This window comes from Gluconobacter sp. Dm-74 (genome assembly GCF_018256135.1).
GTDB classification, from domain to species: domain Bacteria; phylum Pseudomonadota; class Alphaproteobacteria; order Acetobacterales; family Acetobacteraceae; genus Gluconobacter; species Gluconobacter cadivus.
Window position 1 is genome coordinate 345,823 of sequence record NZ_JAERLX010000002.1, and the last position, 57,671, is coordinate 403,493.

Sequence of the window (57,671 nt, forward strand, 5' to 3'; positions counted from 1 at the left end):
TCTCACGCGCCAGGGCAGAACGACGCTGGGCGTAGTTCGGAGCCACCAGAGGATAATCCGCCGGCAGACCCCAGCGCTCACGGTACTGTTCCGGCGTCATGTCATAGGCACTCTGAAGATGGCGCTTGAGCATCTTCAGCTTTTTGCCGTCTTCAAGACAGATGATGTAATCAGGAAAAACGGAGCGCTTGACGGGGACAGCAGGCTGCGGACGCTCGGGCTGCGGCGCCTCTTCGGGAACGCCAGCCTTTGACAGCGCGTCATAAACCTGACGGATCAGGGCTGGCAGGGCTTCAGCTTCGAGAGTTCCGCGAGACGCCTGGGCAGCAACGATTCTGGCCGTAAGCTCTAAGAGTCCTGTATTGGAAGTGCTTTCAGACATAATATCTCATCCTATCCATTTGAATGAATTTTCAGTTCCTTAACGCCTGTAAAGGGTCAGGTAAATGCGGCATGGAAATATTTGACGTATTCCTTTTCCCACCCATGATTATCACCATATCAAAATAACCCGCAAACAAAAATAACTCTATGCGCTTACAAATGTATCCTGTGTTGCGCCTGACAACTGGAATGACGACATGATCCGTGAAACCGTCACGCTTTCAACAACAAGTGATTTTTCCGGCTGGCGTGCATGGGCGCGCAAACTGCTTCATGACAAAGTTTCGGCCGAATCAATACAATGGATCGTGGAAGCCCCACCGTCCCTTTACGGCATCTCTGCCACGCGAACTCTTCCTACAGCCCCGTCGACCGCCAGTCTTCCTCGCGCTCTTGCCGCGATTTTTCCCGCTGTTTTCGTTTCCGATGCCCCTGACAGGCTGCACCTGTTATACCTCACGCTTCAGACTTTACGCGACGGTATGCCGGTGCCAGATGAATTGACCGAGCGCCTCCGCAGCATCGCTATAGAAACTCGGAAAAAAGCACTCGACCTGCGCTGCCAGATGCCCGACGCCATCAATCCGGAATGGCAGATCCTGCATACCTCTCATACTGCGGCCCTGATCGACAGTCAGGCAGACGCACTGTCAAACCTACGACCCACACCGTGGATCGTGATGGCGCCTGATCGAACACTGCTCTGGGATGGTCGGGAATATCGTTTTGGACCAGGTTTCACAGATAATGCACTGCCGCCATCAGAGGTGATCGAAACTGCACAAAAGCTCGCTACCGCTGGCCGCGGAAACGCCTACTGGGACGGAATCGCGCCGGTACGACTCCATTCTACCCCCGGAAAGATTGAATCTTCTTCTTCCCTCGCCAGTCTGCGCGCTCAGGCGATCGACTGCCAGATGTGCGAATTGTGCAAGCCCGCGACGCGAACCGTTTCCGGAGAAGGTAACCCCAAAGCCCGAGTCATCTTCATTGGCGAGCAGCCCGGAGATCAGGAAGATCTTCACGGACGCCCCTTTGTTGGACCAGCAGGACAACTGTTTGACCGTGCTCTGCGAGAGGCTGGCGGCAGTCGTGCAGAGATGTGGATCACCAATGCCGTCAAACATTTCAAATTCATTCCAAAAGGACATCGCCGCATCCATCAAAAACCCGATGCACCTGAGATCAACGCCTGCACACCGTGGCTTGCAACAGAGCGCAGGGTTCTGTCTCCCGAAGTGACGGTCATGCTGGGCGTTACAGCGGCCAGTGCTGTTCTGGGACGCTCGGTTACAGTGTCGCGCGAGCGCTCAAGGCCTATTCCTCTCGAGGACGGCAGTATCGGTCTGGTAACCGTACATCCGTCTTATCTACTGCGCCTGCCCGATGAGGAGTCGAAGGCACGCGAATATACAAAATTCGTAAACGATCTCAGAATGGCGATTTCCACTCTCGCCGGATAATGCCGTTAGGGCTAAGAAACCCGGGCAATGAGTGGCAGCACCATCTCCTCGGGACAACCGACTCCGGATAATACGAACACACGGCCTGCACCGCTGCGGCCGCGGGCACGTCCTTTTCTCTCGTGGCTGTACGCTCCCAGCGCTTCATCCGTCACGTTTGCCCTGCGCAACACCATTGCGGCCTGTCTGGCGATCGGGATTGCCTTCTGGATGGAACTGGACGACCCGGCATGGGCCGCCATGACCGTCTGGGCCGTCGCGCAGACCAGCCGGGGTGAAAGCCAGTCCAAGGCCAAATGGCGTATCGTCGGCACCATCAGTGGCGGCGTTGCCGCCATCACCATCATGGCGCTTGCCCCGCAGGCGCCATGGCTGTTTTTTCCCATGATCGCATTATGGATCGGCCTGTGCAGCGGTTTTGCAACATTCGTTAGCAACTTCCGCTCCTATGCCCTTGTTCTTGCAGGATATACCTGTTCCATTATCTGCATGGGCGCAGCGTCCAATCCCGACAATATCTTCATGGTCGCGATGTCGCGCGGCACTTACATTGTGCTCGGTGTGTTGTGTGAAGCTTTCATGGGGCTGATTTTTGCCACCAGTCAGGAACGACATGCCCGCGCGCAACTCAGACAGAAACTTGAATTGGCACTGGTTCTCGTCACGACAACATTGTGCAGCCTTCTGGGGGAAGAGCGCGGCGCGCTGAACGCGGCCCGTCGTCAGTTCGGCACGATCCTCACCATCAACGACCAGATCGAATTTGCCGAAGTTGAAATGGGCCCGCACGGCCATGAAGGCGACCATGCACGCGCAGCCCTCGCCGCCGTCTCAGCCCTTCTGTCACGCGGGTTCGGAATGGCCATGCGCCTTCAGGTGCTCAACCATAACCACCCGGCGTTTACCAAAACCGCAGACGAGATCCTCGCTTTTCTGAAGCAGTTTCCACAGCGTCTGCCCGACCAGAATGCCGTCCCTGCCCTCCTCGCGGATTTACAGCATTTTCGGGATGTCTGCCGTCTGTACGCTGCACCACATCGCGAAACCGACATTCGTCCGGATCTTGAGCCGATCCCCGGGCACGAACCCTTTGACGAGGCCAATGCCAGCCCGGAGATGCTGGACGACAGGCTGGACGAGCGCGTGCTTTTCGTCTCTCTCGGGGAGCTTCTGGGCGATCTGGAACAGGCCATCAAGGAATACGAAGCCAGTACGCATCGCATCAAAGGCGATCACTTCCACTTCCAGCTCGAAACCCATCGCGACACTCGTGAAGCCGTCCATAACGGCCTGCGTGGAGCCTGCGCGGTTCTGATCACAGCCTATATTTATGAAGTCACGGCCTGGCCGAATGGCCTTGGCTTCATCGCCATTACGACGCTGGTCTGCGGGCTTTTTGCCACCAAAGAAAATCCCGTTCTTGGCACCACGGAATTCCTCAAAGGCGCCGTGGCAGCCTATATCGTCGCGTGGTTTCTGGTCTTCGTTCTGATGCCGAAAGTCACGACATTCGAGACCCTGACCCTTTTTCTGGGGCCCGCCATGTTTCTGGGCGGACTGGCCAAGGGTAACCCGGCCACCGCAGGCGGCTCGGCGGCCTACGGACTTCTGCTTCCAGCCATGCTTGGTCTGGAAAACCATCACGTCATGAACGAGCTTGCTTTTTATAATGGCAACATGGCAACCGTTCTTGCAGTCGCCGTCAGCGTAATCGTTTTCCGAACCGTCCTGCCCTTCAGCAGCGATGCCGAACGCCTCCGCCTCCGCCGCGTCATGCTGGGCGAGTTGCAACATCTGGCCCATCCGGGCTTCACCCCGCGCATCAGCGTATGGATCGGACGCAATACGGACCGCTTTGCCCGCCTAATCCGTCATGCAGGCCCAACCCCTGCCCCGCTGATCGAAGCCTGTATCCTCGGAACGCTGGCCACATTGACTCTTGGGCTAAATGTCATCCGTCTACGCGCCTTGCTGGATCGCGAGTATCTGCCCGAAAGCGCAAGACGGCCAATCCTGCTTGTTCTGCATTATGTTGAAGAATCAACCCGCAGACACGACAAAGCCGCCCGCATCGCAGAAGCCGCCGTACGACGTCTCCGCGTTCTCGATGCCCAGGAAACGGATCTGGTAACGCGCCTTGAGCTCACACGCGCCATCACCTATCTGGTCGTGATCGCCCATACCATGCGGACGAACGAAGATTTCCTTGATGCCAGCAAACCCTTCCGGGGCGAAAGAAACAGCCGACTGCTCAACTCCGGACAGAGCTGAGCAGTTTTCCAAAGAGAGACAGGGCTGCAAATGCCCCCGCCTCGACGCTATTTTTGCATCTGGATCTTGAAAATATTTACTCCGAGATCCTGCGCGATAGACTGAATAGCCAGCTGTCCGCGGACACTGTTTCCCGCAGCATCAAGCGGTGACGAGTAAACCGCAATTGCCATTTTCCCGGGCACAACCGCAACAATGCCACCGCCAACACCGCTTTTCGCAGGCAGCCCAACATTATAAAGCCACTCACCAGACGTATTATAAAGGCCAGCGGTCGCCATAACGGCTAAAACGCGCGCGCTTGTTTCAGCATCGGTAACCGCCTGATGGGTAAGCGGATTGGTGCCACCATTTGCCAGCGTCGCTCCCATAACAGCAAGATCTTTTGCTGTAACGTCATAGGAACATTCACGAGTATACAAATCGATTGTTTCAGTCGGATCTGCATAGAGCGATTTATAACTTTTCAGCAGAACCGCAATCGCCAGATTATGCTGATTATCCGCCATTTCAGAATCATAGACGTCTTTATTCAGCATCAATGAATGCCCCGCAAAAGCCGAAGCTTCCTTGAGAAGCATGTTCCATTTTTCTTCGAGTGATTTGCCGTCAACGAGACTTGCCGTGGCAATAGCGCCTGCATTCACCAAAGGATTACCGGGCGGAGGACTGCCCGTCAGTTTGTCATGATTAAGCTCGATCGCCAGAGCAGAATTAAAAGGAAGGCCGGTAGCATTCACGCCTATTTTGTTTTGGACGGTTTTTGCTCCCTTCACTTTCAGGACATGAGCCAAAGTAAAAACCTTGGCGATCGACTCAACGGGGAAAAGATGCTCCGCATCTCCCGCTTCAAAAATTTTTCCGTCTGTCGTGACGACTGCAATACCGTAAAGTTTCGTGTTGGCCTTCGCTAAATAAGAAATATACGAGGCATTAGAGCCGTCTGTTATTGTTTTATAGTGATTATAGGCCCGATCGACTACCTGCTGAATATTTAATGCAGGAGCCTGTTGAGAAAAATCGCGCGCGAGCGCAGCCTGCGTTATACAAAAAACGACATATGAAGCGATTGCTGCTGTATTCAGATATCCCGGAAAAGATTTTTTTCTCGTCATCATAATAGCTTTTCTATGTCTTCCGATGGAGACAGCGTAGCAAAACCACCCTGCGTTTTATGAATGATCGTGGCGCAATTTAGTTCCGGGTTTTTAAATTTCTAAATATCCTGATTGCATACATCAGGATGATATTTTGCTATTTATACAGGTATATTTGAGTAATTTATTACCGTATTTTAGTATTTATTTTCCATCTATCGGCTCAATATCCATACTCAGACGCATATGCTGGAACCACACAGAGGGTTTCAAGCCAGAGGCCATACGATCTGCTGGCACTCCCCTATATAACACTATTAAATAGTTAAATTTTGAAATAACTATTTTATTGACGGAACAAAAGAATCATCTCAATAATTTCTGGATATCTAATAATAACGAGAAATATTAGTTATATGTTTGTCGCACTGCTCTGTCCCTGTTCCCCGATGATGCGGGGCCTCCCCCTGCCTTCACTCCCGTTATTCGGCCCCGGCGCTACAGGCAGACATCATGACATATATCTCCGCTCCGCTTCCTGATCTTTCCCTTCTCTGGGGGAAGGACGCCCGTGAAGCCACTGCGCTCCACGACCGCTTCGCTCCCGTTTTCGAGCAGATCCGCAGACAGGCGCTACAGGCCGAACTCAGTCGCGAACTGCCTTTCGAACAAATCCGTCTCCTTAAGGAGAGCGGCTTTACAGCCCTTCGCGTTCCCGTTGCGCATGGCGGTTCTGGCGCAAGTCTTGAAGACCTGTTCGCTCTGATCACTACGCTGGCCGCAGCCGATTCAAACGTCGCACAGGCGCTCAGGGCGCATTTTGGTTTTGTCGAACATCTTCTGTTTGAATCTGCTGGCCCTTACCGCACAAAATGGCTCGACCGCCTTGGCGCAGGACAAACGGCCGGCGCTGCTGCTGCTGAAGGACCAGCTTCCAAGCGCGATCTGTTCAGCACCACCCTGTCTCAAGCTGATGGCAAGTGGGTTATCAACGGTTCCAAGTTTTTCACGACCGGCTCGCTTTACGCCGACTGGCTCACCGTTACCGGCACCACCGAAGATGGCCAGACCGTCAAGACGCTGGCCGCCCGTCACGATCCGGGCCTTGAAATTGTGGATGACTGGGATGGAATTGGGCAGCGCCTGACGGCCAGTGGCACCGCACATTTCCGTAACGTTCATACGGAAGAAGCCGATCTTCGCTACGGCAACACGGCCTTTCCGCATTCGCAGGCTTTCTTCCAGCTTTATCATCTGGCGACTGTCGCTGGTATTGCCCGCGCTGCGGCAACGGACGTCGCAGATGCCGTGCGTCGTCGCAAACGCTCTTTCAGCCATGGCAATGCGGATCTGCCAGCTAAGGACCCTCAGATTCTCGAAATCGTTGGTCATGTGTTCAGTGGCGCCTATCTCGCCAGCGCTGCCGTTGAGCGTGCCGCCCGCGCCATACAGGCCGTCGCGGACAGTCCGGCTCCGGAACTCGACCTCACAGTCGCCCGCGCCGAACTCGAAGTCTGGCAGGTGCAGGACCGCATCCTCCCGCTGGTTCTGGAGGCCACGACTGCCCTGTTCGATGCGTTGAGTGGCGGCGCGACCCTGCGCGTGGCTGGTCTGGATCGACACTGGCGTAATGTTCGTACGCTGGGCAATCACAACCCGCGCGTCTATCGCACGCGTGTTGTCGGAGATTACGCCGTCAACGGCACCCTGCCGCCGATCCAATGGCGCGTGGGGGTGGCGTAATGGGGCAGCACATCATCCTCAACGGTTTCACGATGGCGACGGTTTCTCATCTGAATTACGGGCTGTGGCGCCACCCTGCCGACCAGACATATCGCTATAAGGACATCACATACTGGACCGAACTGGCCCGCACGCTGGATGATGCCGGATTTGATGCCCTATTTATCGCGGACGCCCTTGGCCAGATTGACGTTTATGGCAACAGCCCCGACGCTGCCCTGAAACACGGCATCCAGTCTCCACTGATCGATCCGCTTTTACTCGTGTCCGCAATGGCAGCGGCGACCACATCGCTTGGTTTTGGTATCACGCTGTCCACGACCTATGAGCATCCCTATCTGCTCGCCCGCAAACTGACGACCCTCGATCATCTGACCAAAGGGCGTCTGGGCTGGAATATCGTGACGTCCCAGCAGGAAAGCGCGGCCCGAAATCTTGGACTGGACCACCAGATCCCACATGACGAACGCTATGACCGCGCAGACGAATTCATGGATATCGTCTACAAGCTCTGGCTGAAATCCTGGGAAGAAGACGCCGTCATCCGCGGGCAGACGACATCAGGTGAGTGGATCTATACAGACCCGGAAAAGGTTCATCCCATCTGTCATGACGGCCGGTATTACCGCGTTCCGGACGGCCATACCGCCGAACCAAGTCCGCAGCGCGTTCCCGTCCTTCTTCAGGCTGGTGCCTCCGCTCGCGGTGGCGCGTTTGCTGCCAAACATGCGGAAGTTATTTTCGTCGTCGGCGCCGGGGCGGAAGGCACGCGAAAGAACGTCCGACGCATCCGCGAGGAAGCCGCGCGCGAGGGCCGCGATCCCGAAAGCCTGCGCTTCATCTGCGCTGCCGCCGTCGTGGTGGGCGAAACGGAAGAAGAGGCCATCCGCAAATTTGCAGAATACAAGGCGTTCTACGACGCGACCGGATCGCTCATCCATTATTCCTCCATGACGGGCGTGGATTTCTCGAAGAACCAGACGGACGAAGTTCTGACCTATCGTCCGACAGAGGCCAGCCAGTCCGTCCTTGAACAGTTCGACCCCGCCATCAGCGGCCGGTCCTGGACCATCGCCGAAGCGACGAGTCCAGCAGAAGGCTTCGGTCGGGCCAAAACGTTCGTCGGCAGTCCTGCAACCGTCGCGGACCAGATCGAACGCTGGCTCGAAGAGTCGGAAACCGACGGGCTGAACCTGATCCAGCTCATCAATCCGGACAGTTACAACGACTTCATCCGCCTCGTCCTGCCGGAACTGAAGCGTCGCGGTCGCATCAGGCCCAAACCCGGCAAAACCCTGCGCGAAAGCCTCTTTCCTCAGAACGCCTCCGCGCATCCCGCCACCGACCATCCAGCCTGGCGCTGTTGATCCTCCCAAGATCTGAAAATCCCGTTTCCTGTTTCTTGTGAGTGTCTTTTCATGCCTGCTTTTCCGTTTTCCAATCGTCACACCATCCGTACGTCCGGAAGCTCCGTCTCTCTGATCGCCCTGCTGACTCTCTCGGTCAGCACCACGGCATTCGCTGCCACAAATGCACCCGTCACCAAACCCGGCGAGAAGCCCCGTCACACCACACCCGCGTCGGCGCACAAAGCGTCCGCCAAAACACACGCCCTGACCTCCCGTCTTGCCGAAAATATCGGCGTGGAGGGGCATCGGCAGGCCAACTGGGTGTCCAACCCCGTCTCCGCCACCACGATCCGCGAGTATGTCGCCGGCACGAACCCGCTCAAGGCCCTGACTCGCCTGCCCGGCGTGCTGTTCAATTCCGGTGACCCGCAGGGCGTAAACACCTGGCAGAACTCGTTCCTGATGCATGGTTTCGACCAAAGCCAGATCGGCATGACGCTGGATGGCATCCCGCTGGGCGACCAGCAGTTCAGCAACGTCAACGGCCTCAGCCCGACATCTGCCATTTCGTCCGAAAATATTGAGCGAATGGACGTCTCGGCCTCCACGGGTTCGGAAAGCGTCGCCAGCACATCCAATCTGGGTGGCACGGTGCAGTTCATCTCCCGCGATCCGTCCCATAAGCGCGGCGCAAGCGTGAACCAGACCTTTGGCAGCAATGCGATGTACCGCACATTTCTGCGGCTCGAAAGCGGCGATCTGAACCCGCAGGGGACGCGTTTTTATGTCTCCTATGCCCGTAACGACACCAACAAATGGCGTGGCGGACAGGATCAGTTCATGCAGCAGGTCAATGCAAAGGTTCTGCACCCCGTCGGGCAGGACAGCCGCATCACGGCCTTCTTCGATTACGCGGATCTTCAGATGCAGAACTACCAGGACTACAGCCTGGATATGTTCAACCACGGTGGCTACGCGATCGACAATTTCATCGGACAACCCGGAGGATATGAGAAAGCCTACCGTCTGGCACTGGCCCAGCGCGGTCTGCCGGGCGGACAGGTTCCGGCTGCCTATGCCAATCTCAAGAGTCCCTATACCGCCTCCTATTACGAGGGCGCGCAGATGCAGCATTCCTATATCGGCGGCGTCTCGGCGGATCTCGCTTTAACCGACCGCCTGCGCTGGCAAAGCACCGCCTATGGACATCGTTCCTACCAGCGTGGATCGGTCGCAAGCCCGCTGATCGCATCGCCCAATGGCGCCCCGCTGATCGATCAGGTCACGCAGCCCGATACGGACCGTTTCGGCTTCACGACGTCCCTGTCCTACCGCATCGCGCATAACGTGCTGAATGCGGGGCTGTGGTACGAAAACACCCATTTCGACATCAGCAAACCGCTCTATCAGGAACCTCTGCTGGAAGACGTGCTCAACGGCACCGCAACGCCGGTCAATGGTCTCGATAATCTCAAGAACCCGTTCCAGAATGGCTATCGACAGGTCTTCAACACCAACACCTTTGTCGCCTATTTTCAGGATACCTATCACGTCACGAACACCATCGCCCTGCATGCCGGTTTCCGTTCCGTCCTGAATACCAGTCGCGTCGGTGCCCTCGCCAACTGGCAGACCTACACCCGCACCACTGCGATTGCAGGCGGAGATTCCCTCACCTCCAGCAAACCTTTCCTCCCGCATTTCAGCGGGGAATGGCGTTTTGCTCCCGGTCATCAGCTTTATTTCGATATTGCGGAGAACGTGAAGGTCTATCCGGTCTCGGGCTATAACAGCGGCTCATCACCGTTCTCGACCTCACAGGCGTCCTATCTGGCGTCCAAAAGCAGCTTGCAACCTGAAACCGACTGGAACTTTGCTGGCGGCTACCGTTACACCGGCCGCCTCATCACCGGCTCGCTCTACGGCTACCACACGATCTTTTCCAACCGCCTGCAACGCATCTCAACCGGCCCAACCACACAGCCTTACACCACGATCCAGAATGTCGGCGGCGTGACGATGAGCGGCGTGGACGGTGCCGTCACACTCACCCCCGTCAAAGGGCTGAGCCTGACCAACAGCCTCAGCTACAATCACGCTGTCTATGATGACAACATCACCCAGACCATCAATGGATCACGGGTGACCTACAACATAAAAGGTCAACAGGTCGTGGCCTATCCGCGCCTGATGTACCATGCCGATCTGTCCTACACCTGGCATGACCTTCAGGCTCATATCGAGGCCCAGTATGTCGGCAAGCGTAACCTCAGCTATACGGGAGACACCAAAGTCCCGTCCTACTGGCTGACCAATTTCGGCGCCCGCTACGACCTGAGCAAACAGCTCCACCGCCTGTCCCATACAGGTTTCGTCCAGCACCTCTCGCTGGACTTCAACGTCTATAACCTGACGAACGTGAAATACATCTCCACCATGGGCCAGAACGGCTATCCCATGGCTGGCGATTACCAGTCCGTCGTCCTTGGTGCCCCACGCCAGTATTTTGGCGCGGTTCATGCGGATTTCTGAGATGCAGACGATGGTTCCCACCGCCTCACTCCTGCCCGCCAGTCGCCTGCCACGGAGCTTTGCGCTGCAATATGCCGGGCTTCTGGTTTTCATGATCGGAGATGGTGTCGAGGTCGGCTATCTGTCGCCGTTTCTGGTCCAGACGGGCCAGACGGAGCACTTCGTCGCCCTCCTTTTTACGGCCTATGGTCTGGCTGCTGCCCTAGCGGCCTGGTTCTCGGGCCTGCTATGCGATATTTTCAGCAGCCGCACGGTCATGACGGCAGGCTTGCTGTTCTGGGTTCTCCCGCAGATCCTGTTTCTTGGCGTGGCCATTCCGGCCCACTCTCCCGCGCTCCTGCTGCTGACCTACGGATTACGGGGCGCAGGTTATCCGCTGTTCTCCTACGGGTTGCTGACCCTGCTCGTCACTACGGTCCGGCAGGACCGTCTGGGACGGGCCGTCGGCCTGTTCTGGTTCTGCTTTACCTGCGGCCTGCCCACGGTCGGCTCAATCGTGGCACAACTTCTTCTGCCGGTATACGGCCAGTACGTTACGCTCTGGATCGCCCTGCTCGGCGTAGGAGCGGGGGGCGTTCTCGCCATCCTGCCCCTACCTGCCACGCCCCGGTCGCAGAAAGGAAGCCTGAAGGATATCGCCCCGACCCTGCGCGAAACATTCCGCCAGATCCGTCACAATCCGGGCGTGGGACTGGCCTGCATCGTGCGCGCGGTCAATTCCAGCGCCACACATGGCCTGATCGTCTTCATGCCTTTTTTCTTCACCAGCCGACTGGGCCTGTCGCAGGATGTGTGGATCCGGTTTCTGGAAATCATCTTCGCCAGCAATATCGTCTTCAACCTGCTGATCGGTTTTGCCAGCGACTATATTTCCTGGCGCCAGACTGTCATCTGGTTCGGCGGCATCGGCAGCGCGCTGAGCTGCGTTGGGCTGTACTGGATTCCCCTGCTTTACGCACAGAGCAGCCTGTTCGCAGTCTACGCCTCTGCTGCCGTCTTCGGCATGACACTCGCCGGATATGTACCGCTCTCGGCCCTGACGCCGTCCCTTCTGCCGGACCACAAGGGCATCGCCATGTCCCTGCTGAACCTCGGCGCGGGCAGCAGCGTCTGGATTGGCCCCTTCATCGTCTATGCCTTTGAAGGTGCTGTCGGCACGCAGGGCATTATCCTCATTTACGCCGCGCTTTTTCTGGCCAGCGCAATCCTCACTTTTTTCATCACACCCCCGCCCCTCACACGCCCCGACCGCCCTCTCAACAGCACCGCAGTCCCCCAGCCCGAAGGACTTCCCTCATGACGACCCTCCGCCTTGTCCCCAACGAACCCACCTTCGCCGACACCCTCAGCGCTGAAAAGGTGACGTCCCGCATCGGTGCCATCATTCATGGCATCAATGCCCGAGAGCCTTTGCCTGAAGAACACAAGGCGTTTCTTCGGGAGACACTGCTGCGCCACAAGGTGATCTTCCTGCGCGATCAGTTCCTCGATGACGCCCAGCACGAAACACTCAGCCGCGTTTTCGGAGACCCGATCCTCCATCCGACCATCCCGGCCGCAGATGGCACCCCCTATACGTTCGAGCTGAACTCCCGCAACGGCCGCTCCACGGATTCCTGGCATACGGATGTCACGTTCGTCCCCGCCTATCCTAAAGCCTCCATTCTGCGCGCCATCACGATCCCGCCTTATGGTGGCAACACTCTCTGGGCCAACACGGCCACGGCCTATGACGACCTGCCCGCCCCACTCAAACAGCTTGCCGATACGCTCTGGGCCGTTCATGGCAACGATTACGATACCAATTTCTACAAATACGATCTTCGCCATGAGGAAATTGCCGATTTTCGCGCCCGTTTCATCTCAAGAATTTATGAAACAGAGCACCCCGTCGTTCGCATTCACCCGGAAACCGGCGAACGCACACTCATTCTGGGTCATTTCTTCAAAGAAATCCGCGGAATTCCTACCCAGCACGCCAACCGGTTACTGGAAATCTTCCAGTCCTACATTACGCAGATCGACAACACTGTCCGCTGGAACTGGAAGCCCGGTGATGTCGCCATCTGGGACAACCGCGCCACGCAGCATTATGCCACAGCCGACTTCGACACCCATCCCCGCCTCCTCCGTCGGATCACTGTACGCGGAGACACGCCCATCAGCATTGCGGGCGAAAAAAGCCGCCTGCTCAAAGGTCCGGATGACGGCCAAGACCTCGATCACTGAAACATGAGCAAAGACATTTCCAAACCAGACAACTTTAATGTGTGGTTGCCTTAATTTTTAAGATGGCGTCCACAGTCGGACGCATTTCGATAAATCAGATAACGCTCTGGAAAATCAGGGAATTGTTGATTTATCTGGCGGAGAGGGTGGGATTCGAACCCACGGTACCCGCGAAGGCACAACGGTTTTCGAGACCGCCCCGATCGACCACTCTGGCACCTCTCCGTACGGCTCTGCTGTTGCGCTGAACCTGATCGACGGAGGGGCTTATGACGGGCTTTATCCGATATTGCAAGAGGGTAGAAACGCCTTCCTGCGAGAAATATGGTTGCAGCGCGGTTTTTTAGTCGTTTCTGATTGACTGAAAGCCTTCATATCTGTATCGACCGCGGCTGTTCCATACGACCGCAGTGTATGTGGTTGCCTTGGAGCCAACGACAAAAAGCGACTGGGTCGCGCCAGACCGGGACCACCCGGCAGCAGCGACCACGAGATCGGAACAGAGAGAGTTTCCAGAATGTACGCAGTCATCCGCACCGGCGGTAAGCAGTATCGCGTTGCTCCCGAGAGCATCCTCAAGGTCGAGAAGCTCGAAGCTGAAGCCGGCAGCACCATCACCTTCACCGACGTCCTGATGGTTGGCGGCGAAGGCACCGTGACCGTTGGCGCACCGCTGGTTGCTGGCGCAACCGTGACGGCAACCGTCGTCGCTCAGGATCGTCTGCCGAAGGTGATCATCTTCAAGAAGCGTCGCCGTCAGAACAGCCGCCGCAAAAATGGCCACCGTCAGCCGGTGACCGTCCTGCGTATCAACGCGATCAACGCGGCCTGATTGGCCAGACACTTTAGGTAAGGACAAACAGTCATGGCACAAAAAAAGGCAGGCGGCTCGAGCCGTAACGGACGCGACAGTGCAGGTCGTCGTCTGGGTGTGAAGAAGTTCGGTGGCGAAAGCGTCATCGCAGGCAACATCATCGTCCGTCAGCGCGGCACGAAGATGAAGGCTGGCGCCAATGTCGGTATCGGTCGCGACCACACGCTGTTCGCTCTGGTGGACGGCCACGTGCAGTTCCAGCGCCGCGCAGAAGGCCGCGTCCACGTTTCCGTAGCACTGCCGGAAGCCGCTGAATAAGCAGCCCGCTGTTCCAGCGCGAGCAGAAAGGGCCGGTCCTGTTCGGGACCGGCCTTTTTGCGTATAAAGCGCCCCTCACCTTATTCTTTCGGACAATACGATGAAGTTTCTCGACCAGGCCAAGATCTATGTGCGTTCCGGTGACGGCGGTGACGGCGTGATCGCATTTCGGCGCGAGAAATACATCGAATATGGCGGTCCTGACGGCGGTGATGGTGGCCGTGGCGGTGATATCCTTTTCCGTGCGGTCCCCGGCCTGAATACCCTGATCGACTTCCGCTACACGCAGCATTTCAAGGCCCGCAAGGGCGGCAATGGCGCAGGTTCCAACCGAACCGGTGCTGCCGCTGCAAATGTCACCATCAATGTTCCCGTCGGCACGCAGATCTTCGACGAGGATCGCGAAACCCTGCTGGCCGATCTCGACGCCGAGGGCAAGGAAGTCCTTCTGTGCCGCGGCGGTGATGGCGGCCTTGGCAACACCCACTTCAAAAGCAGCACCAACCGTGCGCCACGCCGGGCCGATAAAGGCTGGCCGGGCGAAGAGCGCTGGGTGTGGCTGCGCCTCAAGCTGATTGCCGATATCGGTCTTGTGGGCCTTCCGAACGCGGGCAAATCGACACTTCTTTCCGTCGCATCCCGTGCACGCCCCAAAATTGCCGATTACCCGTTCACGACCCTGCACCCGCAGCTTGGTGTGGTCCGGCTGAACAATACTGAAGAATTCGTGATCGCCGATATTCCCGGCCTGATCGAAGGGGCCAGCGAGGGCGCGGGTCTTGGGGACCGGTTCTTGGGCCATGTGGAGCGCTGCGCGACGCTCCTGCACCTGATCGACGGGACAGAAAGTCAGGTCGTCAAACACTGGCGCCTGATCCGCAAGGAACTCGAGGCCTACGATCCGGAGCTTGCAGCCAAGCCCGAGATCATCGTGCTGAACAAGTGCGACTCCCTGACGCCCACACAACGTTCCGCCAAAAAGCGGGCACTGGCCAAGGCATCCGGAGCCGAAGTGCTGATGCTGTCCGGCGCGACGCAGGAAGGCCTGCCCGAACTGCTCCGGATGCTTCAGGATCGTGTCACGGCTGCCAAACAGGACCGGCAGGGATGAACTCTGCGGCTTGTGCTCCTCATCTGGCGCAGGCCCGCCGGATCATCATTAAGATCGGAAGCGCGCTTCTGGTCGATTCAGCAAACGCCACTCTGCGCCAGCGATGGTTACAGAGTGTGTGCGCCGACATCGCTGATCTGCGCGCGCAGGGCGCTGAGGTCATTGTGGTCTCGTCAGGCGCAATCTCTCTTGCCCGGCATCGTCTTGGCCTTACGTCCCGCAAACTACGTCTGGACGAAAAACAGGCGATGGCCAGTGTCGGGCAGATCGGACTGGCACAGGGCTGGAGTGCAGCGCTGGCGGACCACAATCTGGTCGCGGCACAGCTTCTCCTGACGCCGGACGATACGGAAAACCGTGAGCGCCACCTCAACGCCCGCGCCACGCTCCAGACACTGCTCGATCTGGGCTGCGTGCCGGTCATCAATGAAAATGATGCCATCGCCACCAGCGAAATCCGCTTCGGCGACAATGACCGTCTGGGCGCGCGCGTTGCGCAGATGACGGGAGCGGATTGCCTGGTCCTGTTGTCCGATATTGACGGGCTCTATACGGCCGACCCGCGACAGGACTCGTCTGCACGGCATATTCCCGTGGTCGAACAGATGAGCGACGACATCATGGCCATGGGGGGCGAGCCGCCACCGGGTTATTCATCGGGCGGAATGCGCACGAAACTGCTGGCTGCAAAGATTGCAACGCGCGCCGGTGCGAACATGGTCATTGCGGCCGGACAGGGTCACCATCCACTGCGCAGACTGCAAAATGGTGGCCTCTGCACCTGGTTCCTGGCCCAGACCGATGCAGGGTCAGCCCGCAAGCGCTGGATTGGCGGGAGCCTCCACCCCAAAGGCTCACTGACAATTGACGCAGGCGCGTGCCGCGCACTTCAGGAGGGTGCCTCCCTCCTTCCCGCAGGCGTAACCGGACTTGAGGGCGCGTTCGGACGCGGCGATCTTGTCGCCATCCGCGACGCTGAAGGCAACGTGATCGGGCGCGGCCTGATCGGTTATGATTCGGATGAAAGTCTGAAACTGATCGGACACCGCTCCGGCGAAATGGAGCAGCTTCTGGGATATCGCGGCCGGGATGCGTTAATTCATCGGGATGATCTGGCTCTCGATCATCCCTGACACGCCCTGCCCTGCTGTTCAGCCCCTTGGGGGCCAGCGCAGCTTAGGTTCGGAACGGGGCTGGTAAGCGTCACTCTCCGCAACTATTTTTGCGGACTGCTTCTTGTCAATGGCGCGACTCAGAGGCTGGCGCGCAGTCTCTGTTGCGCCCTGCTCCCATGGCGCGCGCGACCAGACCCGCTCGGGCGCACTAGGCAGGTCGTCTCTCGCTGGAGTGGATGCCGCCTTAAAACCCCGGCGCGGCAGGGTCTCAGGGTCTGCCCGTCCCGTAATGCCCTGCCCCGAGCCACTCTGCCCAGGACCATCCTCATAGGACGGCAGATCAGGACGCAGGGTATGTGCGGGCATCAGATAGTCTTCATCTATCCGCGCCATGCGCTCCTGAGATGCAGCGACGGTCTGCGCCACCGGCTCCACAGAAAGAGTGTCCGGACGTGTCGAGACTGCCAGACGCAGGTTCAGGGCCCGGAGTTCAGCACGCATCTCGGCGATCTGAAACTCCAGATCCTGCAACCGGGGCTTGGTGCCGAACACAGCGAACGGCATGCACAGCAGTGCCAGCCCAAACAGTGCGGCTACCACGACCAGGCACTCGAGGGCCCAGCCTGGCAGCCATGAAAAATCAGACATCATGAGGAGGCCCGGTCCAGTCTGAAAGTGGCGTGTTCGATGTTCCGGCGGCCGGAATTACATTCCAAGGGCGCGACGATAGATATCGAGCAGGGTTTCCTGCTCCTCGATTTCTGCAGGTTCCTGTTTGCGCAGACGGATGATCTGCTTGATGACTTTTACGTCAAATCCGGCCGATTTGGCTTCGGAAAAAATGTCCTTGATATCGCCGGCCAGAGCCTTGCGCTCCTCTTCCAGACGCTCGACACGCTCGATAATGGAGCGCAGACGGTCCGCAGCGATCCCGCCCGTGGCAGCGCCTTCGTTCTTGATTTCTGCATCCATGGTCCGGTTTCCTTATGTCGTCTGGGCTATGTTTTGCCGACGCTGCGCCAACACAGCATCCGCCGCGCGGCTTATCGTGATGAGGGTCGGACGGTCAACGGAATTATGCGCACGTTTCATGAACGCGTGAACATGACGAAGCTTTTCTCCCGATGTCGTGCACGGCTCATCCCTTGACAGAAAGCCCCCCGACAGGGAACTAGACGGTGCCTGAAACGGCCTGAACCTTAACCCTTTTTTCCCGGTCTGCGGGTTCGAGAGGTCAGAGAGTCTTCCATGGAACATTTTCAGCAGGTCGAGCCTTTCGACTATGTCATCTTCGGCGCCACTGGCGATCTCACGATGCGCAAGCTGCTGCCCGCGCTCTATAACCGCCTCCGGCTGGGGCAGATTCCGGATGATGCCCGCATCATCGGAGCCGCCCGGACAGAGCTGAGCCGTGAGGCCTATGTCGCGCGTGCCCGTGAGGCGCTCGAGCGTTTCCTTCCTTCGGATGTCCTGAACCCCGGACTGGTGGACCGTTTTTTGGCCCGTCTGGACTATGTGACCCTCGACAGCAGCCGCCAGAGCGAGCAGTGGGACAGCCTGACGTCCCTCTTCGCCAAGGCGCAGCCTGACCGGGTACGGGTCTTTTATTTCGCAACCGCGCCGCAGCTTTACGGCAGCATCTGCGAAAATCTGCACCAGTACGGGCTGATCACGGCCAACTCGCGCGTGGTGCTCGAAAAGCCCATCGGAACGGATATGGCGACCGCAACCGCCATCAATGACGGTGTGGGCCAGTATTTCCCGGAAAAGCAGATCTACCGGATCGATCACTATCTCGGCAAAGAGACGGTCCAGAACGTTCTCGCCCTGCGTTTTGCCAATCCGCTCATCAATGCGGCATGGTCAGCAGAACATATCGAGAGCGTGCAGATCACTGCTGCCGAGACTGTTGGCGTTGAAGGTCGTGCCGCCTATTACGATACGTCAGGCGCACTGCGCGACATGATCCAGAACCACCTGCTTCAGGTGCTGTGTCTGGTCGCCATGGAAGCGCCGGATTCCCTTGAGGCCGATGCCGTCCGCAACGCCAAGCTGGCGGTTCTGAACGCGCTGCGCCCGATCACCGAAGCCAGCGCGGCGACCGAGACCGTGCGTGCGCAATACACGGCTGGCGTGATCGGTGGCGAGAACGTTCCGGGCTATCTTGAAGAACTGGGCACGCCCAGCTCCACGGAAACCTTTGCTGCAGTCCGCGCCTGGGTGGATACGCCCCGCTGGAAAAACGTGCCGTTCTATATCCGCACGGCCAAGCGCTCGGCCCGCAAGGTCAGCGAAATCGTCGTGACGTTCCGCCCGGCTGTGACCACGATGTTCGGTGCCACTCCCGCCAGCAACCGCCTCGTGCTGCGTATCCAGCCCAATGAGGGTGTGGAACTGCGCCTGAACGTCAAGAACCCCGCGCTGGATGTGTTCAACCTCCACACGGCGGATCTGGACACCTCCATCCGTATGGAAGGCGGCATGCCCTTCCCCGACTCCTACGAGCGGCTGCTGCTTGACGCGGTCCGAGGCGATCCGGTCCTCTTCATCCGTCGCGACGAAGTCGAAGCGGCATGGCGCTGGGCTGAACCGGTCCTTGATGCGTGGAAGCATAATAAGGTACCCATGCAGACCTATAGCGCCGGTTCCTACGGTCCGGAGCAGGCGACCCGTCTGCTTGCCGAGCATGGCGACACCTGGCACGAAGCCTCGGAGTGACCACATTTGAGTGATGATAAAAGCGCAACGCCCCGTCTGGGCCGCGCGCCTGGCAAAAATACACGCCGTCAGCCCCGCAGCTTCAAACAGCTTTTGCTGCGGCGGCTTCTGGTGGTCATCCCGGCTTTTCTGCTCATGTTCATCGCAGTCCGGAGCGGACTGCTGGACATGTCCTATGACAAGATTACGTTCAGCAAGCTGAGCTGGTTCGACAACACCGCTTTGGTGGAGCATCTCCGCCTTGCGGTGGTGAAGGACAATCTGACGGATCTACCGCGAAACTGCCTCGTCTTCGTCGTGAACGGCAGCGCGTCCGACAATACACCGACGATGGACGTTCTCGGACGCCACGGTAATGGCTGCCCCGGCGAGAAACCGTCAGCCGACAAACTGTTCAGCCTGAAAATCAACCGGGCTGACCGGACGGTACAGACCGATGCGGGAACGCCCGGCTCCTTCCACGATCTGCCTCTCTGAGGTGTTCTAAAAAACGGAGCGCCTTAGGACGCTCTGTTTTTCTCCTGCGCAAAAGCCTCGCGCAGAAACAGTCCCCCTTCTCTCAACGCCCGCCGCCCATCCCGGAACAGCGCGTAGCCGTTCAGGAAACCATGAATCATACGCGGGAAGTTTTTCAGCACAACCGGCACCCCGGCCTCATTCAGGCGACGGGCATAAAGTTCGCCTTCGCCCCTGAGTGGATCGAACCCCGCAGTGACGATCATAGCGGGCGGCAGAGTCTTGAAATCGTCAGCCAGCAATGGCGAAAATGCCGGATCGAAAAGCTGCTCCGGACTCGCCAGCGTCTGGCCGCAATACCAGTACAGAAGCTCCACACTCAGCATGTACCCGTCCGCATAAGCCTGACGGGACGGCGGAACAAACGGACCGCTCAGGGCGGGATAATACAAAAGCTGGGCGCTGAGCGGGCGTGATCCCCGCGCACGGACCCATTGCGTGAGCGCGGCAGAAAGATTGCCCCCCGCACTGTCACCCGCCACAGCCACAGGCACATCAGTCGGCACAGTCGCGAAAATCCACTCCAGCGCGGCTTTGGCGTCATCCAGAGCAGCCGGGAAACGGTGCTCGGGCGCAAGACGATAATCCAGCGACAGCACCATTGCCCCTGAAGCGGCTGCCAAACGGCAGCAGATCCCGTGATGCGAGACGAGATCGCAATGCACGAATCCGCCGCCGTGCAGAAACAACACAATACCTCTGACTTTCCCCCGTGGCCGGTACAGACGGGCATTCCGCTCTCCCTCAGCCCCGGGAACGCGGATCTCACGCCACTGACGGATCCGCAGCGACGAAAGACTGACCGGGAAACTTGGCCGCCCCGTCACACGGCGGATCTGTCGCAGGACGTCCGCAGAAGGCTGTGGGGCAGGGATGGGCGGAATTTCGTCAAGAGCGATTGTCCGCGGTGCAACACCACGTCTGCGGCTCTGTCGGGCCAGCCAGAACAGGAAGATCCGCAATGTCAGGGTCGGGCGCATTTATCCCTTATGCTCCGGTCATCAGAAAAAGTCTGCCCTTGACCCCGCAGGCATCCCGGAGCAGTGTCTGCCCCGCCAGACGGCTGGACGATCGCTGTGTGTGCGATGAGGATCGCATACAGGGAGGAAAGTCCGGGCTCCACGGGAAAACGGTACCGGTTAATTGCCGGCGGGGGCGACCCTAGGGACAGTGCCACAGAAAACAGACCGCCCGCCGGACTGTTTTTTCAGCGATTTATCGCGGGGAAAATACGTTGCGGGTAAGGGCGAAACGGTGCGGCAAGAGCGCACCGCATCTCCGGCAACGGCGATGGTCACGGTAAACCCTACCGGGAGCAAGACCGAATAGGAACGGCAGGTTTCCGCAAGGAAGCCGGGGGCTTCTCGCCCCGTCGTTCGGGTTGGTTGCGTGAGGCCTGCAGCAATGCAGGTCCCAGAGGAATGATCGTCCCGCTTTCGGGCGGACAGAACCCGGCTTACAGGCCGTCTGGCACCCTCTGAAAATCTGTTCTTCTAGTAATTGTCCCCTTCCCCAAAGAAGAACAAAAACAGAACAAATAACGGCAGGTATAGATCCGCCTCCGCGATTATCCCTGATAAACCCTAACAAACAGCAAAAATTTTTGTCACATTTCAACTTTTGAAAATGCCGCAGTTTTCTGCGGTTTTTTGACGATATCTGTTTGACGTCCCATGAAATCCCATGATATCCCAATAAAGACCAAGCCAAATAATCAGCAGCCGAATACCCGGTTTCTGAATGCAGGAAGGAGGCACATCGTTCATGAGCATGTTCCTCGGCACGCATCAGAACCGTTTCGATGCCAAGGGACGCGTCTCTATTCCTGCACCTTTCCGTGCTGCTCTGAAATCTCAGGCCCAGCCGGGCGATCCGCTGGTGATTCTCCGTCCGTCCCACCTCCACCCATGCATTGAGGGCTGGACGGCTGGCGCTTTCGCCTCCCTTGCCACTCCGCTTGACGAATACGATCCGTTTTCGGAAGACCACGAAGATCTGGCCGCCAGCCTCTACGCGGATGCTTATCCACTGGATAGCGACAAGGAAGGCCGAATCATTCTTCCCGAAACCCTGCGCACCCATGCGGCGCTGACGGATGAAGTCTCTTTCATGGGGCTGGGACGGACATTCCAGATCTGGCATCCCGCCGCTGCCGAAGAGCGCCGTCAGGCTGCCCGGGGCCGCGCAAAAACACTTGCAACGAGCCGTCGCCCTGTCAGCGCGCCTGCCGCTACAAACACTGCGGGAGCAGCCGAATGAACGCGATCACTCTGGTTCACTCGGGGCACGTCCCCGTCATGCTGCATGAAGTACTCGAAGCCCTCGCACCCCGCGCTGGTGGCCGGTATCTGGACGGTACGTTCGGCGGCGGTGGCTATGCCCGCGCCATTCTGAACGCTGCTGACTGCACCCTCGACGGCATCGACCGTGATCCGGCAGCCATCGAACGCGGAAACGCCATGGCCGCACAGGCCAACGGACGACTGCGGATGCATCAGGGCACGTTCGGTGACATGGAATCTCTGGTCGGTGCAGAAGGCCCGTTTGACGGGATCGTACTGGACTTGGGCGTCTCGTCCTTTCAGATCGATCAGGCCGAGCGCGGCTTTTCGTTCCGGAACGATGGCCCACTAGACATGCGTATGGGTTCGGACGGTCCTTCCGCCGCCGATCTGGTCAATGACCTCAAGGAAGCGGACCTCGCGGACATTCTTTACCGATACGGCGAAGAAAAACTCTCCCGCCGCATCGCACGCGCCATCGTGGCGGCCCGTGCTGAAGCTCCGATCACCACGACTGGCCAGCTTGCCCATATCATCCGCTGCTGCGTTCCCCGCGACCGTGCCAATATCGACCCCGCAACCCGCAGCTTTCAGGGGTTGCGGATTGCCGTGAACGACGAGCTTGGCGAACTGGAGCGTGCGCTGGACGCCGCGCCGCGTCTTCTGGCACCGGGCGGTATTTTCGTGGTTGTCACCTTCCATTCCCTCGAAGACCGTCTGGCGAAACGTGCCATGGCTGTTCTCGCAGGACGGACGGGAAATCCTTCCCGCTACGAACCGGCTCCGCTTCGCCAGAACGCGCCGGCTTTTTCCCTTCTCCATTCCCGCCCCCTCTCCGCTACGGACGAGGAATCCCGGGAAAATCCGCGCGCCCGCAGCGCCCGTCTGCGTGCACTGGTCCGTAATCCCGCCTCAGGAATCTCCTCATGATCCGGCCCTTCACCGTCGCCTGTGCCGTCCTTGCCGCAGGATCCGGCCTGTTTCTCTATACGAAGAAGCATGAGACCACGGTTCTGGACCAGCAAATCACGAAAATCGTGCAGGACACGCAGCGCGTGCGAAGCCAGACCGCCATGCTGCGGACGGAATGGGCCCTCCTGAACCAGCCGGACCGCCTCAACACGCTCGCTGCCCGCTTCGTCCCCGCGCTCCATCCGATGGAGCCGGACCAGTTCATCCGCATGACGTCTCTTGAAGCGCATCTTCCGGCTCCCGGCTCGAAAGCGCAGGCGGCAGATCCTCGCGAAGGTCTGCATGAAGTCGTCAACAGGGCCGCAGAAGCCGCACATCTGCCCCTGCCCGCCCCGCAGCAGCCTGCTGTGCATACACAGCCTCCAACCCAGAGTGCACCAGCACCCCGCCCAGTGGTCGTAGCCATGGCAAGTCATCCTGCCCCGGTCGCCGTCAAACCTGCCGCGATCCCGACGCACCCTTTCCATGCTCGCGCTGCGGACGTCCAGCTGGCCTCCGCCACACCCCGTCCCGCTACAGCGTCCGGTCACAGCCATGCGGACACGGCGCCGAACGTGCATCTTGTCAGCTATCGTGAGAGCCACCCTGCTCCGCTGATGGTGGCTGCCTGGCATCCGCAGACTGTTCATGTCAGCCATGCACCTGTAACGACCCGCCTTGCGGAAGAGCGTCCGCGGGCGCATCACGCTCAACTTTCCGCTCTGGCAAATGCAAATGACGCATTGCCCGCGCCGGTGCCGTTGGCTAACTGAAAGCCCTTCCATCGTTAACCGCTCGTTCAGCATTCTCGGATAGCTTAGGGCGAGCCCTTCAACAGGACGCACCCCCGCACGATGCCCCAGGACGTGCCACCTTCTTCCGGTTCGCAGCGCCCCGCGCGTCAGGATGTGCCGTCAGGACGTTCCCGGAAAGGTGCGGCATCACGGCGAGGCAGCCGCCTGAATCTTGACCAGATGCACGGACGCCTTCTCGGCGTCGGAATGGGCTTTCTGGCGATTTATGGTGCCGTGGCCCTCAAGGCGACCGTCGCCACGGTCCTGATGCCGATGGAACCGGAAAAGCGTCAGATCGCCCCACAGGTACCCGAGATTCCCAAAAGCGATCCGCGCGGGGAAATGTCCGGCGATTTCGTACTGCCGACCGTCAAGCGCGCCACCATCACAGACCGCACGGGTCAGGCTCTGGCGCTCTCGCTGCCCGTGGCGCAGGTTTACGCCAACCCGATGGAGCTGATCGACCCGACAGACGCAGCGGACAAACTCCGCAAAGTCCTGCCGCAGCTTGACCGGGACGAGACGATCCGGCGTTTGTCGCTGAAGAAGCAGTTCGTTTATCTGGCGCGCGATATTTCCCCCGTTCAGGAAATCGCCATCAATAATCTGGGTATTCCGGGCATCTATTTCGAAGCGGGCGAACGCCGTCACTATCCGTTGGGCCGGACTGCCGCACAGATCATGGGCAGCGTCGATATCGACGATCATGGCATCGCCGGGGTGGAGCGGTATTTCGACAAGCGTCTAAATTCCGACAAGTCTCCACTACGCCTGTCTCTGGACGTTCGCGTACAGACCGTCGCGCATGACGAACTTCAGGCCGCAAAAGACGAGTTCTCCGCCATTGGCGCCAGCGCGATCGTCATGGATGTGCGTACCGGAGAAATTCTGGCGATGGTCAGCCTGCCCGATTACGACGCCAATGATTTCGGACACGCCCCCAACGATGCGCGCTTCAATCGCGCCGTCACAGGCATGTACGAGCCCGGTTCGACCTTCAAGCTCCAGACCGCCGCGATGGGCCTTCAGCTTGGTGTCGTGCATATCTGGGACCGCTTTTCGACCATCCCCATCCGCGTCGGGCGCTTCACCATCCGGGACATGAAAACGGACCATTTCGCCCCGTGGCTCTCGCTGCCCGGCGTTCTGGCGTTTTCATCCAACCCCGCCGCCGCGCATATCGCACTTGATGTTGGTGCCACCCGGCAGCAGGACTGGCTGCGGAACATGGGCTTCTTCAACCGTGTCCCTGTCGAACTGCCCGAAGCCGGACGTCCGCTCGTTCCAGCTTCGCGCAACTGGGGTATTTCCACCGTTATGACAGTCGGCTTCGGTCATGGTGTGGCCGAACCGCCGCTTGCAATCGTGCGTGGAACAGCCGCGACCGTGAATGGTGGCATCCTGCTCAAACCAACGCTCGTAGCCCGCGATACCGAAGACGATAGCAAGCCGACGCCCGATGCTGATGCGGCACAGCTTCGCCCGGTCGCATATCGTCCGGGTTCCGACAGCGACGAAATCGGTGCCGAAACGCCTGTGGGCACACGAGTTCTGTCTGAACAGACGTCAGCCCTCCTGCGCAAACTTCTGCGCCTCGACGTTACGATGGGAAGCGGTAAGTCCGCTGAAGTTCCGGGCTATTATGTCGGCGGAAAAACCGGCACGGCGGAAAAAATTGGCGCGCATGGCGGCTACCTGAAGCACGTCAACGTCTCGGCCTTCACCAGCGTCTTCCCGATGAACAATCCGCATTACGCCGTCTATGTCATGCTCGACAGTCCACAGGGAACCGCCGCGACCCATGGCTGGACGACGGCAGCCTGGAACGCAGCACCGACCGTGAAAAAGATCATTTCCCGCGTCGGTCCGATCCTGAACCAGTTCCCGGATCTTGCGAACAAAGACGCTATCGATGCCTCTCTGGCCATTCCGATGAACCCGGTCGTCCCCGCCGGTTATCATGCCCTCGGCCCCGGAAATGACCCCGGAGACCCGCGTAATCAGCCTCACGAACCCAAGACCACCTCCCCGAAGACCAAGACACAGCACTGAACCGTCCCATGCGCCTCTCACAGCTCTTCGCCCTTTGCGGCACATCGCAGTCCCTGACGGACGATCCTGACATTCTGACCGTCACTGCCGACAGCCGCAGGGTCGGACCGGGCGCACTATTCTTTGCCCTGCGCGGCGCAAAACAGGATGGGAGCGCCTTCATCGCACAGGCTCTCTCGCAAGGCGCCGCCGCAGTCATCGCAGATCATGATACAGCAGAAATCTCGGCCCAGATCCCTGTGATCGTGCGCCCAGATGCCAAGCATCTTCTGGCCTGCATGGCCTTCGCCCTCGCCGGTCCGCAGCCCTCCTGTATCGCGGCGATCACCGGGACAAACGGGAAAAGCAGCACGGCCGATTTTCTCCGGCAACTCTGGATCCTTCAGGGAAACCGCGCGGCCAGTCTGGGAACGCTTGGGCTTGTGTCGGATACAAAAATCTCCGCCCCTCCAAGCCTTACCACCCCCGATCCCGTCTCGCTCGCCCAGACTCTTGCCGCACTGACCCGGAACGGAGTGGATCACGTCGCGCTTGAAGCCTCCTCGCATGGGCTGGAGCAGCACCGCCTGGACGGCATCACCCTGACAGCCGCTGGCTTTTCCAACCTGACGCGCGATCACCTCGACTATCATCTGACGCTGGAAGCCTACCGCACGGCCAAACTGCGCCTGTTTGGCGAAGTCCTGCCCGAGGGCGGCATTGCAGTTGTCAACGCCGATATGGACAGCGAGACTTTCGCAGCCGTTCAAACGATTGTAGCCAGGCGAAACCTGAAACTCCGCAGCGTCGGGCGCAATGGCACGGCGCTTCGACTGATCGATGCCCGCCCCACGCCCTCCGGTCAGATCCTTCGTCTAGCCCTGTATGGCGAGGAACTACCCGAAATATCCTTGTCGCTGCCGGGCCGCTTTCAGGCCGACAACGTGATGCTGGCAGCGGCCATGTGCTGGACGGACGAGGCCAATGCCCGGGAGGTCGTCGAGCTTCTGCCACGTCTGACAGGCGTTCACGGTCGATGCGAACGCGCCGTCGAACTACCCAACGGTGCCGCGGCCTATGTCGATTATGCCCACACGCCCGATGCCCTCGACTGTGTCCTGTCCAGCCTGCGCCCACATACGACGGGCCGTCTGGTCGTGGTGTTCGGCGCAGGCGGGGACCGCGACCGGGGCAAACGTCCGCTGATGGGAGAGGTCGCGGCACGTATGGCAGATCTGGCCATCGTCACGGACGACAATCCCCGCACGGAAGACCCCATGACGATCCGTTCCGAAATCCGCGCGGCCTGCCCGGGCGCTCTGGAAATCGCAGACCGCCGCAGCGCCATCGCAGCAGGGCTTGAGGCCCTGCAACCGGGCGATATTCTTGTCGTAGCGGGCAAGGGACACGAACAGGGGCAGATCGTAGGCACGGACATCCTGCCTTTCGACGATCGTCTCGTCCTCCGCGAACTGGCAGGTGCAGCATGAGCGTTCTGTGGACCAGCGCAGACCTGCGGGCTGCGACGAGCGGCACGCTTGAGGCCGATGTCCATGTCACGGGCATCTCGATCGACACCCGCACGCTCGCGCCCGGAGACCTGTTCATCGCCCTACGCGGCGAGAGTAGTGATGGCCACGCCCATATCCGGCAGGCTCTAGACAAAGGCGCGGCCTGCGTCCTCGTGCATGACACCGCCGGTCTGAACGACCCGCGCCTCCTGATCGTGCCCGACACCATGACTGCACTGGTGGATCTGGGTCGCTACGCCCGCGCCCGTTTCCGCGGAAAAGTCGTGGCCATCACCGGAAGCGTCGGCAAAACGACGACCAAGGACATGCTGAAGGTCGCCTTGTCCGCGATCGGCCCGACACATGCCGCCGTCGCTTCCTACAACAATCACTGGGGCGTTCCCCTCACGCTGGCCCGGCTGCCACAGGATGCCCGCTTCTGCATCAGCGAGATCGGCATGAACCATGTGGGAGAAATCGCGCCCCTTGCCGCGCAGGTCCGTCCCGATGTGGCCATCATCACCACGATCGGAACCGCGCATCTCGGTCATATGGGCAGCATCGAAGCGATTGCGCGGGAAAAAGCTTCCCTGTTCGGCGCTCTTCCTGCCCATGGGATTGCAATCGTCCCTGATGATGCTCACGGTCAGACAGTCTTTACAGACGCTCTTCCCAGAGGCTGCACCCTTTGGCGGTCTGGCCTTTCCGCAACAGCGGAACTCCGCCTTGAAGCCCTGAACTGTGCGGCGGAAGGCAGTCATTTTTTGCTCCACACGCCCAACGGCGAGCAAAACGTGACGCTCACTGCACCCGGCGAACATCTTGCCAGAAACGCAGCTCTGGCCCTCGGCGCAGTTGCAGCCCTTGGCGAAGACGTCGCAACAGCGGCCCACGCCCTGAACGGTTTCGTGCCGGGCGCAGGACGCGGGCAGATCCGCACGATCCTGAACGACGTGCGCCTGCTGGATGAGAGCTACAACGCCTCCACCCCCAGCGTCCGGGCCGCTTTGGCAACGCTTGCCCTTCTTCCGGCCCAGCGGCATGTCGCAGCCCTCGGAGACATCCGCGAACTCGGCACATTCGCCGATGCCGAACACCGCTCTCTGGCAGACGCCGTGCAGGCCGCAAACGCTCTTACGTTCTGCTGCGGCCCCCATATGCGCGCCCTTTACGATGCGCTCCCCTCCGAACTTCAAGGCGGATACGCCGCCGATGCCGCCTCCCTCGCTCCCATTCTTCTCAATGCCCTTCGCCCCGGTGATCTCCTGCTCGTGAAAGGCAGCTTCGGCAGCCGGATGCGTGACGTGATTTCAGCCCTCGACAACGCCTCCAGCCCGGTCTCTGCCTGATGCTTTTCAATCTTATCGCCGCCCACGACACGTCTCATGGCGGGTTCTTCAACCTGTTCCATTACCTGACGTTCCGCTCAGGCTGCGCCTGTCTGACGGCGCTGGTCATCTCGCTGGCTCTGGGCAAACCCTTCATCGCGCAGCTCAAACGAATCCAACGCGAAGGCCAGCCGATCCGTTCTGTCGGACCGGAACGACACATTCTGGAAAAAGCCGGCACGCCGACAATGGGCGGAATGTTAATCCTGATTGCGCTTTTCTCGGCAACACTTCTCTGGGCGGATCTCACAAACGGCTTCGTCTGGGCCGTCATGCTGACGACGGCCGCTTTCGGCGCCGTTGGCTTTGCGGACGATTATCTGAAGCTCTCCAAGCGCAATACGACCGGCGTCTCCAAACGTACCCGACTGGGCTGCGAATTCCTGACATCGCTGATTGCCGGCATCTGGCTGCAACATTTGACGCCACCAGAACTGCGCAACATGGTCGCCTTCCCGTTCGTCAAGGATGTGCTGCTTCCGCTGGGTTATGCGTTTCCGATCTTCGCCATGATCGCCATCACCGGCTTCGGCAACGCCGTGAACTTCACGGACGGTCTGGACGGACTGGCCATCGTTCCAGTCGTGATCGCAGCACTGGTTTTCGCCCTGATTTCCTATCTGGTCGGCAATCACGTTTTTGCGGACTACCTGCAACTCCATCCGGTTCCGGGCACGGGCGAACTGGCAGTTTTCTGCGCGGCCCTGATCGGCGCGGGACTTGGGTTCCTATGGTTCAACGCCCCGCCAGCAGCTGTTTTCATGGGCGATACCGGCTCCCTGTCTCTCGGCGGCGCACTGGGCGCCATCGCCGTCGCCACCAAGCATGAACTCGTCCTGTGCATCGTAGGGGGCGTTTTCGTGGCCGAAACCCTTTCGGTCGTCATTCAGGTCTTCTGGTTCAAACGAACGGGACGCCGCGTGTTCCTCATGGCGCCGCTGCACCACCATTTCGAGAAAAAGGGCTGGCAGGAACCTAAAATCGTCATCCGCTTCTGGATCGTCTCCATCGTGCTCGGCCTCTGCGGCCTTGCGACCCTAAAACTACGATGAACGGCTTCTCACCTAGCCTTCTGGCAGGCGAGCGTTATGCCGTCTGCGGTCTGGGGCGCAACGGTGCGGCTGTCGTCCAAGCCCTGCTCGGAATGGGCGCAGAGGTTCAGGCCTGGGACGATCGCAACGCCGATCTGCCTGCACATCCGAACCTGACTCTCGCACCCTTAACCGATCTGTCCGGAATGACAGCCCTCATCCTGTCACCGGGTATTCCGCACCTGCTGCCGAAGGCGCATCCTGTCGCAGATCTCGCCCGCGCACAGGGCATTCAGATCCTATCCGATGCCGAAATCCTATATCGGGTCGTTCGGAAATCCGGCTCAAAAGCCGCGTTCGTGGCCGTCACCGGCACAAACGGCAAATCGACGACAACAGCCCTGATCGCCCATCTTTTTACGATGGCCGGGCGTCCCTGCGTGGCAGGTGGCAATCTCGGAACGGCCTCTTTGGCCTTGCCGCTCCTGCCCGATGACGGCGTCTATGTAATCGAAATGTCGTCCTACATGCTCGAACGGCTGGACCGCTTTCATGCAAGCGCAGCCTGCCTGCTGAACCTAACGCCCGATCATCTGGACCGGCACGGCGACATGACCGGATATGCCGCCGCCAAGGCGCATGTGTTCGACAATATGGTTTCCGGTGACCTCGCCGTGATCGGCACCGATGATGACTGGTGCCGCGCCATTGCGTCACAGGTCGCAGCACGCGGTGTGCAGGTCATGGAACTGAACGCCGATACTCTGCCCCCTTTCGAGGGGCCGGCGCTTCCGGGCCGGCACAACGCCCAGAATGTTGGTGCAGCCTGCGCCATCGCGCGTCATCTCGGCCTTGATGAGGCAGCACTCCGCGACGGTCTGAAATCATTTCCCGGCCTGGAACATCGCCTGCAAAAAGTCGCGGAATGCGCTGGTGTGTCGTTTATCAATGACAGCAAAGCCACAAATGCAGAAGCTGCCTCCAAGGCTCTTGCTTCCTATGACAGAGTCATGTGGATTGCGGGCGGCGTTGCAAAAGCGGGCGGCATCGAAAGCCTTGCACCGTTCTTCAACCATATCGCACAGGCCTTTCTGATCGGGCAGGATGCGGACACTCTCGCTGGGACACTGGCCATACACGGCGTGCCTTTCCAGCAGTGCGGAACGCTGGAGAATGCCGTCTCGGCAGCCTTCAGCGCAGCTCTCGCCCAGATTGTCCCGGTTGTTCTGCTCTCACCCGCCTGTGCAAGTTTTGATCAATTTCGCAGTTTCGAGGATCGTGGGTCACACTTTCTTCATATTTGCGATAATATTGTGAAATCAGGCCATTCGGGCACCACGCTCACGCAAAAGCTGGAGAATTGACACCATGTCGGGACTATCCCGTGTCGAGACCTCCGCTGTCGCCCGCTGGTGGCGAAACCTTGATCGCGTCACGCTGGCCTGCGTCGGCCTACTGATCGGTCTGGGGTATGTGCTGATGCTCGCCGCCAGTCCTGCGGTGGCATCGCGCATCGGTGCCTCGCGCAACATGTTCATTCTCAAGCAGGTGATCTTTCTGGCGCTGGCTGGTGGGATCGTGCTCGGCACGTCGTATCTGTCCCGCAAAGCCATCAAAAGACTGGCGATCATCGGCGGGATCATCGCACTCGGTGCTACGGCCATGACGCTGGTTCATGGTATGGAAATCAAGGGCGCGCGCCGATGGATCGCGCTGCCAATGATGTCCGTGCAGCCCTCCGAATTCCTCAAGCCCTGCTTTGCGGTCGTGACAGGCTGGCTGCTTTCCGCACGACGTTCTGTCGTCATGTGGGGCAATATTGCCTTTCCGGGCATGCTGATTGCCTTCCTGTGCTTCGGCTTCATCCTGCTCCTGCTGAAATCACAGCCGGATATCGGAATGCTCTCCGTCATCACGATGGTCTTCATGACCCAGCTTTTCGTGGATGGGCTCAAACTCTACTGGGTTGGATTGTGCGTTGCAGGCATGGCAGGCGCCTTTGCTGTGGCCTATATCGTCTTTCCGCACGTCCAGTCCCGCGTCCAGCGCTTCCTGCATCCCGATGTCGGTGATCATTACCAGATCGACACCGCATTACGTGCCTTCGGAAACGGTGGCCTTCTGGGACGCGGCCCGGGTGAAGGACGGGTAAAGGACTTGCTGCCAGACGCCCATGCCGACTTCGTCTTCGCGGTTGCTGGTGAAGAATACGGCCTGATCCTGTGCGTGATCATCATTCTGCTTTTCGGAACGATCGTTTTGCGGACCCTCCTCAAGCTGATGCATGAAGACGATCCGTTCGTCATCGTCTCTGCCGCGGGACTGGTGACGGGTTTCGGCCTTCAGGCCTTCGTCAACATGGGTTCGACATTGCATCTGATCCCGACAAAGGGCATGACGCTCCCCTTCATTTCCTATGGCGGCAGTTCGGCAATGTCGGTCGCCCTGACCATGGGAATGGTTCTGGCCCTGACCCGCCACCATGTCGGCCAGAGCAAAATCGCACAGAGAGCCGCTGCATCTTACGGCCAGAACCCGTTGTTTGAGAGGAATGCGCCGTGAGTCGCCCCATCGTTATTGCCGCCGGTGGCACCGGGGGACATTTCTTTCCAGCCGAAGCCGTCGCAACCATTCTTGCAGAGCGAGGCCATGACCTCGTCCTCATGACCGACGCTCGGCATGGACGCCGAGACACGGGCCTGTTCAAAGACCTTCCGCAATATGTGCTGGATGGTGCCGGTGTGGCAGGCAAGGGTCTTGGCGGAAAAATCCGTGGCGTGCTCGCATTGCTCCGCGGCATAGGAGAAGCACGTCGCGCCCTCAAATCCCTTGATGCGGCAGCCGTCGTGGGATTTGGCGGCTATCCCTCCATTCCTCCACTGACCGCATCCCGGTTTCTGCCCTCCGCAAAACGGCCACGCATGGTCATTCATGAGGGCAATGCGGTTCTTGGACAGGCCAATGCCTTTCTGTCCCGCTTTTCTCCGATGATCGCCACATCCTACGCAACGGTCGCGCGCCTCCCGCAAAACGCACAGACGACACTCACTGGCATGCCTGTCCGTGCAGGCATCGAAGCGCTCTTTGAAAACGCCTATGCGGCTCCGGAAGAGCAGATCAATCTTCTGGTTTGGGGTGGCTCTCTCGGAGCGCGGGTCTTTTCCGAAGTCGTCCCACAAGCCCTTGCTGCTCTTCCCGAAGAACTCCGCAAGCGCCTCAAAGTTACGCAGCAGATCAAGGCTGACGATCTGGACCGCGTCCGCGCCATCTATACGGAGGCCGGTATTGAGGTCGAAGCCGCCCCGTTTTTCACCGATGTGCCAACCTGCCTCAAAGACGCACATCTCGTGATCGGGCGGGCGGGCGGCTCTTCGGTCGCGGAACTGACCATGTCAGGCCGCCCCTCCATTCTCGTTCCCCTTCCGATCGCGGCCTCCGATGAACAGGGCGCGAATGGTCAGGCGCTCGTGGATGCGGGTGCCGCCTGGATGATCCGCCAGCCGGATTTCACGCCCACAGCGCTGACCACTCTGCTGACAGACCTGTTTTCCCATCCTGAAAAGCTCGAAAATGCAGCAAAAGCCGCTCAGTCCTGCGCGCGCCCTCATGCTGCCGCAAAAGTCGCGGATCTGATTGAATCCGCTCTTCGTCCCTGATCCTCCGTTTCTACCCAAGAGTACCTGCCCCATGCGCGCCCTGCCCCTTAACATCGGAACCATTCACTTCGTCGGTATCGGCGGCATCGGCATGTCCGGTATCGCCGAAGTGCTGCATATGCTGGGCTACAGGGTGCAGGGTTCAGACATCGCGGAGGGCGCGAATGTGCAACGCCTGCGACAGTCCGGAATTGTCGTTCATATCGGCCATGACGCTGCCAATCTGGGTGATGCACAGGTTGTCGTAACGTCTACGGCGGTGAAGAAAGACAACCCCGAAGTGGTGGCGGCGCGTGCCAAGCTCATTCCGGTCGTCCGGCGCGCAGAAATGCTGGCCGAACTAATGCGTCTGCGCTGGTCCGTCGCCATCGGCGGCACGCACGGCAAGACCACCACGACCAGCCTCGTCGCCTGTGTTTTGGAACATGCCAAACTCGATCCGACCGTCATCAACGGCGGCATCATCGAAGCCTATGGCACCAATACGCGCATGGGCTCAGGCGACTGGATGGTGGTCGAGGCTGACGAAAGCGACGGCTCCTTCCTGCGTCTGCCCGCCGTGATCGCGGTGGTGACGAACATGGACCCGGAACATCTGGATCACTGGGGCACGGAAGAGGCCATGCAGGCCGGTTACGACCAGTTCGTCTCCAACATCCCGTTCTATGGTTTTGCCGTCCTGTGCGTGGATCACCCACAGGTCCAGCAGATGATCCCGCGCCTGTCCGATCATCGCGTCATCACCTACGGCTTCAGCCCGCAGGCCGACATCCGCGCTGAAAAAGTCGTCATGGACAAGCGGGGGGCTACGTTCGAGGTCGTCGTCACGAACCGCCAGCGCAACCGCTCCCGTCGGGCGGGTCCCTTCCGTCTGCCCATGCTCGGACACCATAACGTCCTGAATTCGCTCGCGGCGATCGCTGTTGCCCTTGAAATGGAAATCAGCGATTCCGTCATCGCGTCCGCCCTGACGACGTTCAAGGGCGTCAAGCGCCGCTTCACGCGCACCGGCGACTATAACGGCATCTCCATCATCGACGATTACGGCCATCACCCGGTTGAAATCGCCGCCGTTCTGAAGGCCGCGCGTCAGGCGGGTGCAAAGAACGTCATCGCCGTCGTGCAGCCGCACCGTTATTCGCGTCTGAAAGTCCTGTTCAACGAATTCTGCACCTGCATGAACGACGCCGATACGGTCATCGTGGCAGACGTGTACGCTGCGGGTGAATCCTCGATCGAAGGTGCAGGCCGCGACGCGCTCGTCGAAGGTCTGCGCGATCGCGGCCACCGCTCCGTCGTGCCACTCCCCGACCCCGCGCATCTGCCGGAAATGATCAACGCCATTGCCAAGCCGGGCGACTATGTTGTCTGCCTCGGCGCCGGAACCATCACCCAGTGGGCGCAGGCGCTCCCTGCCCAGCTCGAAGCCCTGAATCGGCAGCCCGCAACCGAAGGCGCGGCATGACAGACAGCAGCGATTTTCCGGTCAAGGGCCTGCGGGGAAGACTGACGCCGAACACCCCGCTTGGTCCGCGTGCGTGGTTCCGCGTCGGCGGCCCGGCGGACTGGGTCTTCATCCCTGAAGATCAGGACGATCTGGCACTTTTCCTGCGTGAAAAGCCTGCATCCATGCCGGTCACAATTCTGGGAGCGTGCTCGAACGTCATCATCCGCGATGGCGGCATTGCAGGCACGGTCATTCGTCTGGCGCGTGGCTTTGCGGATATCGACATACAGGGCAACAGCCTGATCGTCGGGGCCGCAGCCCTCGACATCACCGTGGCCGAACATGCCGCCGCAGCCGGTCTCGCTGGTCTGGAATTTCTGGCTGGCATTCCGGGGTCGATCGGGGGCGCTGCCCGCATGAACGCAGGCGCCTACGGATCGGATCTCGATGCCATTCTCGAATGGGCCGAAATCCTGACGGAAAATGGCGATCTGCGACGCCTTTCACATGACGAGCTGGGCTTTGCATATCGCCATTCAGAGCTTCCCCCAGGGAGCGTGGTGATCCGGGCAAGCCTACGCGGAACTCCCGATGATGCGAATGCCATCCGCAGCCGCATTGCAGATATCCGGGCGTCTCGCGAGGCTTCACAGCCCGTCCGTGCGCGCACAGGCGGCTCCACGTTCCGCAACCCGGAAGGCCACAAGGCCTGGCAACTGATCGACGAAGCCGGATGTCGCGGCCTTCGGATCGGAGATGCGCAGGTCAGCGAAAAACACTGCAATTTCCTGCTCAATCTGGGACAGGCCAGCAGCGCGGATCTGGAAACGTTGGGAGAGACCGTGCGCGAAAAAGTTCTGGCACAGAGCGGCGTCAGTCTGCATTGGGAAATCAAACGGATCGGACGTCCGTCCGAAGGAGACCAGACGTTATGAAAGTCGCAGTCCTGCTGGGCGGGACATCCAACGAGCGTCCCGTCAGCCTCGTAACCGGCGATGCCGTGATCAAGGCCCTGCGCGAGACGGGTCACGACGTCACACCGATCGATGTCGGGCCCGACATCGCCGCGACAATCGCCAGCCTGAAATCCGCAGCTCCGGACGTCGTCTTCAATGCGCTGCACGGCCCGCGCGGCGAAGATGGCGCCATTCAGGGCGTTCTGGAATGGCTCGGCCTGCCCTACACGCATTCCGGAATCCGCGCCTCTGCCGTCGCAATGGATAAGGGCGCTACCCGCATCCTTCTGGCGGCTGCCGGTCTGCCAGTGGCGCAGGGGAGTGTGGTGACGGTTGAGGAACTGGCCGAAGCCGACCCTCTTCCCGCCCCCTATGTCATCAAGCCCGTTGCCGAAGGCTCATCCGTGGGCGTCGAGATCGTCCGAGCGGGAGACAACCGCCGTGCGGAAATCGCACAGACCTGGCGTTTCGGAAAAGACGCACTGGTCGAGAGCTTCATCCCCGGCCGGGAACTGACCGCCAGCGTCATGGGAAACCGCGCTCTCGCCGTCACCGACATCCTGCCCTGCGAAACGGCTGCGTTCTACGATTTCGAAGCCAAGTACAAGGCTGGCGGCTCGCGTCACGTCGTTCCCGCCGAGCTTCCGCAGGCTGTAACGGATCGCGCGCTCGACTACGCCCTGCGCGCCCATCAAGCGCTGGGCTGTCAGGGTGCCAGCCGTACGGATTTCCGCTATGACGAGGATACCGACACGCTGATCATTCTCGAGGTCAACACGCAGCCGGGGATGACACCCACATCCCTGCTTCCGGAACAGGCTGCCTATTGTGGCATTCCCTATCCGGAGCTGTGTGACTGGATGGTCCGGGAGGCCCTGATACGCTGATGCGGGAAGACCCGTCCTTTCAGAAAAACGATTTTGTCCGGGAGCGTTATTCCGGGGCCATGCCGCCTCAGGAAGACCGTCCGTCCCGGGCAAAGCTGTTCTGGCGCCGGCAACGGCGGCTGATCCGGCCTGCGATCGTGTTTCTGGTCGTGATGGGTCTTGCAGGTGCGGGCATGCGCCTGCTGTATGACGCAGCTTCGGAAGAACGCTTTGCACCCCTACGCGAACGTCTGGTCGCAATGGAGCCGCTGCCCATCCGCCACATCGTCATCAATGGTCGCGGCATGACGAGCGAAGCCTCAATTCAGGACGCGCTCGGAACCTCCATCGGACACCCGATTTTCGGGTTCTCCGTCGAAGCCGCCCGCCAGCGACTGGACGAATTGCCATTCATCGACCACGCCACGGTCGAGCGACACATGCCCGATACCGTCATCATTACACTGGTCGAGCGCACCCCGATCGCCGTCTGGCAGGACCGCGGGCATTTCATGCTCATCAACCGCGTCGGCGAGGAAGTTCCCGATCAGGGCCTGACCGGGAAGAATGCGCAGGCTTTTCTCCAGCTTCCTCTCGTTGTGGGTGAAGGCGCCAATACCGCTGCTGCAAGCGTTATTGACGCGCTCAACCACGAACCGCTGGTCAAGGCTCAGGTCACGGCGCTGATCCGGGTCGGAAGCCGCCGCTGGAATGCAACGCTCAAGGATGGCACCACTGTTTTGCTGCCTGAAGGCGAAGAAGCTGCAGCTTTTGCGCGTCTGGCGCGTTACCAGCAGAGCATGCGCCTGCTGGAACGTCCGGTGCAGTCGATTGATCTGCGCCTCCCGGACAGAATGGTCGTCCACCAGCCTCCACAGGCCGCCCCAGTTGCAGCCACTCCACCTGCCGAAGGAGCGAAACCCGATCCGTCTCCATCCTCTCCTCCACCCCCAGCAGACAGCACGAAGCAGCCATGAATGACCTTACGTCCATGTCAGATCTTCCGGCATTCCGGCGCCGGGGCGGTCTGAGAGGCCGGTCCCTCATCCCCGTCGGCGGCGAGCGTGATGTCAGCGTCAACCGTGTCCCGCGCGACATCCTAACGCTCCCTCCCGAAGAGACGCATCGCAGTATCGCATGGCGTCCGGGCATTTTCGGCGCACTTGATATCGGCACGACGAAAATGACCTGCCTGATCGGCAAGGGAGAGGCCGACGGTTCCATTCAGGTTCTGGGTCACGGATGGCGCCGTTCCCACGGTATCCGCTCAGGATCGATCGTCGATATCCGCGAAGCCGAAGCCGCGATCCGGGCGACGGTCGGTCAGGCCGAGGAAGCCGCCGAACGGCGCATGGACTCCCTCGTCGTCAACCTGTCTTGCGGCAGGCCGCTGAGCCGGCTGGTGGACGCCCAAATCCCGATCGGTGGACGCGAAGTGACGGCCGGGGACGTTCAGCGCCTCATTGCGGAAGGACAGGCCCGCGCCTGGATGGAGGGCCGGGAGGTCATCCATACGCTCCCGATCGGATATGTCGTGGATTCCATTCCCGGCATTGCCGATCCCATCGGCCACCAGTGCGAAGAACTGGCGACCCGGATGCATGTCGTGGACATGAACTCCAGCGCCCTGCGCACTCTGGATGCCGTTCTGCAACATGCAGAACTCAAGCTGGATGGGCTGGTTGCAAGCCCCTTTGCCTCGGGCATTTCGGTTCTCGCGGCGGAAGAGCGGGAGCTTGGCGTCACGGTTGTGGAAATGGGCGGTGGCACCACCTCTCTGGCAGTTTTCTGCGAAGGCAAACTGCTGCACACGGCCCAAATCCGCGTCGGCGGCCTGCATGTCACGCGCGATATCGCGGGCGTCCTGTCAACCTCTCTGGAAACAGCCGAACGTCTCAAGACGATGTATGGCGCAGCCCAGATGGGTTCCGACGACCAGCGGGAAATCCTGTCGGTTCCCCTGATCGGCGAAAACAGCGACCGTTTGGTGCGCCTACAGCGTTCCAAGGTCATTTCCGTCATCCAGCCCCGGATCGAGGAAACCCTTGAACTCGTCCGGCAGTCCCTCGACAATGCCGGACTGGGCCGACTGGCCAACGGCAGGGTCGTCCTGACAGGCGGAGCATCCCTGCTTGAGGGGATCGTGCCTGTCGCTACCCGTATTCTGGGCCGTCCTGTCCGGATGGGAAAACCCCAGAATATCTACGGCCTGCCTGAGACAGCCGCGGCTTCGGCAGGCTTTTCAACCGCTGCGGGGCTTCTGGCCTGGGCAGCGGGTGCGGATCGGGACTTCGGAGATATATCCGCACCCGAACCAAGACCTCGCGGACTTGTTAAACGTCTCGTAGGCTTCATACGCAATAATGTATAAGCTATTACAGATCATAACGCCCTCACCTGTCGCTTTCCTGAAGTTCCGGACCAGATCATGACGCTGAACCTTACCCCTACTCCCAATTCCCACGTTGAGCTGGCGCCACGGATTACCGTGATCGGCGTTGGCGGCGGCGGGACGAACGCCGTCGACAACATGATTGCGTCTGATCTCAAGGGCGTCGAATTCGTCGTTGCCAACACCGACGCACAGCAGCTTGCCCATTCCAAGGCTGAACGCCGCGTCCAGCTCGGCCCGCATCTGACCCGCGGCCTGGGTGCAGGCGCAAAGCCGGAAATCGGTCGTGAAGCCGCTGAAGAAGCTGCTCAGGAAATCGACCGGCAGCTTGAAGGCGCGAATCTGGTCTTTATCACGGCTGGCATGGGCGGCGGCACAGGGACGGGGGCGGCTCCGGTCATCGCACGCATGGCACGCGAACGCGGCGTCCTGACGGTCGGCGTCGTCTCGAAGCCTTTCAATTTCGAAGGGCGTCGCCGCACAACGGCTGCTGAAAAGGGCATCGCCGAGCTTCAGAAGCACGTCGATACGCTGATCGTCATCCCGAACCAGAATCTTTTTAATTCCGCAACACAGAACACGACATTCCGCGAAGCCTTCCGGATGGCCGACAACGTCCTGAACATGGGCGTCCGCGGCATTACGGACCTTATGGTCTCTCCTGGTCTGATCAATCTCGATTTCGCGGACGTCAAGGCCGTGATGGAAGAGATGGGCAAGGCCATGATGGGTACGGGCGAAGCCTCCAGCGAAGAAGACGCGGAAGACCGTGCCGTCCTCGCAGCCGAACGTGCGATTTCCAATCCGCTGCTGGAAGATGCCTCCATGGCGGGCGCACGCGGTCTTCTCATCAACATCACCGGTGGCGAAGACTTGACGCTGTACGAAGTCAACGCCGCAGCAGACCGTATCCGTGAGGAAGTGGCCGACGATGCAAACATCATCTTCGGCGCCCTGATTGACGAGAAGCTGAACGGTCGCGTGCGCGTCTCGGTCGTCGCAACCGGCATCGACACCCAGCCCTCACATGACCCTTCTGCTGCTCCCGAACCCGTTCAGGCATCGGCGCCGCACGCAAACCCCATGTCCCAGCCTGCCACCCGGGAAACAGCGTCTTCACGTGCCAGCGCACCGTCTTTCCAGCCCGGCTCAACCTATGCTGGTGGCCCGCCGCGCCCGAATTTCGCACTCGACGCACAACAGACACAGGCTCACAACACAGCTCCCCTGTCCGCACAGGAAGCCCCTGCTCCCGAGCAGACTGCCCCTGAAAACCCCGCGCATCGGCAGGAGAGCGCCCATCAGCCTTCTCCTCGAGCTGGTCTGTTTTCAGATCCCTCCCGCCACGCTCCCCAGCAGCAGGCCGAACCGCCCCGTAGCCTGTTCGGTATGGTCACAGGCGCTTTCCGCAGCCGTCCGCCCCAGCCTCAGCAGGGCCAGCAGCCAACGCAGCGCGCAGAACCCAACACACGCGACAATTACCAGCATCAGGCCCCGCAGCACCCCGAACAGCCTTCGAGCGGCAGCGATGATTCCAATCTGGATATCCCAACCTATCTGCGTCGCTGATCAACGCCCCCCTCTTGCTCGCAGGGCGAGAGGGGTAATATCCGGCAACAATCGTTGACTGGAACCAAAGTCCAGTATCTGTTTTCTAGTCTCCGGAACCAGATTTTTCGGAGGCTTTATGCAGGTGACGCCCAAGCAAGGTGTAAAAACGGCGCGTGGCGTTGATGTCATAAAGCCAGAGACGGCATCGGGCCTTGATGGTTCGCCTTCCCGCACTGAGCGCAGCGGTTCAAAAAACCTGCAGACCACTCTTGCACACCCCATTCACTGTCAGGGGATCGCCCTGCATAGCGGTCTCACGGTCGACCTCCATCTTTCTCCTGCTGCTGCCAATACGGGAATCCGGTTCCAGCGTTCCGACAGAGAAGGGTCATCTTCTTTTCCGGCGACCTATGACCACATCGTGGATACGCGCCTTTCAACTGTCGTCGCGTGCGAGGCCGATCCCTCCCTGCGTGTCGCAACGATCGAACATTTGATGGCGGCCCTCAATGCCTGCGAGATCGACAATATCCTAATTTCGGTCAGCGGTCCTGAACTGCCGGTTCTCGACGGTTCTTCTGACGCCTTTGCATTCCTGATCCAGTGCGCTGGTCGCAAGATCCTTGATACACCTCGCCAGGTCATTGAGATCCTGCGTAATGTTCGCGTCGAAGGCGAAGACGGAGCATTTGCCGAACTGCGCCCTGCCCAGCGCGGACTGTCACTGGCCATTTCCCTGAGCTTTGCAGCACAGGCCATCGGAAACCAGCGTTACGCCATGCAGCTCAACGAACAGCGCTTCATGGAAGAAGTGGCGTTCTGCCGGACATTCGTGAATCGTCAGGACATTGAATATCTTCAGAGTATTGGTCTTGCGCGCGGTGGATCACTGGAAAATGCCGTCGTCGTGGATGGCGAAAACATCCTCAACCCTGCTGGACTGAAAATCGAGCGCGAGTTTGCCCGCCATAAATTACTTGATGCCATTGGCGACCTTTATTGTGCCGGACACCGGATGCAGGCTGGTTTCATTGGCCATAAATCCGGACACACGCTCAACAACAAGCTTCTGCGAACCGTTTTTTCAGATGCTTCCAACTGGCGTTTCGTTTCCACAGCCCCTTCCCGGTCCGTTACAAAAGCTTTGCGCACGCGCGTTGCCGCCTGAGGCCGCATGGCAGGTCTTTCGTCAGCGCATTCCCGTGATATAAGACGGGCTTCCACGGGAAGAGCAGGTATGACAAGCAGCACTCAGCGTCATTTTGAAGCATCGGTCACGAATGGTGGTTTCATTCTGAGAGCTGCGGCTGTCAGCGGACTTCTGCTGCTGTCCGGCTGCTCCCTGTTTTCGCATCAGCACGAAAAACCAGCGATTCCAAAAACAGCTGATGCCGAGACTCTGTATAATTACGGAATCGATGCGCTGCATACGGGCCATTACGAACTGGCTGGTGGCGAATTCGAACTGCTTCAGCAAAATTATCCCTATTCCGGTTTCACTGGAAATGCGGAGCTGATGGAGGGATATGCGTATTACCTTCAGGGCGAATACGCACTTTCGGTTCAGCAGCTCGAACGTTATCTCCAGTTGCATCCGACCAGCCCTGATGCAGCCTACGCCTTCTATCTGCGTGCTCTCTGCTATTACGAACAGATTGCCAATGTTGAACGTGATCAGCAGGGTACGGTCGAGGCACTGGACGCGCTTGAAGAAGTCATCACCCGCTTCCCCCAGACGTCCTACGCCCGCGACGCCCAATTGAAGATCGATCTGTGCCGCGACCATCTGGCTGGCAAAGAAATGCTGGTTGGCCGCTGGTATCAGCAGCAGCGCAACTACGAAGCTGCCATGACACGTTATCAACGCGTCGTGCAGGACTATCAGACGACCAACCACGTTGCCGAGGCTCTTGAGCGTCTCGTGGAAGTCTATCTGTCCCTTGGTCTCAAGGATCAGGCCCGCCAGACGGCTTCCGTTCTCGGCTACAACTATCCCGACAGCCAGTGGTATCGTTATGCCTATAATGATCTTCGGGAGAATAAGCTGCTCAATGGCGATCTCAAGAAGCCTGTCGTCCATCCGGGCCAGCAGGACCATCGTGGATTTTTCTCGCGGATGTGGCACAGCGTCTTCTGATACCAGCCCTTTAAAACTGGTCACACCACTCCCAACATTGCTGTCATGCTGACCCATCTCTCGATCCGCGACGTCGTTCTGATCGAAAAACTCGATCTTGGTCTCGCCCCCGGTCTGACCGTTCTGACTGGCGAGACCGGGGCAGGAAAGTCCATCCTGCTCGACAGTCTGGGGCTGGCTCTCGGAGAACGTGCCAGCGGTGGCCTCGTGCGCTCAGGCGCCACGCAGGCCAGCGTCTCAGCTATTTTCGAAGTCAACGCTCGCCACCCCGTTCTCGCCCTGCTCGACGAACACGGCATTGTCCGCGAAGACCCGTCGGACCCGATCGTCCTGCGACGGATCGTAACGCCGGATGCCCGTTCCCGCGCCTATATCTGTGACCAACCGGTCGGCGTTGGCCTGTTACGTCGCGTGGGTGCCCATCTCGTGGAAATTCAGGGCCAGCACGAACAGATGGGGCTTGCCGATCAGAGTACCCATCTGGATCTACTGGACGCGTTCGGAATTGCCCCGCCGCTCCGGGAGAAAACGGCCAGCACGTTCCGGCAATGGGCCGCAGCACGCAATGCCCTCAAAGCCGCTCGCACCGACATGGAAGCCGCAGCACGCGAGGAAGAATGGCTGCGTCAGACAGTGGACGATCTGGAACGTCTGGCTCCACAGGAGGGCGAGGAAGATGCGCTCGCAGCCACGCGCGTCAGCCTCCAGCGTGATGAACGCCGGGGCGAAGCCGTTGCTGCCGCCCTGTCAGAACTGACCCCCCGTGACCGCCGCTCATCCGCGCCTGCTGCCGCCCTGCGTGCAGCCAGCCGCGCGCTCGCAAGACTACTGCCAGCCCCGACAGAAACGGAAACCCTCTCAGACAGCCACCAGACACAGGCACAGGACGCGCTCGACGCCCTCGGAAAAGCTGAAGAAGCCCTTGCCGAAGCGGAGATGCTGCTGAGCCGCCTTGCCGCAGACACGGAAGGTGATCCGCGCCTGCTGGAAGAAACGGAAGAACGGCTGTTTGCGCTTCGGGCCGAGGCTCGCAAACACAATATTTCCGTGGCCGAACTGCCCGGCTTTCTCGCCGCTCTGAAAACACGACTGAGCGCACTGGATTCCGGTAACGCCGAGCTGGCCCGTCTTCAGACAGCCCTGACCGAAGCCCGTCTGGCCTATGAAGACGCCGCGCGCACCCTCTCTGCCGCCCGCCAGAAAGCTGCCGAAAAGCTCGAAAAAGCGGTCAGCACGGAACTGCGCCCCGTCAAACTGGAACGCGCGCGCTTCATCGTCTCGCTCCTGCCTCTGGAACCCGATCACTGGAACAGTCAGGGCATGGAACAGGCCTCCTTCCTGATCGCTGCTAACCCCGGGCAGTCTCCCGGACCGCTCGCCAAGGTGGCATCAGGCGGTGAGCTGTCACGCCTGATGCTGGCACTGAAAGTAGTGCTGGCAGAACGCTCCGACATCGGCACACTGGTCTTCGACGAGGTCGATTCTGGCGTGGGCGGTGCCACCGCATCCTCAATCGGTGACCGGCTTCACAAGGTCGCGCAAGACGTGCAGGTTCTGGTCGTCACCCATAGTCCGCAGGTCGCGGCGCGTGGCGACCACCATTTGCGAATCGCCAAACGTGTCCGCAACGACCGGACCGAAACACTGGCCGAACCTCTGCCTCATGACGCCCGGCGTGAGGAAATCGCCCGGATGCTTGCGGGCGACATCATTACCGACGCGGCCCGCGGGGCCGCCGACAGCCTTCTTGGACATCAGATTTCATGACCACTGCCCCAGTCTCCGCCGCCGAGCGTCACGCTGAACTCGAAGCGGACCTCGCACGGTGGGACGAGGCCTATCATGGGCGCGACGAACCGGAAGTGTCTGATGCCGTCTATGATGCGGCCCGGCGCGAACTTCTGGCTCTGGAAGACGCACACCCGGATCTTCGATCTGAAAATGGCTTCAGCCAGCGCGTCGGATCGGCACCTGATTCCGCTTTCGGGAAATACCGTCACCTCGTTCCGATGCTGTCTCTCGACAACGTCTTCGACCCGGAAGGCTTTGACGGTTTTGTCTCAAAGGTCGGGCGCTTTCTCGGGCTGGACGAACAACGTCTTCAGGCTCTTCAGTTCGTTGCTGAACCCAAGATCGACGGCCTTTCGATCAGCCTGACCTACGAACACGGCCGTTTCGTCCGTGGCACCACACGTGGAGACGGAATCGAAGGTGAGGATGTCACCGCCAACCTCTTGACCCTGAACGATATTCCGCACGAACTCGCCGGACCTGTTCCTGAACGTCTCGAAATCCGCGGCGAAGTCTTCCTCTCCAAAAGCAGCTTCCTCACCCTGAACGAACAGCAGGTCGCACGCGGCGCGCGTCCCTTCGCCAACCCCCGCAACGCAGCCGCGGGTTCTCTGCGACAGCTGGACGCTGAAATCACCCGCAGCCGACCGCTTTCTCTCTTTGCTTACGCTCAGGGCTACACATCCTCGCCCGTTGCCACAACGCACTGGGGCTACCTCGAAAAATTGCGGAGCTGGGGCTTCAGGGTCAATCCACTCTCCGAAATGATCGCCCATGCCAGCGACATTCCCGCCTATGTCGACAAACTGGCCCGCGAGCGTTCAGGGCTGGACTACGATATCGATGGTATCGTCTTCAAACTGGACGATATCAGCTTGCAGGAGCGGCTGGGTTTCGTTGGCCGCGCGCCGCGCTGGGCCATAGCCTGGAAATTTCCGGCCGAGCAGGCCATCACCCGCCTGCTGGAAATCGAAATTCAGGTGGGCCGTACAGGTGCCCTGACGCCAGTCGCGCATCTGGAGCCGGTGAATGTCGGCGGTGTCATCGTCTCGCGTGCCACACTGCATAACGAAGACGAAATTACCCGCAAGGACGTGCGCATCGGCGATCTGGTCCGCCTGCAACGCGCCGGAGACGTCATTCCTCAGATCCTTGGCCCGGTACCAAGCGAGGAACCGCGCTCAGAACCCTTTGTCTATCCCGATCACTGCCCGGTCTGCGGATCTCTCGCCGAGCGTGTTCATGGGGAAGCCGTCCGTCGCTGCACGGGCGGCCTGACCTGTGAAGCTCAGGTCGTGGAACGCCTAATCCACATGGTCTCGCGCAACGCCTTCGACATTGATGGCCTTGGCGAACGCAGCATCCGCGAATTCCACGACGCTGGATATATCCGCACACCGGGCGACATTTTCCGCCTGCGGACGCATGAAGACGCCCTGCTCCAGCGCGACGGCTGGGGGCGGCTGTCGGTCGACAACCTGTTCCGTGCAATTGACGAACGACGGACGATCCCGCTGGCACGTCTTGTTTTTGGCCTTGGCATCCGACGTATCGGCGAACGCAATGCCCAGCTTCTGGCACGACACTATCAGACTTTCGAAAACTGGCGCGACGCCATGCTGGCCGCCCGCCCGGATTCAGAAGAACGAGCGGCCCTCGGCGCGATCATGGGTGTAGGCGATGCGATTGCCGACGAACTGTCCGCCTTTTTCGCCGAGAGCCATAACATCGAAACTCTTGATGATCTTGCGACGGAACTGACGGAGATCACTCCCGAAGACGCCCCTCAGGAAGGCCATCTTTCGGGAAAAGTCATCGTGTTCACAGGGACCATGACAACCATGTCCCGTCCGGAAGCCAAAGCCATTGCCGAAAGGCTGGGTGCGCAGGTGACGGACAGCGTATCGAAGAAAACGTCTCTGGTCGTCCTCGGTGAAAAAGCAGGCTCGAAAGCCAAGAAAGCCGCCGAACTCGGGATTGAAACCACGGATGAGGACGGCTGGCGCAACTTGGCAGGGCTGTAACAGAACTGCAAAACCAAAACCGTGAGAAAGTTGGTAATATTTCACTTTTTCAGGGTATAACGCCTCCCGCATGTCAGTCCTTCCCTCCTCCCAGCAACAGATCGTTTTCCTCCTGCTGGGCTTAGCTGCCACGGTCGCGCTGATTGGCGTCTCCATCCTGATCTCACTATCGGAGATCTCTTTTGCCGCGGCACGGGATGTGCGCCTTCGTTCCAGAGCCGAAGCGGGAGATCCCCGTGCTGTCGCGTTTCTCAAACTGCGACGCAACAGCGGTCAGGTCATCACGGTCCTTCAGATCTGCCTGAACGCGGTCGGCGTTCTGGGCGGCATCATCAGCGAATCCATGCTGAGCGACCCGATCGCGACGGGGTTTCGTGCGATGGGCACAAGCCCAGCACTTGCCAGCAAGCTGGGTTCGGCCTGTTCCTTTATGCTGATCACCGGCCTTTTCGTCCTGTTTGCGGATCTACTGCCCAAGCGGATTGCCATGAACGCGCCCGACCGGATCGCGCTCAAGGTCGGCTGGTTTCCCGCCATCGCCCTGAAAGTTCTCTACCCGGCGGTTCTGGTTTTCTCGAAAATCTCCGACTGGCTGCTCAAACTTCTCAAGATCCCGGCCGCCGCAACCGTCGAGCCCGTCACGCCTGAAGACCTGCGCGCCATTCTCGCGGCCGGAACAGCCTCCGGCGTGCTTTTGGAAGAAGAGCACCAGATGATCCAGAACGTGCTCGGCCTTCAGGACCGCGCCGTCACGTCCGCCATGACACCACGCGACGAGATCGTCTTTCTGGACGTACAGGAAAGCCCTGAAAGCCAGCGCGACAAAGTGCGGGTCCGGCCCTACTCGCGCTACCCGCTCTGCGACGGCGGTCTCGATAAGGTCATCGGCTCCATTCGCGCAGAAGACGTTCTGGTTGCCGTTGTCGACGAACCCCAGCCCAAAAGCACGGGTCTGACCACCATCGCCAGCCAGATCTTCCGCATGCGCCGCGATGTCCTCTCGCTCCCCGACACCCTGAATTTGTGGGAAACCCTCGCCCAGTTCGAGGCGCATTCGGCAGGCTTTGCCCTGATCGTCAACGAATATGGTCTCGTGGTCGGCCTCATCACCTACAAGGACATCATGGGCGCCCTGATGGACGGTCTGGTGAGCCCATTCGAGGAACAGGCCATCGTCCGCCGCGACGACAAATCCTGGCTGATCGACGGCGCGGCCCCCATCGGCGACGTCATCCGCGAACTGGACATTCCCATGTTCGACGATGCCCAAAACTTTGACACGGTTGGCGGCTTTGTCATGAACCGTCTGCGTCGCATGGCGCGCAAGGCGGACAGTGTGCAATCGTCGGGATTCCGGTTTGAAGTGGTGGACGTGGAAGGCTTCAGAATCAACCAGTTACTGGTGACACGCCTGAACTGACTTCCTCTGCCGGACGCAGGCTGCTTAGATCGTGACATGATCGATCTCAGCCGCTCCGCTCTTATCCTCGTCGATATCCAGAATGATTTCCTGCCCGGCGGTGCGCTTGCCGTACCGGACGGCGATAGCATCCTTGAAGCCGTCAACGCGCTTGCCAGACGCCCGTTCAGGGCAGTGATCGCAACGCAGGACTGGCACCCTTCCCATCACTGTTCTTTCAGCTCTCAAGGCGGTCCTTGGCCGGTTCACTGTGTTGCTGGCACCCAAGGGGCTGATTTTCCTGAAACACTCACACCCGAGCCAATAACGCACATTATCCGCAAAGGCGTTCTGCAGGAGCGGGACAGCTATTCGGGGTTTCTCGACAATGATCGTGCAACTTCAACAGGGCTCGACGGGTTATTAAAAGGTCTCGGCATAGACCGTGTGGTCGTCTGTGGGCTGGCTCTGGATTACTGCGTCATGGCGACGGCGCTGGATGCCATAAGTTGCGGCTATCAAACCGACGTCGTGCCGGAAGCCTGCCGGGGGATTTCCTCTAACCCAACTGCCACATTGGAAAAACTTGAAAAACAAGGCGTTCGGTTGAAAAACCTGAATACCTTCTGAAGGGCACAATCATGCATATAACCCGACTGCTTCCTGCAATACTTGCATGTGCGGCATTCCAGACTGCCTCAGCAGCGACACCTCCGATAACGGCAGATCTGGCGAACACGCAAGGATTCCGGCAGGCCTATCAGGCTATGGTGACACTGCCGTCATGGGTGATGACGGCACATGCGACCTCCGTGCCGGTCAGCGATTTCAGCATTGGGGGCAAGTCTTATCTTCTGGGGCATATGTGCCGCCAGCATGACTGTGCGGCAGAGCAGCTTGAGGTTGTTTTTGCGAAAGACCATTCAGCGGCATGGGGGCTGTTGAGCATCGAACGGGATGGGCCGCTGAAACAGACTTTTCTGGGCGCACCCGATGCCGAGATGCAGAAGGTTCTTCTCAAAGCCTATCTGGATAATAATCCAGCAGACTGAATTTAAAGAAAAATGGAGCGCCAGCCGATGTCTCTGGAATGGCTGGTGCGCCCTGATGGATTCGAACCATCGACCCACAGCTTAGAAGGCTGTTGCTCTATCCATCTGAGCTAAGGGCGCATCAATTGGCCGTTAACTGGTCGGGGCGCCCGGACTCGAACCGGGGGCCTCTTGTACCCAAAACAAGCGCGCTACCAGGCTGCGCCACGCCCCGAACTGGCCGGAACCTAGGATGTCTGGCCGGTCGAGGCAAGAGGGTTTTTTTATTCGCCTTCGCTTCTTACGAGCGGCGGCACGAAAAGCGGTGCTGTGTCCCACGGAAAGAGCACCCAGGTGTCCTGCGCAACTTCCGTCACATAATGATCCGTGAAGGGTTTGCCTTCAGGCTTGGCATAGAGGCACGCGAAAACTGCTTTGGGCAGCAGTTCGCGCACGATACGGGCCGTTACGCCCGAATCCACAAGGTCGTCCACAATCAGGAAGCTTTCGCCATCTCCCGCAGCAACAGGCGGCTTGACGACTTTCGGCTCATGCTGCGTGCCTTCTTCGCCCGCATAGCTGATGACCGAAACGCTCTCGATCAGGCGGCAGCCCATTTCGCGACCAAGAATGGCGGCAGGGATCAAGCCACCACGGGTAATGGCAACGATCCCGCGGAACGGTCCATGCTTTTGCATGAGAGTTGAGGCCAGAAGGCGCGCATCACGATGGAGCTGGTCCCAGGTGACGGTCGCATAATGAACGGTTTGGGGAGTCTGATTGGCTGTCATGATCTTCCTCTGCCTTCCGTCTCGCAATTTTGCAATAAACTTGAGAGATGGAAGTGCCTAAAGTGCCGCAATGATCGATCCGGCCCTGCGCACCCTCCCCGGCCTTCCGGCTCTTATCGTCGGAAGAATTTTCTCACAGCTTTCCGCGACCACCATGACGATCGCCATCGGATGGCAGATCTATGCGCTGACGCATGACGTAGCCTCTCTGGGCTATCTGGGGCTGGCACAGTTCCTGCCCATGATCCCGCTGACATTCGTCGCAGGACACGTTGCGGACCGCTTCAACCGGCGCACCATCGTCCTTGTCTGTCAGATCTGCGAAATTCTCTCTACAGCCGCCCTCGCCGTGGCTGCTGCACTTCACGGGCTGACGACGGGCGGCATCTATGCGTTCGCAGCCTTCTATGGTGTTCTGCGCAGCTTCGAGATGCCCTGCCAGCAAGCATTTCTTCCTGCCATCGCACCTCCATCCCTTCTGCCCCGCGCGCAGGCGCTGCTCTCCTCGCTCTTCATGACAGCATCCATCGTCGGCCCCAGCCTTGGCGGCCTGCTTTACGGCATTGGGCCAGTCGTCTGCTATGGCCTCTCGACCATCGGGTTCGCGGTGGCTTTCTCAGGAACATTCTCCCTGAAGCTGGTGCACACCGTTCCCCCAAAAGAACCGATCACATTCGCTTCGGTCTTTGCCGGTCTCTCTTTTCTTAATCGCCGCCGTGACCTGCTGGGGGCAATTACGCTCGATCTGTTCGCCGTTCTTTTGGGCGGCGCCACAGCCATGCTCCCGGTTTATGCCGACGGCATCCTGCATGTCGGTCCGGTCGGGCTGGGACTGCTTCGCGCGGCTCCGGCGATTGGCGCACTCCTGATGTCCTGGGGCCTGTCCCGTTACCCCCTCAAGGGGCGTGCAGGTCTCGTCATGTTCGTGTCGGTCGTCGTGTTCGGCATAGCGACGATTGTCTTTGGCGCGTCCCACACGGTCTGGGTCTCGATTGTCGCATTGATGATCCTCGGAGCTGCTGACGTCATCAGCGTCGTCATCCGTTCCTCGTTGATCCAGCTTGCAACACCGGATTCGATGCGTGGACGTGTCTCAGCCGTCAATACGCTGTTCATCGGGTCCAGCAACCAGCTTGGCGAATTTGAGAGCGGGATGCTCGGAACGGCGATCGGACCAGAGGCAGCCGTGATCGCGGGCGGCGTCGGCACCATTCTGGTGGCGGCCGCATGGGCGCGGCTTTTCCCGCGACTCTGGGCGCTGGATCGTCTGGAAGACGTCTTCCCCGAAGAACAGTAAAGCCTGAAACGCAAAAAGCTCCCGGAAGGGAGCTTTTTATTGCGGCCGAAGCAGCTTTTCAAAAGAAAGGCTGGCTCCCGAAGTAGGACTCGAACCTACGACCCAGCGATTAACAGTCGCTTGCTCTACCAACTGAGCTATTCGGGACCGGCGAGGTGGTATGTAGCCAAATGGTCGGGGTCGGTAAAGCCCCTAAATGAACTTTTTTTGGAGATTTTTTCGTTTTTCTTCAAAGACCTGAGAAAAACCGCTATTTTCAGAGCTCTTCCCGCCCCCGCGTTGCAAGCTGATCCACGCGTTCGTTGTTTGCGTCGCCCGAATGCCCTTTGACCCAGAGCCATTCAATCTCATGCGGCTTCGCAGCTTCCAGAATACGCTGCCACAGATCCATATTAGCGACAGGGTCCCCAGCCGCATTCCGCCATTTCCGGCGTACCCAGCCCGTATGCCAGCGGGTAATGCCATTCCGCAGATATTCGCTATCCGTATGCAGTGTCACGATGCAGGGGCGCTTCAGAGCCTCCAGCGCCTCGGCGGCGGCCGTCATTTCCATACGGTTGTTGGTCGTTTCGGGATGCCCACCCAGAAGCTCCTTTTCCTGACCGCGACAGACCAGAAGCGCACCCCAGCCCCCCGGGCCGGGATTGGGTTTGCACCCGCCATCCGTCCAGATTTCCACCTGAGGCCGCTCCGCAGAGGCCTCAGACATGGGAAACACCTGCGAAATGCCGCAGGCGCACCAGATAGGCCAGCGGGTCTTTGCGAGTCACGAGCGCATTGGCCGGGGTGTTGATCCAGTCATACAGGCGCGTCAGCAGAAAGCGGATCGAAGCCCCCTGACACAAAAGGGGAAGCGCCGATTTCTCCGCCTCGGTCAGCGGACGAACACTTTCATAACCCTGAAGAAGGGCCGCAGCGAATGACGGCGCAAATGTCTTTTCGTCCCGGAAACACCAGGCATTCAGGCAGATCGCCAGATCGTAAGCCAGAAAATCCGTACAGGCGAAATAGAAGTCGATCAGACCCGACACCTGCCCGTTCTGGAAGAAAACATTGTCCGGAAACAGATCCGCATGGATCTGCCCACGCGGCAGTTCATCCGGCAGAGGCCATGCGCTTTCGATCCGCTGCAACGCAGTCCGCACTTCAGCCGTCAGGCCGGGCGACAGCGCATCTCCACTCTCGCCACAACTGTCAAGCAGCGGCCCCCATGCCGCCGGAGACAGCGCATTCGGACGAACGGCACTATATCCTTCGCCAGCAATATGCAGCCGGGCCAGCGCCTTGCCGAGTTCCAAACACAGCCCTGCATCGAGCTGGGTTGCAGACACACCGGGAAGGAATGTCGTGATGGCAGCCGGACGGTCTGCGAGAGTCCGCAGCGCGGTGCCATTCCGGTCGGATACGGGAAGCGGGCAGTTCAGCCCCCTGCCCGCAAGATGCTGCATAAGCCCCAGAAACCACGGAAGCTCACTGGCATTCACCCGACGCTCGAACAGCGTAAGAATAAAATCCCCCTCCGACGTACGGAGGAGGAAATTGCTGTTTTCGACACCCTCGGCGATGCCATGAAACGAGACCAGAGTGCCGATCGCGTAAGTGCCAAGAAACGCTTCAAGCGTCTCGGCCGCCAGTTCCGTATAGACGGCCATGAGAAATCAGTCTTCCTCGCCAGCCAGCGGACCGGGCAGACGGAAGTTGATGTTCTCTTCCTTGACGATCCGCTCTTCGATCTTGAGCGTGTATTTCTCGGCCAGAGCCGTCACCATCTCCTGCACAAGACTCTCGGGAGCGGACGCACCGGCACTGATGCCCAGCGTTTCCACGCCTTCAAGGACGCTCCAGTCCAGATTCTCAAGCTTCGGCACCAAAAGTGCACGACGCGCGCCAGACCGCTCGGCCACTTCCCGCAGGCGCTGTGAGTTGGACGAGTTCGGAGAACCGATCACGATCACCAGATCACTTTCGGGCGCAATCGCCTTCACGGCTTCCTGACGGTTGGTCGTCGCGTAGCAGATGTCTTCGCGCTTCGGCCCCTCGATGAGCGGGAAGCGCGAACGCAGGATGTCCACGATCTCGGCCGTATCATCGACCGACAATGTGGTCTGCGTGATGAAGGCCAGTTTCGCGGGGTCTTCCGGCTGGATCGTACGGGCTTCTTCCGCATCGTTGATGAGCGTGACAGCACCCGGCGGGAGCTGGCCCATGGTGCCAACAACTTCCGGATGGCCCGCATGGCCGATCATGAGGATATGGAGCTGGTCCGGCCCACCACCCGCGAAGTGACGCTCGGCCTCACGATGAACCTTCGACACCAGCGGGCATGTTGCATCCAGATACAGCAGATTGCGGCGCTGGGCCTCGGCGGGAACGGATTTCGGAACGCCATGCGCGGAAAAAACAACATGTCCGTCCTCGGGAACCTCGTCCAGTTCCTCGACGAAAATGGCCCCCTTGGCCTCAAGCCCCTCAACGACGGTCCGGTTATGGACGATCTCGTGACGGACATAGACCGGAGCGCCATAGCGACGCAGCGCCTCTTCCACGACACGGATGGCGCGGTCCACACCGGCACAGAATCCACGCGGACCGGCAAGCAGGACGCGAAGGGTTGGAGGAGCGCCCACACCATTGGTGCGGGCAGGAGCGAAAGTCGTCTGTTCTGACATGGTGTTCCCCAAGCGGGCGGAGTTCGATATGTAGGACCAGTATCGACCGGATTGCCTCTCGTCGCAACGTCCGGGCTTCTTTGCCGAGCCTCTTTGTAGGAGTTTCTTCAGCTGATGCCAGCCATCCGGCGCTTCGCCTCGCCCCTGTTTGCTCCGGCTTTCGCCCTCCTGGCCCTTTCGAGTCTGGCCGGCTGCGACGAATCCAACCAGAGTTTCTTCGCCCCCGCCTGTCCGGCGCTCGATATCCCAGGATCTGCAGCGGACCAGTTCGTCTATGACGGCAAGAGCGCGGATATCGGAAGCCTCGTCAGCCACGCGCAGATCACATCTCTGTCCGGAGACTGCGAGCGCGGTCCGGAAGGGCCACATGGCCATCAGACGGTCCGCACACGCCTGAGCCTTGCCATGAACCTGACCCGTGGCCCGGCGGCGACCAGCAATACGATCGATGTGCCGTATTTCATTGTCATCATGCGGGACGGCAAGATCGTGGACAAGAAAGTCTTCACGGACACGTTCCGCTTCCCGCCGAATGTCAGCACACAGTCCGTCCGCACGGACCTGCGCCTGATCGACCTGCCAGCCACCGACAACATGGCGCAGGAAAATCCTTATACGCTCGAAATCGGGTATCAGCTGACACACGGCGAACTGGGCTATAACCGCGAACACCTCTCCCCGGTCGCTTTCCACAGCCACACCCAGTAAAAATACCAATGAAAATCGGCGGGGCTGAAGCATCAGCCCCGACATGCAGTCACAGCGAGCTGCTCTGTGCCTGCCATCATTTCGGAACAGAAATACATGGACAATCGCGAACTGACCCTCCGGGGGATTATTCTCGGAGCCCTCATCACGGTCGTCTTTACGGCAGCAAACGTCTATCTGGGTCTGAAAATCGGTCTGACTTTCGGCTCGTCCATTCCAGCCACCATCATTTCGATGGCCGTCCTGCGCCTCATGGGCGGCGGGACCATGCTGGAAAACAACATGGTCCAGACGCAGGCTTCTGCGGCCGGTACCCTGTCCTGCGTGTTTGCAGCCCTCCCGGCCCTCATCATGGTCGGATACTGGCATGAATTTCCGTATGTCATCACCCTGCTGCTGACGATGGCGGGCGGCATGACGGGCGTTGTTTTCACCATCCCGCTGCGCCGGGCCCTCGTGAGCAACTCCGATCTGCCCTACCCCGAAGGCACGGCCTGTGCCGAAATCCTGCGCGCCTCCTCGCCGGAAGGCGATGCCCGGAGCCTCAAATCCCTCACGCTCGGCACCCTTGTCTCGGGTGCTGTAGCGTTTGCCACATCCGGGCTGCGCCTTCTGTCAGACGGATTTTCTGCTGCTACCGTCGTCGGGTCATCGGCATTTCGTCTGAACGGAAGTTTTTCGCTGGCCCTGCTGGGCACCGGCTATCTGGTTGGTATCGGCGGTGGCATTGCGATGCTGCTCGGCGTGTTTCTGGCCTGGGGCGTCATGGTGCCGGTTCTGGGCCACCTCGCCCCCTCAGCCACGCCACTGGCCGACGCCTCGGGACTTTGGCTGCACAAGGTGCGTTTCATCGGTGCTGGCACCATTGCGGTGGCAGCGGTCTGGACGCTGCTCGCTCTTGCCCGTCCGGTCGCACAAGGGTTGAAAGAAGCGCTTTCGGTCACCCATCTGGCCACCGGCGATGACAGCGACCGCGATCTTTCTCCTCGTACACTGATTGGTCTTTGCGCAGGTCTTGCAATCCTGCTCGCTGCGCTGTTCGGCTATTTCCTGTGGCCTGTCATGCCCCATGGTGGCGCTCTGGGAACACTGGTTGTTCTGGGGTTGATCGCCTGTTTCGGACTGGGTTTTCTGGTCGCCAGCGCGTGCGGCTATATGGCTGGTATCATCGGATCATCATCTTCGCCGATATCCGGTGTTGGTATCATCGCCATCATTGTCATTTCGGTTGCTCTCTGGGGGCTGGAGAGCGGCGGTATCCTGACGGTGGACCAGCGCCCGATCGCCATCGCGTTCGGCTTGTTCGTCCTCTCCGCCATCACTGCCTCAGCCGCCGTTTCGAACGATAATCTGCAGGATCTCAAGACAGGCCAGCTCGTCGGCGCGGCGCCCTGGAGGCAGGAAGTTGCGCTGCTTATCGGCTGTGCCGTTGGCGCGATCGTTATCCCCTGGGTGCTTCAGGTGTTGTATCAGGCTTATGGTTTCGTGGGTGCCATGCCGCGTGCAGATATGGACCCTTCGCGCGCACTTGCCGCCCCCCAGCCCGCCCTGATGGCAGCTATTGCAACTGGGATTCTGACGCACCGACTTGACTGGCTGATGCTGGAAATTGGAGCAACCATTGGCATCTGTCTGGTCGTAGTGGATATCGTGCTGAACCGCCGCAACCTTGCTCTCCCGCCACTGGCCGTGGGAATGGGCATCTACCTCCCGGCAGAGGTCTCGGTAACTATCGGGATTGGTGCGGGGCTTGCGTGGCTTCTGCGCCGTTTCCCCAGAGAACAGGGAACGATGATCGCCTCAGGCTTCATTGTTGGGGAAAGCCTGATCGGCGTAGCACTTGCGGCCATGACAGGCGCTACGGGAAGCTCCGATACTCTGGCGCTTCCCGTTCCAGCTCTGTTGAATGCCGGATTAGGATGGGCTGTTTTCTGTGGTGTTCTGCTCTGGTTCGGACGCCGGGTCAGACATTCAGAGTAAATAAATGAAGGCCTGAGTTCAGGCCTTCACCCACCACTGCACAGGTTCCTGTTCGGCAATCTCGGCTTCCGCCACATCCACCACCTGCGGAGCAGGCTCCTTGCGAGGACGTCCAACAGGGCGCGGTGTACGGCGTGCTGCTTCGGCAGCCTGCTCACGCGCCTGATGAAGAGATGCCTTCAGTGTCTGGATCGTGTCCTGATTTTCGCGTAACTCGCGGTTCAGTTCACTGATCTGGATTTTCGCATGGGCTTCGCGCGTCTCGAACGCCTTGAGCTGGCTGCGAATTTCCCCGAGGCTCCGCTCGGCCTCTTCCCAGCGACGCTGTTCACGCTTGACCGACTGGCGAAGACGCTCAAGTTCTTCCTGATCGTCCTGCCCGACATTACGCGCTGCAATTCCACGACCGCCCTGATGTTCGACCACAACCTGCCCGTCGCGGACGAAACGACGACGGCGCTCGGCAGTCGGGGGAACGGGCCTTGACTTGTTTGGAGTGCGTGAGGACGCCCCGGCACCCAGACGGGCCAGAGCCTGTCGCAGTTTGTCTTCTTCGTTAGCCTGATGCTCGTCCTGCATTCTGTATTCTTCAACCAATATGATATTTATGGATTTTCCCCTGCAAAACAGGTCTGCCGAAAAGCAGAAAAGCTGACCGGATTTAAACCCGCTCAGCCGAAACATGTCCTGACAAGGATATGAAAAGTCGACTCGCCTAGAGAAACCCCAGCGTTCTGACGAGGCTTTCCTAGCACTTCACGCCCATTCTGTCATCAGGGCAATAAGCGTTTATTTATATTTTCTTCTCATGCCAACGACCCGGCGACCAGAGAATATCGGTTTCACCATGATTGTTCGCGTGACGCGCAAGAACAAAGAAGTAATCAGACAATCTGTTCAAAAAACGAAGTCCCTCTACCGGCCTCTGTTCAAGAAGCGCAACACGCCGTTCTGCCCGGCGCGCAACGGTTCTGACAAGATGCGCCTGAGCCGCGACGGAACAGCCCCCTGGCAGCACGAAGCTTCTGAGTTCCTTCTGGTGTCGGCGCAGATCCTCCAGCCTGCTTTCCAGCCATACAATGGCTTCCGAAGGCAGGCTGGGGGTACGTTCTGGGTCAGGCAGGCAAAGATCAGCCCCAAGATCGAACAGGCAGGACTGGATCTGACGGATTTCGTCCAGAAGAACAGCCATCCGGAAATCCTGCGCCATGGTACTGCACAAAATTCCCAACTGGGCATTCAGTTCATCAACAGTCCCCATCGCTTCGATCCGGTCTGAAGACTTGGGGACGCGTGTGCCATCCCCAAGAGACGTCTGCCCCCCGTCT

At 59.6% G+C, this 57,671-nt stretch carries 51 protein-coding genes, 4 tRNA genes and 1 other RNA gene (2 of these 56 only partly in view); 40 read left to right on the top strand and 16 right to left on the bottom strand.

Features of this window, described 5'->3' with window-relative positions; all coding sequences use genetic code 11:
• Nucleotides 1-382 carry the 5' portion of a MucR family transcriptional regulator gene (locus JK208_RS04780; protein ID WP_194262122.1) on the bottom strand. 86 nt of this gene lie to the left of the window's left edge, so only the first 382 of its 468 coding nucleotides appear in the window; it begins with the start codon at nt 380-382; its stop codon lies off the left edge, out of view.
• A gap of 199 nt (nt 383-581) precedes the next feature.
• On the opposite strand from JK208_RS04780, the gene JK208_RS04785 reads away from it, so the two are divergent.
• A complete protein-coding gene (locus tag JK208_RS04785; protein ID WP_211574530.1) occupies nt 582-1,847 on the top strand; it encodes a UdgX family uracil-DNA binding protein in 1,266 nt (421 codons plus the stop codon).
• A gap of 27 nt (nt 1,848-1,874) precedes the next feature.
• Entirely contained in the window at nt 1,875-4,118 is a 2,244-nt protein-coding gene (locus JK208_RS04790) for an FUSC family protein (protein ID WP_211574531.1), read from the top strand.
• A 47-nt stretch (nt 4,119-4,165) separates the two neighbouring features.
• Here JK208_RS04790 and glsA read toward each other — a convergent pair whose 3' ends face one another.
• Complete coding sequence (glsA, locus tag JK208_RS04795) at nt 4,166-5,236, bottom strand: glutaminase A (protein ID WP_211574532.1); 1,071 nt, start codon at nt 5,234-5,236, stop codon at nt 4,166-4,168.
• A gap of 492 nt (nt 5,237-5,728) precedes the next feature.
• Here glsA and JK208_RS04800 point away from each other — a divergent pair, with 492 nt between their 5' ends.
• Genes JK208_RS04800 through JK208_RS04820 form a run of 5 tightly spaced genes read left to right on the top strand, consistent with a single transcriptional unit; the run spans nt 5,729 to nt 13,068 of the window.
• A complete protein-coding gene (locus tag JK208_RS04800) occupies nt 5,729-6,958 on the top strand; it encodes an acyl-CoA dehydrogenase family protein (RefSeq protein WP_194267791.1) in 1,230 nt (409 codons plus the stop codon).
• A complete protein-coding gene (locus tag JK208_RS04805) occupies nt 6,958-8,325 on the top strand; it encodes an LLM class flavin-dependent oxidoreductase (RefSeq protein WP_211574533.1) in 1,368 nt (455 codons plus the stop codon). The genes JK208_RS04800 and JK208_RS04805 overlap by 1 nt, the downstream gene beginning before the upstream one ends.
• A gap of 51 nt (nt 8,326-8,376) precedes the next feature.
• Nucleotides 8,377-10,839, top strand: coding sequence for a TonB-dependent receptor (locus JK208_RS04810; protein ID WP_211574534.1), 2,463 nt, complete (start codon nt 8,377-8,379; stop codon nt 10,837-10,839).
• Nucleotide 10,840: 1 nt separating this feature from the next.
• Complete coding sequence (locus JK208_RS04815) at nt 10,841-12,139, top strand: MFS transporter (protein ID WP_211574535.1); 1,299 nt, start codon at nt 10,841-10,843, stop codon at nt 12,137-12,139.
• On the top strand, nt 12,136-13,068 hold the full coding sequence (locus tag JK208_RS04820; RefSeq protein WP_211574536.1) for a TauD/TfdA family dioxygenase: 933 nt from the start codon (nt 12,136-12,138) through the stop codon (nt 13,066-13,068). The genes JK208_RS04815 and JK208_RS04820 overlap by 4 nt, the downstream gene beginning before the upstream one ends.
• A gap of 135 nt (nt 13,069-13,203) precedes the next feature.
• On the opposite strand, the gene JK208_RS04825 is transcribed toward JK208_RS04820, so the two are convergent.
• Nucleotides 13,204-13,293, bottom strand: a tRNA-Ser gene (locus JK208_RS04825).
• A gap of 292 nt (nt 13,294-13,585) precedes the next feature.
• On the opposite strand from JK208_RS04825, the gene rplU reads away from it, so the two are divergent.
• From rplU to proB, 4 genes are all read left to right on the top strand, one after another.
• Nucleotides 13,586-13,900 carry a 50S ribosomal protein L21 gene (gene rplU, locus JK208_RS04830; RefSeq protein WP_062494728.1) on the top strand — a complete coding sequence of 105 codons (315 nt, stop codon included), beginning with the start codon at nt 13,586-13,588 and terminating at the stop codon, nt 13,898-13,900.
• A gap of 33 nt (nt 13,901-13,933) precedes the next feature.
• The gene (rpmA, locus tag JK208_RS04835; RefSeq protein WP_062027139.1) at nt 13,934-14,200 is read left to right on the top strand and encodes a 50S ribosomal protein L27; all 267 of its coding nucleotides are present in this window, start codon (nt 13,934-13,936) and stop codon (nt 14,198-14,200) included.
• A gap of 100 nt (nt 14,201-14,300) precedes the next feature.
• Nucleotides 14,301-15,311 (top strand): GTPase ObgE, encoded by a 1,011-nt coding sequence (gene obgE, locus JK208_RS04840; RefSeq protein WP_099286498.1) that lies wholly within the window; start codon nt 14,301-14,303, stop codon nt 15,309-15,311.
• Nucleotides 15,308-16,444, top strand: a complete 1,137-nt coding sequence (gene proB, locus JK208_RS04845; RefSeq protein WP_211574537.1) for a glutamate 5-kinase — start codon at nt 15,308-15,310, stop codon at nt 16,442-16,444. The genes obgE and proB overlap by 4 nt, the downstream gene beginning before the upstream one ends.
• Before the next feature lie 18 nt (nt 16,445-16,462).
• Here proB and JK208_RS04850 read toward each other — a convergent pair whose 3' ends face one another.
• A complete protein-coding gene (locus JK208_RS04850; RefSeq protein ID WP_211574538.1) occupies nt 16,463-17,077 on the bottom strand; it encodes a hypothetical protein in 615 nt (204 codons plus the stop codon).
• A gap of 54 nt (nt 17,078-17,131) precedes the next feature.
• Nucleotides 17,132-17,398: a DUF2312 domain-containing protein gene (locus JK208_RS04855; protein WP_099286501.1), complete on the bottom strand. Its 267-nt coding sequence runs from the start codon at nt 17,396-17,398 to the stop codon at nt 17,132-17,134.
• A 276-nt stretch (nt 17,399-17,674) separates the two neighbouring features.
• Here JK208_RS04855 and zwf point away from each other — a divergent pair, with 276 nt between their 5' ends.
• Both zwf and JK208_RS04865 read left to right on the top strand, forming a co-directional pair.
• Complete coding sequence (zwf, locus tag JK208_RS04860) at nt 17,675-19,144, top strand: glucose-6-phosphate dehydrogenase (RefSeq protein ID WP_211574539.1); 1,470 nt, start codon at nt 17,675-17,677, stop codon at nt 19,142-19,144.
• Between the two features lie 6 nt (nt 19,145-19,150).
• Nucleotides 19,151-19,621, top strand: a complete 471-nt coding sequence (locus JK208_RS04865; RefSeq protein ID WP_174694494.1) for a hypothetical protein — start codon at nt 19,151-19,153, stop codon at nt 19,619-19,621.
• A 23-nt stretch (nt 19,622-19,644) separates the two neighbouring features.
• On the opposite strand, the gene JK208_RS04870 is transcribed toward JK208_RS04865, so the two are convergent.
• Nucleotides 19,645-20,640, bottom strand: coding sequence for an alpha/beta hydrolase (locus JK208_RS04870; RefSeq protein ID WP_211574540.1), 996 nt, complete (start codon nt 20,638-20,640; stop codon nt 19,645-19,647).
• A gap of 75 nt (nt 20,641-20,715) precedes the next feature.
• Between JK208_RS04870 and rnpB the strand changes: the two genes are divergently transcribed.
• Nucleotides 20,716-21,135: RNase P RNA component class A (gene rnpB, locus JK208_RS04875), an RNA gene on the top strand.
• 138 nt (nt 21,136-21,273) lie between these two features.
• On the opposite strand, the gene JK208_RS04880 is transcribed toward rnpB, so the two are convergent.
• Nucleotides 21,274-21,426, bottom strand: coding sequence for a hypothetical protein (locus tag JK208_RS04880; protein WP_211571300.1), 153 nt, complete (start codon nt 21,424-21,426; stop codon nt 21,274-21,276).
• Here JK208_RS04880 and mraZ point away from each other — a divergent pair.
• The 23 genes from mraZ (at nt 21,425) to JK208_RS04995 (ending at nt 48,919) form a co-directional block, all read left to right on the top strand.
• Nucleotides 21,425-21,919 carry a division/cell wall cluster transcriptional repressor MraZ gene (gene mraZ, locus JK208_RS04885; RefSeq protein ID WP_211574541.1) on the top strand — a complete coding sequence of 165 codons (495 nt, stop codon included), beginning with the start codon at nt 21,425-21,427 and terminating at the stop codon, nt 21,917-21,919. The two genes, JK208_RS04880 and mraZ, sit on opposite strands and share 2 nt — an antisense overlap.
• A complete protein-coding gene (rsmH, locus tag JK208_RS04890; RefSeq protein WP_211574542.1) occupies nt 21,916-22,872 on the top strand; it encodes a 16S rRNA (cytosine(1402)-N(4))-methyltransferase RsmH in 957 nt (318 codons plus the stop codon). Before mraZ ends, rsmH begins: the two co-directional genes overlap by 4 nt.
• Nucleotides 22,869-23,666 (top strand): hypothetical protein, encoded by a 798-nt coding sequence (locus tag JK208_RS04895; protein ID WP_211574543.1) that lies wholly within the window; start codon nt 22,869-22,871, stop codon nt 23,664-23,666. Before rsmH ends, JK208_RS04895 begins: the two co-directional genes overlap by 4 nt.
• An 81-nt stretch (nt 23,667-23,747) precedes the next feature.
• Nucleotides 23,748-25,739: a penicillin-binding protein 2 gene (locus JK208_RS04900; protein WP_211574544.1), complete on the top strand. Its 1,992-nt coding sequence runs from the start codon at nt 23,748-23,750 to the stop codon at nt 25,737-25,739.
• An 8-nt stretch (nt 25,740-25,747) separates the two neighbouring features.
• Entirely contained in the window at nt 25,748-27,208 is a 1,461-nt protein-coding gene (locus JK208_RS04905) for a UDP-N-acetylmuramoyl-L-alanyl-D-glutamate--2,6-diaminopimelate ligase (protein WP_211574545.1), read from the top strand.
• Nucleotides 27,205-28,578, top strand: a complete 1,374-nt coding sequence (murF, locus tag JK208_RS04910; protein WP_211574546.1) for a UDP-N-acetylmuramoyl-tripeptide--D-alanyl-D-alanine ligase — start codon at nt 27,205-27,207, stop codon at nt 28,576-28,578. The genes JK208_RS04905 and murF overlap by 4 nt, the downstream gene beginning before the upstream one ends.
• Nucleotides 28,578-29,669 (top strand): phospho-N-acetylmuramoyl-pentapeptide-transferase, encoded by a 1,092-nt coding sequence (gene mraY, locus JK208_RS04915; protein WP_062028551.1) that lies wholly within the window; start codon nt 28,578-28,580, stop codon nt 29,667-29,669. The genes murF and mraY overlap by 1 nt, the downstream gene beginning before the upstream one ends.
• Entirely contained in the window at nt 29,666-31,012 is a 1,347-nt protein-coding gene (gene murD, locus JK208_RS04920; protein WP_211574547.1) for a UDP-N-acetylmuramoyl-L-alanine--D-glutamate ligase, read from the top strand. The genes mraY and murD overlap by 4 nt, the downstream gene beginning before the upstream one ends.
• A gap of 4 nt (nt 31,013-31,016) precedes the next feature.
• Complete coding sequence (locus JK208_RS04925; RefSeq protein ID WP_194262142.1) at nt 31,017-32,210, top strand: FtsW/RodA/SpoVE family cell cycle protein; 1,194 nt, start codon at nt 31,017-31,019, stop codon at nt 32,208-32,210.
• Complete coding sequence (murG, locus tag JK208_RS04930; RefSeq protein ID WP_211574548.1) at nt 32,207-33,304, top strand: undecaprenyldiphospho-muramoylpentapeptide beta-N-acetylglucosaminyltransferase; 1,098 nt, start codon at nt 32,207-32,209, stop codon at nt 33,302-33,304. Before JK208_RS04925 ends, murG begins: the two co-directional genes overlap by 4 nt.
• A gap of 31 nt (nt 33,305-33,335) precedes the next feature.
• Complete coding sequence (gene murC, locus JK208_RS04935) at nt 33,336-34,769, top strand: UDP-N-acetylmuramate--L-alanine ligase (protein WP_211574549.1); 1,434 nt, start codon at nt 33,336-33,338, stop codon at nt 34,767-34,769.
• A complete protein-coding gene (gene murB, locus JK208_RS04940; RefSeq protein WP_211574550.1) occupies nt 34,766-35,686 on the top strand; it encodes a UDP-N-acetylmuramate dehydrogenase in 921 nt (306 codons plus the stop codon). The genes murC and murB overlap by 4 nt, the downstream gene beginning before the upstream one ends.
• Nucleotides 35,683-36,594 (top strand): D-alanine--D-alanine ligase, encoded by a 912-nt coding sequence (locus JK208_RS04945; RefSeq protein WP_211574551.1) that lies wholly within the window; start codon nt 35,683-35,685, stop codon nt 36,592-36,594. The genes murB and JK208_RS04945 overlap by 4 nt, the downstream gene beginning before the upstream one ends.
• The gene (locus JK208_RS04950; RefSeq protein ID WP_211574552.1) at nt 36,594-37,550 is read left to right on the top strand and encodes a cell division protein FtsQ/DivIB; all 957 of its coding nucleotides are present in this window, start codon (nt 36,594-36,596) and stop codon (nt 37,548-37,550) included. The genes JK208_RS04945 and JK208_RS04950 overlap by 1 nt, the downstream gene beginning before the upstream one ends.
• Complete coding sequence (gene ftsA, locus JK208_RS04955) at nt 37,547-38,944, top strand: cell division protein FtsA (RefSeq protein WP_211574553.1); 1,398 nt, start codon at nt 37,547-37,549, stop codon at nt 38,942-38,944. The genes JK208_RS04950 and ftsA overlap by 4 nt, the downstream gene beginning before the upstream one ends.
• Before the next feature lie 57 nt (nt 38,945-39,001).
• Nucleotides 39,002-40,534, top strand: coding sequence for a cell division protein FtsZ (gene ftsZ, locus JK208_RS04960; protein WP_211574554.1), 1,533 nt, complete (start codon nt 39,002-39,004; stop codon nt 40,532-40,534).
• Between the two features lie 118 nt (nt 40,535-40,652).
• Nucleotides 40,653-41,684, top strand: a complete 1,032-nt coding sequence (gene lpxC, locus JK208_RS04965; RefSeq protein WP_211574555.1) for a UDP-3-O-acyl-N-acetylglucosamine deacetylase — start codon at nt 40,653-40,655, stop codon at nt 41,682-41,684.
• Nucleotides 41,685-41,753: 69 nt separating this feature from the next.
• On the top strand, nt 41,754-42,653 hold the full coding sequence (locus tag JK208_RS04970) for an outer membrane protein assembly factor BamD (RefSeq protein WP_211564056.1): 900 nt from the start codon (nt 41,754-41,756) through the stop codon (nt 42,651-42,653).
• Nucleotides 42,654-42,698: 45 nt separating this feature from the next.
• On the top strand, nt 42,699-44,420 hold the full coding sequence (gene recN / locus JK208_RS04975; protein ID WP_211574556.1) for a DNA repair protein RecN: 1,722 nt from the start codon (nt 42,699-42,701) through the stop codon (nt 44,418-44,420).
• Nucleotides 44,417-46,468, top strand: a complete 2,052-nt coding sequence (gene ligA, locus JK208_RS04980) for an NAD-dependent DNA ligase LigA (RefSeq protein WP_211574557.1) — start codon at nt 44,417-44,419, stop codon at nt 46,466-46,468. Before recN ends, ligA begins: the two co-directional genes overlap by 4 nt.
• Nucleotides 46,469-46,538: 70 nt before the next feature.
• Nucleotides 46,539-47,888, top strand: a complete 1,350-nt coding sequence (locus tag JK208_RS04985) for a hemolysin family protein (protein ID WP_211574558.1) — start codon at nt 46,539-46,541, stop codon at nt 47,886-47,888.
• A 36-nt stretch (nt 47,889-47,924) separates the two neighbouring features.
• On the top strand, nt 47,925-48,497 hold the full coding sequence (locus JK208_RS04990) for a nicotinamidase (protein WP_211574559.1): 573 nt from the start codon (nt 47,925-47,927) through the stop codon (nt 48,495-48,497).
• Nucleotides 48,498-48,508: 11 nt separating this feature from the next.
• Nucleotides 48,509-48,919 (top strand): Ivy family c-type lysozyme inhibitor, encoded by a 411-nt coding sequence (locus tag JK208_RS04995; protein WP_211574560.1) that lies wholly within the window; start codon nt 48,509-48,511, stop codon nt 48,917-48,919.
• 43 nt (nt 48,920-48,962) lie between these two features.
• On the opposite strand, the gene JK208_RS05000 is transcribed toward JK208_RS04995, so the two are convergent.
• From JK208_RS05000 to gpt, 3 genes are all read right to left on the bottom strand, one after another.
• Nucleotides 48,963-49,039: transfer RNA gene (locus JK208_RS05000), tRNA-Arg, on the bottom strand.
• A 17-nt stretch (nt 49,040-49,056) separates the two neighbouring features.
• A tRNA-Pro gene (locus JK208_RS05005) sits at nt 49,057-49,133 on the bottom strand.
• A 49-nt stretch (nt 49,134-49,182) separates the two neighbouring features.
• A complete protein-coding gene (gpt, locus tag JK208_RS05010; RefSeq protein WP_211574561.1) occupies nt 49,183-49,689 on the bottom strand; it encodes a xanthine phosphoribosyltransferase in 507 nt (168 codons plus the stop codon).
• Between the two features lie 70 nt (nt 49,690-49,759).
• On the opposite strand from gpt, the gene JK208_RS05015 reads away from it, so the two are divergent.
• A complete protein-coding gene (locus JK208_RS05015; protein ID WP_194262156.1) occupies nt 49,760-50,986 on the top strand; it encodes an MFS transporter in 1,227 nt (408 codons plus the stop codon).
• 71 nt (nt 50,987-51,057) lie between these two features.
• Here JK208_RS05015 and JK208_RS05020 read toward each other — a convergent pair.
• The 4 genes from JK208_RS05020 to ispH all read right to left on the bottom strand — a co-directional run bounded on the left by JK208_RS05020 (nt 51,058) and on the right by ispH (nt 53,655).
• A tRNA-Asn gene (locus tag JK208_RS05020) sits at nt 51,058-51,133 on the bottom strand.
• A 109-nt stretch (nt 51,134-51,242) separates the two neighbouring features.
• Nucleotides 51,243-51,695 (bottom strand): ribonuclease HI, encoded by a 453-nt coding sequence (rnhA, locus tag JK208_RS05025; RefSeq protein ID WP_211574562.1) that lies wholly within the window; start codon nt 51,693-51,695, stop codon nt 51,243-51,245.
• Nucleotides 51,688-52,638: a homoserine kinase gene (locus tag JK208_RS05030; RefSeq protein ID WP_211574563.1), complete on the bottom strand. Its 951-nt coding sequence runs from the start codon at nt 52,636-52,638 to the stop codon at nt 51,688-51,690. The genes rnhA and JK208_RS05030 overlap by 8 nt, the downstream gene beginning before the upstream one ends.
• 6 nt (nt 52,639-52,644) lie before the next feature.
• On the bottom strand, nt 52,645-53,655 hold the full coding sequence (gene ispH / locus JK208_RS05035) for a 4-hydroxy-3-methylbut-2-enyl diphosphate reductase (protein WP_211574564.1): 1,011 nt from the start codon (nt 53,653-53,655) through the stop codon (nt 52,645-52,647).
• Between the two features lie 114 nt (nt 53,656-53,769).
• Here ispH and JK208_RS05040 point away from each other — a divergent pair, with 114 nt between their 5' ends.
• Complete coding sequence (locus JK208_RS05040; RefSeq protein ID WP_194267824.1) at nt 53,770-54,363, top strand: hypothetical protein; 594 nt, start codon at nt 53,770-53,772, stop codon at nt 54,361-54,363.
• Between the two features lie 96 nt (nt 54,364-54,459).
• Entirely contained in the window at nt 54,460-56,343 is a 1,884-nt protein-coding gene (locus JK208_RS05045) for an OPT family oligopeptide transporter (RefSeq protein ID WP_211574565.1), read from the top strand.
• A gap of 18 nt (nt 56,344-56,361) precedes the next feature.
• Here the strand turns inward: JK208_RS05045 and JK208_RS05050 are convergent, their stop codons facing one another.
• Complete coding sequence (locus JK208_RS05050) at nt 56,362-56,922, bottom strand: hypothetical protein (protein WP_194262161.1); 561 nt, start codon at nt 56,920-56,922, stop codon at nt 56,362-56,364.
• Between the two features lie 214 nt (nt 56,923-57,136).
• On the bottom strand, nt 57,137-57,671 hold the 3' portion of the coding sequence (locus tag JK208_RS05055) for a cob(I)yrinic acid a,c-diamide adenosyltransferase (RefSeq protein WP_211574566.1). The gene runs 38 nt beyond the window's last position; the window shows 535 of its 573 coding nt (coding positions 39-573); its start codon lies off the right edge, out of view; the stop codon is at nt 57,137-57,139.

Excerpts from the sequence above, each read along its gene's own strand:
- rnhA (WP_211574562.1), bottom strand. The coding sequence starts at position 51,695 with ATGTCTGAGGCCTCTGCGGAGCGGCCTCAGGTGGAAATCTGGACGGAT.
- glsA (WP_211574532.1), bottom strand. The coding sequence starts at position 5,236 with ATGATGACGAGAAAAAAATCTTTTCCGGGATATCTGAATACAGCAGCA.
- gpt (WP_211574561.1), bottom strand. The coding sequence starts at position 49,689 with ATGACAGCCAATCAGACTCCCCAAACCGTTCATTATGCGACCGTCACC.
- JK208_RS04850 (WP_211574538.1), bottom strand. The coding sequence starts at position 17,077 with ATGATGTCTGATTTTTCATGGCTGCCAGGCTGGGCCCTCGAGTGCCTG.
- JK208_RS04900 (WP_211574544.1), top strand. The coding sequence starts at position 23,748 with ATGCCCCAGGACGTGCCACCTTCTTCCGGTTCGCAGCGCCCCGCGCGT.
- ftsA (WP_211574553.1), top strand. The coding sequence starts at position 37,547 with ATGAATGACCTTACGTCCATGTCAGATCTTCCGGCATTCCGGCGCCGG.
- ligA (WP_211574557.1), top strand. The coding sequence starts at position 44,417 with ATGACCACTGCCCCAGTCTCCGCCGCCGAGCGTCACGCTGAACTCGAA.
- JK208_RS04985 (WP_211574558.1), top strand. The coding sequence starts at position 46,539 with ATGTCAGTCCTTCCCTCCTCCCAGCAACAGATCGTTTTCCTCCTGCTG.
- JK208_RS04970 (WP_211564056.1), top strand. The coding sequence starts at position 41,754 with ATGACAAGCAGCACTCAGCGTCATTTTGAAGCATCGGTCACGAATGGT.
- zwf (WP_211574539.1), top strand. The coding sequence starts at position 17,675 with ATGGAACATTTTCAGCAGGTCGAGCCTTTCGACTATGTCATCTTCGGC.
- murD (WP_211574547.1), top strand. The coding sequence starts at position 29,666 with ATGAACGGCTTCTCACCTAGCCTTCTGGCAGGCGAGCGTTATGCCGTC.
- JK208_RS04950 (WP_211574552.1), top strand. The coding sequence starts at position 36,594 with ATGCGGGAAGACCCGTCCTTTCAGAAAAACGATTTTGTCCGGGAGCGT.
- JK208_RS04880 (WP_211571300.1), bottom strand. The coding sequence starts at position 21,426 with ATGAACGATGTGCCTCCTTCCTGCATTCAGAAACCGGGTATTCGGCTG.
- JK208_RS05030 (WP_211574563.1), bottom strand. The coding sequence starts at position 52,638 with ATGGCCGTCTATACGGAACTGGCGGCCGAGACGCTTGAAGCGTTTCTT.
- obgE (WP_099286498.1), top strand. The coding sequence starts at position 14,301 with ATGAAGTTTCTCGACCAGGCCAAGATCTATGTGCGTTCCGGTGACGGC.
- JK208_RS05015 (WP_194262156.1), top strand. The coding sequence starts at position 49,760 with ATGATCGATCCGGCCCTGCGCACCCTCCCCGGCCTTCCGGCTCTTATC.
- JK208_RS04855 (WP_099286501.1), bottom strand. The coding sequence starts at position 17,398 with ATGGATGCAGAAATCAAGAACGAAGGCGCTGCCACGGGCGGGATCGCT.
- murF (WP_211574546.1), top strand. The coding sequence starts at position 27,205 with ATGAGCGTTCTGTGGACCAGCGCAGACCTGCGGGCTGCGACGAGCGGC.
- JK208_RS04785 (WP_211574530.1), top strand. The coding sequence starts at position 582 with ATGATCCGTGAAACCGTCACGCTTTCAACAACAAGTGATTTTTCCGGC.
- JK208_RS04805 (WP_211574533.1), top strand. The coding sequence starts at position 6,958 with ATGGGGCAGCACATCATCCTCAACGGTTTCACGATGGCGACGGTTTCT.
- rplU (WP_062494728.1), top strand. The coding sequence starts at position 13,586 with ATGTACGCAGTCATCCGCACCGGCGGTAAGCAGTATCGCGTTGCTCCC.
- JK208_RS04800 (WP_194267791.1), top strand. The coding sequence starts at position 5,729 with ATGACATATATCTCCGCTCCGCTTCCTGATCTTTCCCTTCTCTGGGGG.
- JK208_RS04895 (WP_211574543.1), top strand. The coding sequence starts at position 22,869 with ATGATCCGGCCCTTCACCGTCGCCTGTGCCGTCCTTGCCGCAGGATCC.
- mraZ (WP_211574541.1), top strand. The coding sequence starts at position 21,425 with ATGAGCATGTTCCTCGGCACGCATCAGAACCGTTTCGATGCCAAGGGA.
- recN (WP_211574556.1), top strand. The coding sequence starts at position 42,699 with ATGCTGACCCATCTCTCGATCCGCGACGTCGTTCTGATCGAAAAACTC.
- ftsZ (WP_211574554.1), top strand. The coding sequence starts at position 39,002 with ATGACGCTGAACCTTACCCCTACTCCCAATTCCCACGTTGAGCTGGCG.
- JK208_RS04945 (WP_211574551.1), top strand. The coding sequence starts at position 35,683 with ATGAAAGTCGCAGTCCTGCTGGGCGGGACATCCAACGAGCGTCCCGTC.
- rpmA (WP_062027139.1), top strand. The coding sequence starts at position 13,934 with ATGGCACAAAAAAAGGCAGGCGGCTCGAGCCGTAACGGACGCGACAGT.
- ispH (WP_211574564.1), bottom strand. The coding sequence starts at position 53,655 with ATGTCAGAACAGACGACTTTCGCTCCTGCCCGCACCAATGGTGTGGGC.
- JK208_RS04925 (WP_194262142.1), top strand. The coding sequence starts at position 31,017 with ATGTCGGGACTATCCCGTGTCGAGACCTCCGCTGTCGCCCGCTGGTGG.
- JK208_RS04810 (WP_211574534.1), top strand. The coding sequence starts at position 8,377 with ATGCCTGCTTTTCCGTTTTCCAATCGTCACACCATCCGTACGTCCGGA.
- JK208_RS04820 (WP_211574536.1), top strand. The coding sequence starts at position 12,136 with ATGACGACCCTCCGCCTTGTCCCCAACGAACCCACCTTCGCCGACACC.
- proB (WP_211574537.1), top strand. The coding sequence starts at position 15,308 with ATGAACTCTGCGGCTTGTGCTCCTCATCTGGCGCAGGCCCGCCGGATC.
- JK208_RS04815 (WP_211574535.1), top strand. The coding sequence starts at position 10,841 with ATGCAGACGATGGTTCCCACCGCCTCACTCCTGCCCGCCAGTCGCCTG.
- murB (WP_211574550.1), top strand. The coding sequence starts at position 34,766 with ATGACAGACAGCAGCGATTTTCCGGTCAAGGGCCTGCGGGGAAGACTG.
- JK208_RS04990 (WP_211574559.1), top strand. The coding sequence starts at position 47,925 with ATGATCGATCTCAGCCGCTCCGCTCTTATCCTCGTCGATATCCAGAAT.
- JK208_RS04905 (WP_211574545.1), top strand. The coding sequence starts at position 25,748 with ATGCGCCTCTCACAGCTCTTCGCCCTTTGCGGCACATCGCAGTCCCTG.
- JK208_RS05050 (WP_194262161.1), bottom strand. The coding sequence starts at position 56,922 with ATGCAGGACGAGCATCAGGCTAACGAAGAAGACAAACTGCGACAGGCT.
- lpxC (WP_211574555.1), top strand. The coding sequence starts at position 40,653 with ATGCAGGTGACGCCCAAGCAAGGTGTAAAAACGGCGCGTGGCGTTGAT.
- JK208_RS05045 (WP_211574565.1), top strand. The coding sequence starts at position 54,460 with ATGGACAATCGCGAACTGACCCTCCGGGGGATTATTCTCGGAGCCCTC.
- rsmH (WP_211574542.1), top strand. The coding sequence starts at position 21,916 with ATGAACGCGATCACTCTGGTTCACTCGGGGCACGTCCCCGTCATGCTG.
- mraY (WP_062028551.1), top strand. The coding sequence starts at position 28,578 with ATGCTTTTCAATCTTATCGCCGCCCACGACACGTCTCATGGCGGGTTC.
- JK208_RS05040 (WP_194267824.1), top strand. The coding sequence starts at position 53,770 with ATGCCAGCCATCCGGCGCTTCGCCTCGCCCCTGTTTGCTCCGGCTTTC.
- JK208_RS04995 (WP_211574560.1), top strand. The coding sequence starts at position 48,509 with ATGCATATAACCCGACTGCTTCCTGCAATACTTGCATGTGCGGCATTC.
- JK208_RS04870 (WP_211574540.1), bottom strand. The coding sequence starts at position 20,640 with ATGCGCCCGACCCTGACATTGCGGATCTTCCTGTTCTGGCTGGCCCGA.
- JK208_RS04790 (WP_211574531.1), top strand. The coding sequence starts at position 1,875 with ATGAGTGGCAGCACCATCTCCTCGGGACAACCGACTCCGGATAATACG.
- murC (WP_211574549.1), top strand. The coding sequence starts at position 33,336 with ATGCGCGCCCTGCCCCTTAACATCGGAACCATTCACTTCGTCGGTATC.